57 protein-coding genes and 4 tRNA genes (1 of these 61 only partly in view) are annotated in these 57,230 nt (G+C 41.0%); 35 read left to right on the forward strand and 26 right to left on the reverse strand.

All coding sequences use genetic code 11. The annotated features are described in order from the left end of the window. From ACRCA4_RS03470 to ygfZ, 4 genes are all read right to left on the reverse strand, one after another. A protein-coding gene (locus tag ACRCA4_RS03470) for a peptidoglycan DD-metalloendopeptidase family protein (RefSeq protein WP_433184197.1) crosses the window boundary here: on the reverse strand, positions 1-253 show its 5' portion. 698 nt of this gene lie to the left of the window's left edge; only the first 253 of its 951 coding nucleotides appear in the window; it begins with the start codon at positions 251-253; its stop codon lies beyond the left edge, outside the window. Between the two features lie 100 nt (positions 254-353). Then, complete coding sequence (locus tag ACRCA4_RS03475; protein ID WP_433184200.1) at positions 354-1,367, reverse strand: DUF2804 domain-containing protein; 1,014 nt, start codon at positions 1,365-1,367, stop codon at positions 354-356. A 119-nt stretch (positions 1,368-1,486) separates the two neighbouring features. Continuing rightward, positions 1,487-1,972: an FKBP-type peptidyl-prolyl cis-trans isomerase gene (locus ACRCA4_RS03480; protein WP_433184203.1), complete on the reverse strand. Its 486-nt coding sequence runs from the start codon at positions 1,970-1,972 to the stop codon at positions 1,487-1,489. 13 nt (positions 1,973-1,985) lie between these two features. Beyond that, the gene (gene ygfZ / locus ACRCA4_RS03485) at positions 1,986-2,984 is read right to left on the reverse strand and encodes a tRNA-modifying protein YgfZ (RefSeq protein WP_433184206.1); all 999 of its coding nucleotides are present in this window, start codon (positions 2,982-2,984) and stop codon (positions 1,986-1,988) included. Positions 2,985-3,133: 149 nt separating this feature from the next. On the opposite strand from ygfZ, the gene ACRCA4_RS03490 reads away from it, so the two are divergent. Both ACRCA4_RS03490 and ACRCA4_RS03495 read left to right on the forward strand, forming a co-directional pair. Beyond that, on the forward strand, positions 3,134-3,385 hold the full coding sequence (locus tag ACRCA4_RS03490; RefSeq protein WP_433184209.1) for a succinate dehydrogenase assembly factor 2: 252 nt from the start codon (positions 3,134-3,136) through the stop codon (positions 3,383-3,385). Next, the gene (locus ACRCA4_RS03495; RefSeq protein WP_433184212.1) at positions 3,372-3,800 is read left to right on the forward strand and encodes a protein YgfX; all 429 of its coding nucleotides are present in this window, start codon (positions 3,372-3,374) and stop codon (positions 3,798-3,800) included. The genes ACRCA4_RS03490 and ACRCA4_RS03495 overlap by 14 nt, the downstream gene beginning before the upstream one ends. Positions 3,801-3,803: 3 nt before the next feature. On the opposite strand, the gene nadB is transcribed toward ACRCA4_RS03495, so the two are convergent. Next, positions 3,804-5,405 carry an L-aspartate oxidase gene (nadB, locus tag ACRCA4_RS03500; protein ID WP_433184214.1) on the reverse strand — a complete coding sequence of 534 codons (1,602 nt, stop codon included), beginning with the start codon at positions 5,403-5,405 and terminating at the stop codon, positions 3,804-3,806. A gap of 148 nt (positions 5,406-5,553) precedes the next feature. On the opposite strand from nadB, the gene rpoE reads away from it, so the two are divergent. From rpoE to acpS, 11 genes are all read left to right on the forward strand, one after another. Beyond that, positions 5,554-6,129 carry an RNA polymerase sigma factor RpoE gene (gene rpoE, locus ACRCA4_RS03505; protein WP_433184217.1) on the forward strand — a complete coding sequence of 192 codons (576 nt, stop codon included), beginning with the start codon at positions 5,554-5,556 and terminating at the stop codon, positions 6,127-6,129. 53 nt (positions 6,130-6,182) lie between these two features. Next, on the forward strand, positions 6,183-6,797 hold the full coding sequence (locus tag ACRCA4_RS03510) for a sigma-E factor negative regulatory protein (protein WP_433184220.1): 615 nt from the start codon (positions 6,183-6,185) through the stop codon (positions 6,795-6,797). A 2-nt stretch (positions 6,798-6,799) separates the two neighbouring features. Next, positions 6,800-7,726 carry a MucB/RseB C-terminal domain-containing protein gene (locus tag ACRCA4_RS03515; protein WP_433184222.1) on the forward strand — a complete coding sequence of 309 codons (927 nt, stop codon included), beginning with the start codon at positions 6,800-6,802 and terminating at the stop codon, positions 7,724-7,726. Next, positions 7,726-8,178: a SoxR reducing system RseC family protein gene (locus ACRCA4_RS03520; protein ID WP_433184224.1), complete on the forward strand. Its 453-nt coding sequence runs from the start codon at positions 7,726-7,728 to the stop codon at positions 8,176-8,178. The genes ACRCA4_RS03515 and ACRCA4_RS03520 overlap by 1 nt, the downstream gene beginning before the upstream one ends. A 182-nt stretch (positions 8,179-8,360) precedes the next feature. Then, entirely contained in the window at positions 8,361-10,160 is a 1,800-nt protein-coding gene (gene lepA, locus ACRCA4_RS03525; RefSeq protein ID WP_433184227.1) for a translation elongation factor 4, read from the forward strand. A gap of 13 nt (positions 10,161-10,173) precedes the next feature. Then, on the forward strand, positions 10,174-11,097 hold the full coding sequence (lepB, locus tag ACRCA4_RS03530) for a signal peptidase I (protein WP_433184230.1): 924 nt from the start codon (positions 10,174-10,176) through the stop codon (positions 11,095-11,097). Positions 11,098-11,118: 21 nt separating this feature from the next. After that, entirely contained in the window at positions 11,119-11,793 is a 675-nt protein-coding gene (gene rnc / locus ACRCA4_RS03535) for a ribonuclease III (protein ID WP_433184233.1), read from the forward strand. Continuing rightward, positions 11,783-12,709, forward strand: a complete 927-nt coding sequence (gene era / locus ACRCA4_RS03540; RefSeq protein ID WP_433184235.1) for a GTPase Era — start codon at positions 11,783-11,785, stop codon at positions 12,707-12,709. Before rnc ends, era begins: the two co-directional genes overlap by 11 nt. An 11-nt stretch (positions 12,710-12,720) precedes the next feature. Next, positions 12,721-13,398 carry a DNA repair protein RecO gene (gene recO, locus ACRCA4_RS03545; RefSeq protein ID WP_433184238.1) on the forward strand — a complete coding sequence of 226 codons (678 nt, stop codon included), beginning with the start codon at positions 12,721-12,723 and terminating at the stop codon, positions 13,396-13,398. Positions 13,399-13,504: 106 nt separating this feature from the next. Then, positions 13,505-14,239 (forward strand): pyridoxine 5'-phosphate synthase, encoded by a 735-nt coding sequence (pdxJ, locus tag ACRCA4_RS03550; protein WP_433184241.1) that lies wholly within the window; start codon positions 13,505-13,507, stop codon positions 14,237-14,239. Beyond that, on the forward strand, positions 14,240-14,632 hold the full coding sequence (gene acpS / locus ACRCA4_RS03555; RefSeq protein ID WP_433184243.1) for a holo-ACP synthase: 393 nt from the start codon (positions 14,240-14,242) through the stop codon (positions 14,630-14,632). A gap of 86 nt (positions 14,633-14,718) precedes the next feature. Here acpS and barA read toward each other — a convergent pair whose 3' ends face one another. Then, positions 14,719-17,481, reverse strand: a complete 2,763-nt coding sequence (barA, locus tag ACRCA4_RS03560) for a two-component sensor histidine kinase BarA (RefSeq protein ID WP_433184246.1) — start codon at positions 17,479-17,481, stop codon at positions 14,719-14,721. A gap of 81 nt (positions 17,482-17,562) precedes the next feature. Between barA and rlmD the strand changes: the two genes are divergently transcribed. The 5 genes from rlmD (at position 17,563) to eno (ending at position 25,166) form a co-directional block, all read left to right on the forward strand. Next, entirely contained in the window at positions 17,563-18,927 is a 1,365-nt protein-coding gene (gene rlmD, locus ACRCA4_RS03565; protein WP_433184249.1) for a 23S rRNA (uracil(1939)-C(5))-methyltransferase RlmD, read from the forward strand. Between the two features lie 61 nt (positions 18,928-18,988). Beyond that, entirely contained in the window at positions 18,989-21,187 is a 2,199-nt protein-coding gene (relA, locus tag ACRCA4_RS03570) for a GTP diphosphokinase (RefSeq protein ID WP_433184251.1), read from the forward strand. A 28-nt stretch (positions 21,188-21,215) separates the two neighbouring features. Then, a complete protein-coding gene (gene mazG / locus ACRCA4_RS03575) occupies positions 21,216-21,998 on the forward strand; it encodes a nucleoside triphosphate pyrophosphohydrolase (protein WP_433184254.1) in 783 nt (260 codons plus the stop codon). 181 nt (positions 21,999-22,179) lie between these two features. After that, the gene (locus ACRCA4_RS03580) at positions 22,180-23,817 is read left to right on the forward strand and encodes a CTP synthase (RefSeq protein WP_433184256.1); all 1,638 of its coding nucleotides are present in this window, start codon (positions 22,180-22,182) and stop codon (positions 23,815-23,817) included. Between the two features lie 56 nt (positions 23,818-23,873). Beyond that, positions 23,874-25,166 (forward strand): phosphopyruvate hydratase, encoded by a 1,293-nt coding sequence (gene eno / locus ACRCA4_RS03585; RefSeq protein WP_433184259.1) that lies wholly within the window; start codon positions 23,874-23,876, stop codon positions 25,164-25,166. Positions 25,167-25,472: 306 nt separating this feature from the next. Here the strand turns inward: eno and ppiC are convergent, their stop codons facing one another. From ppiC to aguB, 3 genes are all read right to left on the reverse strand, one after another. After that, positions 25,473-25,751 (reverse strand): peptidylprolyl isomerase PpiC, encoded by a 279-nt coding sequence (ppiC, locus tag ACRCA4_RS03590; RefSeq protein WP_433184262.1) that lies wholly within the window; start codon positions 25,749-25,751, stop codon positions 25,473-25,475. 139 nt (positions 25,752-25,890) lie between these two features. Next, entirely contained in the window at positions 25,891-27,006 is a 1,116-nt protein-coding gene (aguA, locus tag ACRCA4_RS03595; protein WP_433184264.1) for an agmatine deiminase, read from the reverse strand. Beyond that, positions 27,007-27,903: an N-carbamoylputrescine amidase gene (aguB, locus tag ACRCA4_RS03600; protein ID WP_433184267.1), complete on the reverse strand. Its 897-nt coding sequence runs from the start codon at positions 27,901-27,903 to the stop codon at positions 27,007-27,009. 170 nt (positions 27,904-28,073) lie between these two features. Here aguB and ACRCA4_RS03605 point away from each other — a divergent pair, with 170 nt between their 5' ends. After that, entirely contained in the window at positions 28,074-29,237 is a 1,164-nt protein-coding gene (locus ACRCA4_RS03605; RefSeq protein ID WP_433184270.1) for an FAD-dependent oxidoreductase, read from the forward strand. A gap of 52 nt (positions 29,238-29,289) precedes the next feature. On the opposite strand, the gene ACRCA4_RS03610 is transcribed toward ACRCA4_RS03605, so the two are convergent. The 7 genes from ACRCA4_RS03610 to ACRCA4_RS03640 form a co-directional block, all read right to left on the reverse strand. Next, positions 29,290-29,364: transfer RNA gene (locus ACRCA4_RS03610), tRNA-Gln, on the reverse strand. Positions 29,365-29,417: 53 nt separating this feature from the next. Next, positions 29,418-29,492 (reverse strand) — tRNA-Gln (locus ACRCA4_RS03615). 31 nt (positions 29,493-29,523) lie between these two features. Beyond that, positions 29,524-29,608 (reverse strand) — tRNA-Leu (locus ACRCA4_RS03620). Positions 29,609-29,626: 18 nt separating this feature from the next. Then, positions 29,627-29,703 (reverse strand) — tRNA-Met (locus ACRCA4_RS03625). A 256-nt stretch (positions 29,704-29,959) separates the two neighbouring features. Beyond that, positions 29,960-31,051, reverse strand: coding sequence for a redox-regulated ATPase YchF (gene ychF, locus ACRCA4_RS03630; RefSeq protein WP_433184273.1), 1,092 nt, complete (start codon positions 31,049-31,051; stop codon positions 29,960-29,962). 41 nt (positions 31,052-31,092) lie between these two features. Next, positions 31,093-31,695: an aminoacyl-tRNA hydrolase gene (pth, locus tag ACRCA4_RS03635; protein WP_433184276.1), complete on the reverse strand. Its 603-nt coding sequence runs from the start codon at positions 31,693-31,695 to the stop codon at positions 31,093-31,095. Then, positions 31,695-32,321 (reverse strand): 50S ribosomal protein L25/general stress protein Ctc, encoded by a 627-nt coding sequence (locus tag ACRCA4_RS03640; protein WP_433184279.1) that lies wholly within the window; start codon positions 32,319-32,321, stop codon positions 31,695-31,697. The genes pth and ACRCA4_RS03640 overlap by 1 nt, the downstream gene beginning before the upstream one ends. A 334-nt stretch (positions 32,322-32,655) precedes the next feature. On the opposite strand from ACRCA4_RS03640, the gene ACRCA4_RS03645 reads away from it, so the two are divergent. Continuing rightward, complete coding sequence (locus ACRCA4_RS03645; protein ID WP_433184282.1) at positions 32,656-32,844, forward strand: CsbD family protein; 189 nt, start codon at positions 32,656-32,658, stop codon at positions 32,842-32,844. Positions 32,845-32,990: 146 nt separating this feature from the next. On the opposite strand, the gene ACRCA4_RS03650 is transcribed toward ACRCA4_RS03645, so the two are convergent. The 3 genes from ACRCA4_RS03650 to lolB form a co-directional block, all read right to left on the reverse strand. Then, entirely contained in the window at positions 32,991-33,926 is a 936-nt protein-coding gene (locus tag ACRCA4_RS03650) for a ribose-phosphate pyrophosphokinase (protein ID WP_433184284.1), read from the reverse strand. A 79-nt stretch (positions 33,927-34,005) separates the two neighbouring features. Continuing rightward, entirely contained in the window at positions 34,006-34,860 is an 855-nt protein-coding gene (gene ispE, locus ACRCA4_RS03655; RefSeq protein WP_433184287.1) for a 4-(cytidine 5'-diphospho)-2-C-methyl-D-erythritol kinase, read from the reverse strand. Continuing rightward, the gene (gene lolB, locus ACRCA4_RS03660) at positions 34,857-35,513 is read right to left on the reverse strand and encodes a lipoprotein insertase outer membrane protein LolB (RefSeq protein ID WP_433184289.1); all 657 of its coding nucleotides are present in this window, start codon (positions 35,511-35,513) and stop codon (positions 34,857-34,859) included. The genes ispE and lolB overlap by 4 nt, the downstream gene beginning before the upstream one ends. A 20-nt stretch (positions 35,514-35,533) precedes the next feature. Between lolB and hemA the strand changes: the two genes are divergently transcribed. The 5 genes from hemA to kdsA are packed head-to-tail and all read left to right on the forward strand — an operon-like array spanning position 35,534 to position 40,106. Continuing rightward, positions 35,534-36,793, forward strand: coding sequence for a glutamyl-tRNA reductase (gene hemA, locus ACRCA4_RS03665; protein WP_433184292.1), 1,260 nt, complete (start codon positions 35,534-35,536; stop codon positions 36,791-36,793). A 16-nt stretch (positions 36,794-36,809) separates the two neighbouring features. Beyond that, a complete protein-coding gene (gene prfA, locus ACRCA4_RS03670; RefSeq protein ID WP_433184294.1) occupies positions 36,810-37,901 on the forward strand; it encodes a peptide chain release factor 1 in 1,092 nt (363 codons plus the stop codon). A gap of 31 nt (positions 37,902-37,932) precedes the next feature. After that, entirely contained in the window at positions 37,933-38,772 is an 840-nt protein-coding gene (gene prmC, locus ACRCA4_RS03675; protein WP_433184297.1) for a peptide chain release factor N(5)-glutamine methyltransferase, read from the forward strand. Positions 38,773-38,817: 45 nt separating this feature from the next. Beyond that, a complete protein-coding gene (locus ACRCA4_RS03680; RefSeq protein ID WP_433184300.1) occupies positions 38,818-39,201 on the forward strand; it encodes a SirB2 family protein in 384 nt (127 codons plus the stop codon). A 59-nt stretch (positions 39,202-39,260) separates the two neighbouring features. Continuing rightward, complete coding sequence (gene kdsA, locus ACRCA4_RS03685) at positions 39,261-40,106, forward strand: 3-deoxy-8-phosphooctulonate synthase (RefSeq protein WP_433184303.1); 846 nt, start codon at positions 39,261-39,263, stop codon at positions 40,104-40,106. 49 nt (positions 40,107-40,155) lie between these two features. Here the strand turns inward: kdsA and ACRCA4_RS03690 are convergent, their stop codons facing one another. After that, positions 40,156-40,368, reverse strand: coding sequence for an RNA-binding S4 domain-containing protein (locus ACRCA4_RS03690; RefSeq protein ID WP_433184306.1), 213 nt, complete (start codon positions 40,366-40,368; stop codon positions 40,156-40,158). A 19-nt stretch (positions 40,369-40,387) separates the two neighbouring features. After that, the gene (locus tag ACRCA4_RS03695) at positions 40,388-41,167 is read right to left on the reverse strand and encodes a tRNA-uridine aminocarboxypropyltransferase (protein ID WP_433184308.1); all 780 of its coding nucleotides are present in this window, start codon (positions 41,165-41,167) and stop codon (positions 40,388-40,390) included. A 118-nt stretch (positions 41,168-41,285) separates the two neighbouring features. On the opposite strand from ACRCA4_RS03695, the gene ACRCA4_RS03700 reads away from it, so the two are divergent. After that, positions 41,286-42,191, forward strand: coding sequence for a pseudouridine synthase (locus tag ACRCA4_RS03700; protein ID WP_433184311.1), 906 nt, complete (start codon positions 41,286-41,288; stop codon positions 42,189-42,191). A 55-nt stretch (positions 42,192-42,246) separates the two neighbouring features. Here the strand turns inward: ACRCA4_RS03700 and ACRCA4_RS03705 are convergent, their stop codons facing one another. Continuing rightward, positions 42,247-42,696 carry a YaiI/YqxD family protein gene (locus tag ACRCA4_RS03705; protein ID WP_433184314.1) on the reverse strand — a complete coding sequence of 150 codons (450 nt, stop codon included), beginning with the start codon at positions 42,694-42,696 and terminating at the stop codon, positions 42,247-42,249. A 116-nt stretch (positions 42,697-42,812) separates the two neighbouring features. Next, complete coding sequence (aceK, locus tag ACRCA4_RS03710; protein ID WP_433184317.1) at positions 42,813-44,537, reverse strand: bifunctional isocitrate dehydrogenase kinase/phosphatase; 1,725 nt, start codon at positions 44,535-44,537, stop codon at positions 42,813-42,815. 154 nt (positions 44,538-44,691) lie between these two features. On the opposite strand from aceK, the gene ACRCA4_RS03715 reads away from it, so the two are divergent. The 3 genes from ACRCA4_RS03715 to ACRCA4_RS03725 all read left to right on the forward strand — a co-directional run bounded on the left by ACRCA4_RS03715 (position 44,692) and on the right by ACRCA4_RS03725 (position 50,039). Then, positions 44,692-45,672, forward strand: coding sequence for a YeiH family protein (locus ACRCA4_RS03715; protein ID WP_433184320.1), 981 nt, complete (start codon positions 44,692-44,694; stop codon positions 45,670-45,672). A gap of 184 nt (positions 45,673-45,856) precedes the next feature. Continuing rightward, positions 45,857-47,704, forward strand: coding sequence for a cyanophycinase (locus tag ACRCA4_RS03720; protein WP_433184323.1), 1,848 nt, complete (start codon positions 45,857-45,859; stop codon positions 47,702-47,704). 31 nt (positions 47,705-47,735) lie between these two features. Continuing rightward, positions 47,736-50,039, forward strand: coding sequence for an ATP-binding protein (locus tag ACRCA4_RS03725; RefSeq protein WP_433184326.1), 2,304 nt, complete (start codon positions 47,736-47,738; stop codon positions 50,037-50,039). Between the two features lie 5 nt (positions 50,040-50,044). Here the strand turns inward: ACRCA4_RS03725 and arcA are convergent, their stop codons facing one another. From arcA to trmB, 3 genes are all read right to left on the reverse strand, one after another. After that, positions 50,045-50,752, reverse strand: a complete 708-nt coding sequence (gene arcA / locus ACRCA4_RS03730; RefSeq protein ID WP_433184329.1) for a two-component system response regulator ArcA — start codon at positions 50,750-50,752, stop codon at positions 50,045-50,047. A gap of 183 nt (positions 50,753-50,935) precedes the next feature. After that, positions 50,936-51,955, reverse strand: coding sequence for a methyltransferase (locus tag ACRCA4_RS03735; RefSeq protein ID WP_433184332.1), 1,020 nt, complete (start codon positions 51,953-51,955; stop codon positions 50,936-50,938). After that, on the reverse strand, positions 51,956-52,693 hold the full coding sequence (trmB, locus tag ACRCA4_RS03740; protein ID WP_433184335.1) for a tRNA (guanosine(46)-N7)-methyltransferase TrmB: 738 nt from the start codon (positions 52,691-52,693) through the stop codon (positions 51,956-51,958). Positions 52,694-52,820: 127 nt separating this feature from the next. Here trmB and mutY point away from each other — a divergent pair, with 127 nt between their 5' ends. The 6 genes from mutY to rlmM are packed head-to-tail and all read left to right on the forward strand — an operon-like array spanning position 52,821 to position 57,228. Then, positions 52,821-53,894 carry an A/G-specific adenine glycosylase gene (gene mutY, locus ACRCA4_RS03745; protein WP_433184338.1) on the forward strand — a complete coding sequence of 358 codons (1,074 nt, stop codon included), beginning with the start codon at positions 52,821-52,823 and terminating at the stop codon, positions 53,892-53,894. A 5-nt stretch (positions 53,895-53,899) separates the two neighbouring features. Then, positions 53,900-54,172 carry an oxidative damage protection protein gene (locus ACRCA4_RS03750; protein WP_433184341.1) on the forward strand — a complete coding sequence of 91 codons (273 nt, stop codon included), beginning with the start codon at positions 53,900-53,902 and terminating at the stop codon, positions 54,170-54,172. A 56-nt stretch (positions 54,173-54,228) separates the two neighbouring features. Continuing rightward, complete coding sequence (locus tag ACRCA4_RS03755) at positions 54,229-55,164, forward strand: transcriptional regulator GcvA (RefSeq protein WP_433184344.1); 936 nt, start codon at positions 54,229-54,231, stop codon at positions 55,162-55,164. Further along, on the forward strand, positions 55,145-55,795 hold the full coding sequence (locus tag ACRCA4_RS03760) for an alpha/beta family hydrolase (RefSeq protein ID WP_433184347.1): 651 nt from the start codon (positions 55,145-55,147) through the stop codon (positions 55,793-55,795). The genes ACRCA4_RS03755 and ACRCA4_RS03760 overlap by 20 nt, the downstream gene beginning before the upstream one ends. Beyond that, entirely contained in the window at positions 55,773-56,147 is a 375-nt protein-coding gene (locus tag ACRCA4_RS03765; protein ID WP_433184350.1) for a DUF423 domain-containing protein, read from the forward strand. Before ACRCA4_RS03760 ends, ACRCA4_RS03765 begins: the two co-directional genes overlap by 23 nt. A 1-nt stretch (position 56,148) precedes the next feature. Beyond that, a complete protein-coding gene (gene rlmM / locus ACRCA4_RS03770; RefSeq protein ID WP_433184352.1) occupies positions 56,149-57,228 on the forward strand; it encodes a 23S rRNA (cytidine(2498)-2'-O)-methyltransferase RlmM in 1,080 nt (359 codons plus the stop codon). Positions 57,229-57,230: the final 2 nt, after the last annotated feature.

A 57,230-nucleotide genomic window follows, 5' to 3' on the forward strand; every position in this document is an offset into this window, starting at 1 on the left:
CTAGCTGCTGTTTGCTTTGTTGTAAATTAGCAATTTCGGTTTTTAATTTATTCGCTTGGGCAGTAAGCTCTTTGCGCTGCACTTGGCTGTTATCTACAGTGCGTAACAAATAATCAATGACGCCTGCGGTGATAATAAGACTAAATAATAACAACCATAAACCAATGATGGCGTTACGCTTAAAAAGCGTACTAATATTAAAATGACGTGTACCACTGATGGTAGAAACAGAAATGAGTATGCGATCTTTCATTCAGATAAGTTCTGGCTCAATGGTTTAAAGTAAATAAGACAGCCAAAATAGGGGGCTTTGTAGCGAGTGTCAAGTTTTTTGACGCAAACAGACTGAGCACTTACCAACGTGCAAAGTGGTTCTCCGCTAGGCCTGGCACCTGATTTATCACTATTTTTTCACCCTGCTCACTGATGATACTGCCATTAAAAAAACCACAGTATTGACGAAAGTTACTGGCAACAATGCCTAGATTCAGTTTTTCTTGGCGTGCTTTTTTTGGCGTAAACACTAGCTGGATACGTTTATCTGCACTGTGAATAAGCCACTCTGCATCAGGTTTAGTTGGATTAAGCTCAATAGCAACACCGGTTAAATGCTCTTTTTGGCCATTTAACCAAAATACATTTTCCGTAAAGCCGGTTTCATTAACGCCCGCAGCAAGGTTTAAACCAAAACAACCTTCGGTTAATTCAGCACTAATGCTTGCCCAGCGCCAACTTGTCTCGCGTCGCATGTAGCCGGCTGAAAAATCATAACCAGCTAAAGCTGAACTTAAATCAAGCGTGTTGCCTTTATAAGCCAAGTGGCCACTTAAACCTAATGCATTATGTTTTTGGGTGTAAGTCCAGCCGTTATAGCCTGTAGGTGTGCACATTGCTAAGGGTTGGCCTGTATTGGCAACATTTAACTGAATTTCACCATTAAACATGGCACCACTTAATTTGAGCCGCCAATTGTTATTATCTATACAGATGTGGATATTTTGTTTGGCAAACAGGCTAGCGCAACCGGCCACGGGAGATTTGCTCATTGTGACGCCGAAGCTTAAAGGCTTTATAATGCTAATTTCATCTAAGCGGTTTTCTTTACGTTGATAAAAATAACAAAAGCCATTAGCAGCATAACGAATGTCAGCAATGGCGATGCCAATTTGCCAATCTGGATGGCTAATACTGATAAATTGAAACTGTTTAAAATGTAGGTATTTAGCGAAACGTGAGGCGGGCTTATCCATCACAGTTTGATAGGCAAATTCGCTTAAGGCGAAGTCGGTAATCGGGCTGTCAAAATAGCCAAACCGTGGTTGGCCTTGGTCATTAATTAACTTGTTAATGTGAGTGCTAGCTGCCATGACGCGCCATAGGTTAGTAAGCTTATGGCATCAAAGCATATTTTGTATTGGCTTAGCAAGAGACTAGGGGCAATGGTTTAACGTAAAGTTATTTGGTTGCCCCCTAATTTCATTGTTAATTAGTGTTCGGCTGTTCCATCAATGCCGTGCACATGGCCATGAGCCAGCTCTTCTTCAGTGGCGTCACGCACTAAAGTTACTTCAACGTCAAATGATAGATCGATTCCGGCTAATGGGTGGTTACCATCAACAATAACTTCATTTTCAGTAACTTCTAACACGATAACTGACTGCTCTTGACCTTCAGGGCCGGCTGCGCGAAAACGCATACCAGGGGCGACGTCCATACCTTCAAACATGTTTTTTGGTACAGCTTGAGTTAAAGCGTCATGGCGCTCACCATAAGCTTGCGCAGCGGGAATATCAGCTTTAAACGTATCGCCGCTAGATTTACCAATTAATGCTTGCTCTAAACCAGGAATTAATGAGCCGTGGCCAAATAGAAAGACTAAAGGCTCGCCACCTTTAGATGAATCTAATTCGTCACCGTTTGGATTAGTAACGGTGTAGTGAATGGCGACAACTTTGTCTTGAGAAATGGTCATGAAAACCTCTGTTTTATAGGGAGTAAGGTAACGGTACTATTTGTAACGACGGCGCACTGTCGCTACTCAACCGCAATGAGTCTGCCGCTGTTGTGTCATTAGGCAGCACAGCAATTATCCACAATTGGTTGTTGATATTGGCTGCATTAACAACCTGGCCAGTTCGGCGCCAGTTTTCGTTAAGTTGAATTTCGATGTCAGTACCTGCTGCAGGTAACTCATCACTTTGTGCTTGTAAAATATAGGCAGCGCGCTTATTACCACCACGGAATTTAAGTCGAGCCACAGTTTCTTGGCCCATATAACAGCCCTTGCTAAAGCTGATGGCATCTATGGCCTGCAGGTTTAACATCTGAGGCACCAGTTTGCCTATTAAGCTTTGCTCTAAATAGCTAAAGCCACAACGAATATGTTCGGCTAACCACAGGTTAGGTGCTGCTAAAGGAAAATCTTGTTGCATCAGCTGTTGTGCTGCAGCAATAGGTTGCACCATTATAAAGTGGCTAGGTGCTAAGCATAATAAAAACGCATCATTATGACGCTTTGTTTGGCCAACTTGCGGTAATTCAAAACCTAACTGGCTAATTAGGGCTGTGACTTGTTCATTATCACTGCCACCAATACCAAAAACTGCGTATTGATCTTGACCAGATGTAAAGTCAACTTTAGAAAAGACACCAAACTTTTTCCACTGCTCGATTGAGGCTGTTAGCTCATCACGAAAAGCGATAACCACTAACGAAGCCGCTTGCTCTTGGCTATTTGGCTTTACTGCCATGCAAAGGTGAAACTGAGACCACATTTTGCCTTTAGCGTCACAATGGGCACCGCGTAAAAAGTTTGTTTCCTCTAGCGTATGTAGATCGCAGGTAGTTTGGCTCTGCATATATTTAATCGCATCAACACCGCTTATTGTTAAGGTATCAAAAGCAGGTAAAGGTGCAATAAAAGCCTGTAGTGGCTCAGTAGAAAGTTCAGCGTAATGTTCGGGGGTTAACCAAGATGTATGCATAATATGCTCAGCTACTTTAACTCAATTATTGGTCGATAGTATAATCATTGGGGAATACAACTAAAAGCTCAACCCCAAGACAGAAAATTTGTTAGAATTACTGTTTTGAATCATGCTCATTGTTATTTGAGCCATGCACAAGGTGATGTATGACAGAATTAATGATAAAACCAAGATTACGCTGGGCGTGCCGCCGAGGGATGCTTGAGCTTGATGTGTTATTGGCTCCTTTTGTTGAAGAAGGCTACGACGCGCTAAGCTTGCAGCAAAAACATGACTTTGAACGCTTACTGGCAGCAGATGATCCTGATTTATTTAGTTGGTTTATGGGCCACGGTCAGTCTGATGATCCAGCATTACAAGCTTTAGTGACCGTGATATTGGATCGTGTCCGAGTTTAATTTATGTATTAAACCCTCTAAGCTAGTTCAGTATTTATTCTGGGGAGCATTGGTGATGCCTTTACTCGTGTTACTTGCCAACCCAGTAAAGGGCTATGACTGGCTTATTATTGCGCCTGTGCTTTTAGTTTATTATTTAGCTTGGTTGCAATTAAAACCGCTGCCAAAAATGCAGCTGGCAACGTTAAGTGCCGATGGCGACTTACATTGGTTTGCACCGTTAAATGATACTGGCAGAATAAAAGCCGGTGGTTTAGTTTGCTTATATGCACTTAGAGTAAACTGGTACAGTGATAATCAACAGCGGGTTTTGCGCAGGTGGATTTTTAGTGATCAGTGCCAAGTGCATGAATTTAGAGCTTTAGCGCGGCTGATTAACCAAACTAATTGGTCTTGCAGCCGCAGCAAGGGTTAAGTTTTATTTGGGCTCTAAAATTGTCGGTTTAGGCGCAGCTAATAAATTTGGATAGTCTAGATTATAATGTAAGCCTCGGCTTTCTTTACGTTGCATTGCACTATGGATAATCAATTCAGCCACTTGCACTAAGTTTCTTAATTCAAGTAAATTATGACTAATATGAAAATTACTGTAGTACTCATTAATTTCCCGTTGTAGTAATTCGACGCGATGCAAAGCACGAGCAAGTCGCTTATTTGTTCTAACTATGCCTACATAATCCCACATAAACAGCCTTAATTCATGCCAGTTATGACTGATAACAATTTCTTCATCTGAATCACTCACACGGCTATCATCCCAAGCAGGTATTGGTGCTAAAGGTGAATGAGCATCAAGTTGAGATAAGATATGCTTGGCAGCAGCTTGGGCAAATACGACACATTCTAATAATGAATTGCTTGCCATTCGATTAGCACCATGTAGGCCGGTATAAGCAACTTCGCCTATAGCGTACAAATTGCTAATATCAGTTTGGCCATCTAATGAAGTTAAAACACCGCCACAGGTATAATGCGCTGCAGGAACTACAGGAATGGGTTGCTTGCTAATATCAATACCAATACCTAAACATTTAGCATAAATTGTTGGAAAGTGTTCAATGATAAAGTCTTTGGGTTTGTGGCTAATATCTAAATAAACACAATCTGCGCCTAAGCGTTTCATTTCAAAGTCAATAGCGCGAGCAACAATATCCCGAGGCGCTAGTTCAGCGCGAGGGTCAAAGTCTGGCATAAAACGACTGCCATCAGGGCGCAATAAATAAGCACCTTCGCCACGCATGGCTTCGGTAATTAAAAAGTTTGGTGCATCTGGATGATATAAGCTGGTAGGATGAAACTGGTTAAATTCCATATTAGCCACCCGACATCCAGCTCGCCAAGCCATTGCAATACCATCCCCACTAGCAACGTCGGGATTGCTGGTATAAACATAGACCTTACTGGCGCCACCTGTAGCAAGTGCAACAAAACGAGAGCGTATAAGTTCTACTTCACCACTGGCTGTATTTAAAACATAGGCGCCATAACAACGCTTGGCATCTAGGCCTATTTTTTTACCGTTAATTAGATCAATAGCATTATAGTTTTCTAATAGTTGAATATTCTTATGAGCTTTTACTTGATCAACTAAAGTGATTTGGACAGCTTGGCCGGTTGCATCGGCTGCATGTAAAATACGCCTATGGCTATGACCGCCTTCACGAGTTAGATGATACTGCAATTTACCCGATTCATCTTGATACTGATCAAAAGGGACGCCTTGTGATATAAGCCACTGCATTGCCGTTTTGGCATTATTGGCAGTAAATTGCACTGCCGCCTCATCACATAAACCGGCACCGGCGATAAGCGTATCATTGACATGAGAGTCAATACTGTCATTTTCATCAAATACAGCCGCTATTCCACCTTGGGCATACAAGGTAGAACCTTCACGTAAAGGGCCTTTGCTTAACACTAAAACTTTTGCGTTATCAGCTAGTTGTAAAGCCAATGAGAGACCAGCAGCACCGCTGCCAATAATTAATACATCACAAAGATATTCTTTTTCTTGCTTCATGCGATACACTTGTTTGCAGTCAAAGTCAGGCTATTGTAGCTTTTTTGGTAAACTTATTAGAACTATTTCTTTTATCAATGGTCGTAATGGTACGCAAGAACAGCGCCAGTTAGCATTTTAGTCAGTATTACAGGGGATTAGCTCGAACATGAGCGAGCAAGAATTGGACTGGCAAATTGTCCAGCGTGTACAACAAGGTGATAAAGCCGCATTTAATGTGTTGGTAAAAAAATATCAGCACCGAATAGCGAACTTAATATCTCGATATGTCTCTAACCATGGAGACGTAGCCGATGTCGCACAAGAAGCTTTTATTAAAGCTTATCGTGCTATACCCGGTTTTCGCGGTGAAAGTGCTTTTTATACTTGGCTTTATCGAATAGCAGTTAATAGTGCAAAAAATTACTTAGTGGCTAAAGGTAGAAAGCCACCAGCAACAGATGTTGATGCCGAAGATGCTGAGTTTTTTGAGGGCAGTGATGCCTTAAAAGAACAAGATTCACCGGAAAAGTTATTATTATCTGAAGAGATACGTTCAGTTGTGTTTAACACAATTGACAAACTGCCTGATGAGTTACGTACTGCGATTACATTACGTGAGTTAGAAGGGTTAAGTTACGAGGAAATTGCGGAGGTGATGGCATGCCCTATTGGGACTGTACGCAGCCGTATTTTCAGGGCTAGAGAAGCAATTGATGCTCAACTTGCGCCGTTAATAAGTTAAGTATCTAGACACAATACTAGTTAATATAACTAGATAAAATGACAGGAATTAATATGTCGTCAGAAAACCAGGTATGGCTCTCAGCTGCTAGCGATAATCAACAGATCCAAGAGCAAGAGCTTGATCTGTTGTTAGAGCAGACCGAGTTACAGCAAAAATTGCAGCGCTATCACACTATAGGTGCTGTCTTGAGGCAAGATAAAAGTATTGAGCTTCCAGAAACTTTTGCTGATGATATTGCTTCAAGCTTAGTCGACGAGCCGGTATATAACTTACAGCAAACAAGTCGTTTGCAAACCAAAGTAAGTACTGAGTCTAATGCTAAAGCTGCAAATGGCAGTTGGTTTCAAGCCATTGCTCAAGGCGCTATAGCAGCGGGTGTTGCTCTAATGGCCGTTTTTGGGGTGCAACAATACCAGCAGTCACCTGAACAGGATGGCTTATCTCCTTTGCCAGTACTACAAACTCAACCTGTGGCGGGCTTCGCAACGCCTGTTAGCTTAAGTCAAACGACCGTTAGTTCGCGGTTCGAACAGCAAGAGCAGCAAGTTATGCTAGAACAGCAAAAACGATTGCAAGCTCTGTTAAATGCGCATAGACAGCAAGTACGTAGTATGGAGCAACAACAGGTGACTCAGCAAGAGTCAACAGCGGTTGATAACGAGTAAAAATGATGCGATTTCAAGGCTTTTGTTGCGCTATAGTATTGCTATTTTCCTCTGTAGTGCAAGCCGAAACTGCGGGCTGGACTTTATTTAATAAAGTGCAAAACGCTGTAAAAGAATATAATTTTGATGCTTCTTTTGTTGTGCTAAAAGGTAGCCAAGTAGACACTTATCGCTGGTTACATGGCAAATCTGACCAGCAAGAAATAGAGCATTTAATTCCGTTAGATACCAACGGCGTGGATATATTGCGCCGTAATGAGTCCATCTACTACTTATTAAGTGAAAGACCGGCCTTTGTGTTATCGGGTCATACGATCACTGAGCTTCCAGCCATACTTTTTGAATCTCAAGCTAAACTAGCAGTATTATATAACGCCGTGCCAGGTAGCAGTTCTGTGATGTCGGGGCGCAGTGCACAATTATTGCGTTTAACGGCAAAACAACCTAATCGCTATCATTATTGGTTATGGTTAGATAGTGAAACCGGCTTCCCATTACGTATTGACACTTTATCTGAGCAACAAGCTCCGCTAGAGCGTTGGTTAGTAACCCATATGCAAATTAGCAGCGAGCTTCCAGAGAATCTACAAGCATTATTAAATGCCGATTTACCTAAACCAAATGCGGGTTCAGTTAAATTAATGCCACAATCACAGCAGAAACTAACCTGGTTACCAGATTCGTTCCAGATTGTTAAGCAACCAGCGGCTATACCTCAGCTAGAGTCTAGCCTGCAGAGTTATTGGCTACTGAGCGACGGATTACATCAAGTATCCGTATTTGTTCAGCCTAGTAAGGGGGTGCCTACTCAGGCTTATCGTGATGGCGCGACCACCATATTTGTGCAAAACACCGCTAGCTTGGAAGTTACAGTCATAGGCCCCGTCAGTATTGATGTTGCCCGTCAACTAGCTGCAGGGGTTAAATAATGATTGAGCAACTGGCGAGTGTCGTTGCGGTGGATACGTCTGGCGTCTGGTTAACCACTACGCCGGTGAGTAGTTGTAATGCTTGTAATGTAAGCGATGATTGCGGCACGGGTATAGTCGCTAAAACTTTAACGCCGCGACAGCACCGTTTTTTTGTTAGTACTTCTCTTAGTTTATTGCCTGGTGAACAGGTTAAAATTGCGGTGTCGGAGCAAAACTTATTGCAAGCAGCGTTTGTGGTTTATCTATTGCCTTTAGTATTAATGCTGCTTAGCGCCTTATATGTCAGCAATGGATTACAATTAACAGAAGGCTGGGTAATGTTAGCAGCACTTTTGGGTGCTAGTATTGGTTTTTTCATCGCTCGCCGGTTTAGCTTATGGCAACAAACTAAAACAGAACAAATACATATAATCCAAGTCCTGCCTGAACTTAAAATACATCCAGCTTAAACCGACATTTGCCTCATCTATTTTTTAAATAGTTGCTTCGGCTTATTTAATAACACATAGCAAGGCGTCGCGGGATAGAGTACAATTCGGACTAATTTTTCAGAATAACCTGCGTTTTAGGTATTGGCTTTGCTATATATGGCTTAGCCAAACTAAGTCGCCTCAATGTTTTTACGGACAACATGCCAAAACTTAATCACATCAGAAACTTTTCTATTATTGCTCACATTGATCACGGTAAATCTACCTTATCAGATCGGCTTATCCAGTATTGTGGTGGCTTGTCTGATCGCGAAATGCAAAAACAGGTATTAGACTCGATGGATTTAGAGCGAGAGCGCGGTATTACCATCAAGGCACAAAGCGTTACGCTTAATTATAAAGCCGATGATGGAGAAACCTACCAGTTAAACTTTATCGACACGCCAGGTCACGTAGACTTTAGCTATGAAGTAAGCCGTTCATTAGCGGCATGTGAAGGTGCCTTGTTAGTTGTTGATGCAGGGCAAGGTGTTGAAGCGCAAACCGTCGCAAACTGTTACACCGCCTTAGATATGGATTTAGAGGTCATTCCGGTTTTAAATAAAATCGATTTACCGCAAGCCGACCCTGATAGAGTGGCTGAAGAAGTTGAAGATATTATTGGTATTGAAGCCCTAGGTGCTGTGCAGTGCTCGGCTAAAACCGGTATTGGTATTAAGGATGTTTTAGAAACAATAGTTAAAAAAATACCTGCTCCTGAAGGGGATATTGACTTACCAACACAAGCGTTAATTATTGACTCATGGTTTGACCCCTACCAAGGTGTTGTCTCTTTAGTTCGGATTAAACATGGCACTATTAAAACCAAAGACAAGATTAAAATCATGTCAACCGGCCAAGTATATGAAGTTGATAAAGTTGGTATTTTTAGCCCTAAAGCGCATGAAACTGGCGCCTTACATCCTGGCGAAGTAGGCTATATTATTGCCGGAATTAAAGAAATTAAAGGCGCGCCAGTTGGAGACACGTTAACCTTATCTCGTAACAGTGCTGAGAAGCCGTTACCTGGTTTTAAACGGATTAAACCTCAGGTTTATGCTGGTATTTTCCCAGTGTCTTCAGACGATTATGAAGACTTCCGTGATGCATTAGCTAAGTTAAGCTTAAACGACTCTTCTTTATTCTATGAACCTGAAAGTTCAGGCGCATTAGGCTTTGGTTTTAGAATTGGTTTCCTTGGCATGTTACATATGGAGATCATTCAAGAGCGCTTAGAGCGTGAGTATGATCTTGATTTAATCACTACAGCGCCAACAGTAGTTTATGAAGTGATCACCAAAGATGGCTCTAAAGTGATGGTAGATAACCCTAGCGCTTTGCCGCCAGTGGGTGAAATTGATGAAATCCGTGAGCCTATCGTCGAAGCACATATTTTAGTGCCACAAGAATACTTAGGCAACGTTATTACGCTGTGTGTTGAAAAACGCGGTGTACAAGTCAATATGAGTTATCACGGTCGTCAAGTTGCAGTTGTTTATGAGCTGCCTATGGCTGAAGTAGTAATGGATTTCTTTGACCGCCTTAAATCAACTAGTCGTGGCTATGCGTCATTAGATTATGCATTTAAACGCTTCCAAGCTTCTAATATGCAAAGAGTTGATATTTTAATTAATGGTGAACGCGTTGATGCTTTAGCTATTATTAGTCATATAGATTTTGCTCAAGGCCGAGGCCGACAGCTGGCTGAAAAGTTAAAAGAGCTAATACCACGTCAGATGTTTGATATTGCCATTCAAGCGGCTATTGGTAGCCATATTATTGCTAGGACGACTATCAAGCAAATGCGTAAAAACGTTTTAGCTAAATGTTATGGCGGTGATATCAGCCGGAAGAAGAAGCTTTTACAAAAACAAAAAGATGGTAAAAAGCGAATGAAGCAAGTGGGTAACGTAGAGGTGCCTCAAGAAGCCTTCCTAGCAATATTGAAAGTTGGTAATTAATTAAGGGATTTACATGGCAGGTTATTTTGCAATTTTTTTAGTATTACTTACACTAGCTTGTGGCTTAATTTGGTTAGTTGATGCATGGATATTAGCGCCTAAACGTCAACAGCGCTTGGCTGATGCTAAGGCCGCGGCTAGTGAATTACCTAATACTGTAACAGAAGAGTTATTAAAAGAGCCTTCTTATGTTGAAACGGCAAAGTCTATTTTCCCTGTGATTGCGCTAATAACAATATTTCGCTCTTTTATATATGAGCCGTTTCAAATTCCATCAGAATCAATGATGCCTACTTTATTAGAAGGTGATTTTATTTTGGTAGAGAAATTTGCATACGATGTTAAAGATCCGGTATGGCGCAAAACGTTATACAGCAATAAAAAGCCAGAGCGTGGTGATGTAGCGGTATTTAAATATCCGCTAGATACAAGAGTAGATTATATTAAACGAATTATAGGCTTACCTGGCGACAGAGTTATTTACCGTAATAAACAGTTGTTTATTCAAAAAGCCTGCACAGTAGAGCAAGCTGAAAATTGTACTAATAAATTGGAAGTGGTAGCGTTAGAGTTAAAAAATGAAGGTGAGTTCTTTCAAGAGCAATATCCACAGCGACGTTATACGGAAACGCTAGGTCAAGCTAGCTACAATATTTTACAAACACCGATGCGTCGTGAACCTACACATATGTTTTATAAACAAGCCAATACCGAAATTGACGAATTTGTGGTACCTGAGGGCCATTACTTTGTATTAGGCGATAACCGAGATAATAGTGGTGATGGTCGTTTTTGGGGCTTTGTACCAGAAGAAAACTTAGTAGGTAAAGCGGTTTTTATCTGGATGAGTTTTGAATTCAGTGATAATCCAAATAGCATGTTACCAAGCTGGGTACCTGTAGGTGTCCGTTTTGAGCGGTTAGGTGCCATTCAGTAACAGAACAGGTAAGAGACAACAATGCAAAAAAGCTTAAAACCTTTGCAGATCAAACTAGGCTATCAATTTAACGATGTAGCGCTGTTAGAGCAAGCCTTAACTCATCGTAGTTGTAAAGGGCAACATAATGAACGCTTAGAATATCTAGGTGACGCTGTATTAAGCTTAGTGATAGCTGAAACTTTATTTATTAATTTTCCTAAAGCAAGGGAAGGGGATTTAACTCGGATGCGCGCCATGTTAGTTAAAGGCGTAACTCTAGCTGAAATTGCCCAAGAGCTGCAGCTGTCTGAATACCTTAGATTAGGCCCAGGAGAATTAAAAAGCGGTGGTTTTCGTCGAGAGTCTATTTTAGCGGATGCCGTTGAAGCCATCTTAGGTGCTATTTTCTTAGATAGTGGCATGGAAGCCTGTAAAGAACGTATTTTATATTGGTTTGCTTCTAGGTTAACAGAGATAACACCTGGCCAACAAAAAGACTCTAAAACTTTATTACAAGAATATTTACAAGGGCTGCGTTTAGCGCTGCCAGAATATGATGTTATTGCCACTCAAGGTGAAGCTCATAAACAAACCTTTACTGTAAGGTGTACTATTGCAGGTATGCCTCCATTTACTGCTAGTGGTAGCTCGCGGCGTAAAGCCGAACAAGATGCTGCCAATATGGCATTGGAAAAAATTTCAAATGATAGATAAGCTTGATACTGTAAATGACAATCAAACCCCAACTTATGCGGCTCTAGTGGCTATTGTTGGTCGGCCTAATGTGGGTAAATCTACCTTATTAAATAAGTTGATAGGCCAAAAAGTCAGTATCACTTCAAAAAAGCCCCAGACCACGCGGCATCGTATTGTTGGTATTGATACAGAAGAAAACTACCAAACGGTTTATGTTGATACGCCAGGTTTGCATATCGAAGAGAAACGGGCGATTAACCGTTTAATGAATAAAGCCGCAGCAAGCTCTATTTTAGATGTTGAGTTTGTTTTATTTGTGGTTGAAGGCACGCGCTGGACCGATGATGACCAGATGGTGCTAAATCGCTTAATTGCAGCACAAAAGCCGGTTATTTTAGTGGTTAATAAAGTCGATTTATACCGCGATAAAGATAGCCTATTACCGCATATGCAATGGTTAGGCGAACAGCTTAATACCATAGGGGTTGTGCCGGTATCAGCCGAGAGTGGTGATAATGTTGAAGCATTGCGTAAGTTAGTAAAGAAGAACTTACCGCAGTGCGAATTCTTTTTTCCAGATGATTACGTAACAGATCGCTCTATGCGCTTTATGGCTGCTGAAATGGTGCGTGAAAAGCTGATGCGCTTTTTAGGTGATGAGCTTCCTTATTCTGTTACGGTTGAAATTGAACGCTTTAAGTGGGAAGAAAAGCATTATCATATTGCCGCCTTAGTTTTAGTTGAGCGTGAAAGCCAAAAACGAATGGTGATTGGTAATAAAGGCGAGCGAATTAAAACCATCGCCACCGAAGCTAGGCTTGATATGGCAGCGATGTTAGAGCAGCCGGTATTTTTACAAGTTTGGGTTAAAGTGAAATCGGGCTGGGCTGACGATGAGCGCGCTTTACGCAGCTTAGGTTACGGCGAAGATTAAACAAAATAGTCATGCTAAGTTCCCTGCTTGCTAGCTATATTTTGCATCGCCGTGCTTTAGGTGAAGATAAACTGATATTGCAGCTGTTGTTACCTGAAGTTGGCCGGATCTCAGCAGTAGTGCGCAAACGCACCGGCAAGCAGCGAGTCAGTTTGCAGCCTTTTCAAGCTTACAGTATCCAGCTTACTGGGCGCTCTGAATTAAAAACAATTTCACGTATTGAAGAACTTGCCCCTGCATTTAACCTGCAGGGTAAGGTTTTATTTAGTGCTATGTATATTAATGAGTTAATTTGCCGAATTTGGCCAAATGACTTAGCAAGTGATCAGTTATTTAATTTATATCAGCATAGCCTAGAGCAACTAACTGGAGTTACGGATTTAACTGAGCAGCTAGAGCCTTGCTTACGTCAATTTGAGTTTGAACTTTTGATTGAATTAGGGATCGCAATCGATTGGGCCTACGACTATAGTGGCCAAGCAATTAGTTGTCATCAGCACTATCAATGGTTAAGCGAACAAGGTTTTGTTCCGGCTAAAACAGGTTGGTTAGGTCAACACTTGCTTAATATTGCCGCTAAAGAGTGGGCTGATCCAGACACTCGACGCTGCGCTAAGCAGATAAGTCGTATATTGTTAGCGCCATTATTGGGCTCAAAACCTTTAGCGAGTAAAGCCCTGTTTAATTAGTGAAGCACTGCTAACACAGGTTAAGGGAAAAGGCGTACTGCCATCTAACCACTCGTTACAAAAATGAGTTTATAAATTTAATTGCCTTAATAATAAGGAGTTTTGCATGCAACAGCCTATTTTTCTTGGTGTGAATATAGATCATATCGCAACGTTACGTCAGGCGAGAGGTACCTATTACCCCGAGCCGGTGCATGCAGCATTGCTTGCTGAACAATCTGGCGCTGATGGCATCACAGTTCACCTTCGTGAAGATCGTCGTCATATAGTTGATCGCGATGTTTTTGTTCTTAGCCAAACTATTGCTACTCGGTTAAATTTTGAAATGGCTATTACCGATGAGATGTTGCAGATAGCAACGGATGTTAATCCTCACTTTGCTTGTTTTGTGCCAGAAAAACGTCAAGAATTAACCACTGAAGGTGGCTTAGATGTGCTAAGTCAAGCTTCTAAAGTTAAAGATGCTGTGGCTCAGTTGGCTGAGCGTAATATTTTAGTGTCACTGTTTATCGATGCGGATAAAAATCAAATTGATGCTGCAGCAAAAGCTGGAGCACCTTTTATTGAAATACATACTGGTAAGTATGCTGAAGCTACCGATCCTAAGTTGCAGCAAGCTGAATTAAAGCGTATTCAAGAAGCGGCTGCTTATGCTGCCTCTTTAGGCATAACCGTCAATGCAGGCCATGGTTTGCATTATCATAATGTACAACCCATTGCGGCTATACCTGAAATATATGAGTTAAATATTGGCCATGCGATTGTTGCAAGAGCCGTATTTTCTGGTTTAGCTAACGCGGTTTCGGAAATGAAGCGCCTAATGGTTGAGGCGCGCCGTTAAATGGCTATTGTAGGCTTAGGGACAGATATTGTTGAAATTGCGCGTATAGCAACAAGCTTAACGCGCAGCCCAGGCTTAATTAAACGAGTATTAACCGCTTTTGAGCAAGAAATTTATCAAGAACGTTTAGCGATTAGCCGCGAACAAGCCGCACGCTATTTTGCTAAACGCTTTGCCGCTAAAGAAGCTGCAGCCAAAGCCTTAGGCACAGGTATAGGCCGAGGTGTATCATTTCAACATATTCATATCAGTAATAACGAACAAGGCGCGCCTGTGCTTAAATTTACTGGTTACGCCGCAGAACTAGCACAAAGCATGGCGGTAACGCATTTATGGTTATCTATAACTGATGAACAAGCTTACGCAGCCGCAACAGTTATACTTGAACGCTAATTCAACACTAAGCACTCCAACGCTCAAAACTCACCATTCAAAACTCAACACTCAACACTCAACATTCAAAACTCACCATTCACCACTCAAAACTCACCACTAACTCCCTTTGGCCATTGTTTTGATTCTTGTTTCAATGCTTCAAGTAAATCGTCTAGTTCAAATAGCTCCGGCTCTAAAGTTTGTAATGAAACTTGTTTCTTTAAGCTGGTTTCAATAATTTCTGCTAATTGCTTTAATCTAGGCACCCCAGTATAACAACAGCCACCATGTAACTTATGAATTTGATGTAATAGTGCTGGGCCGTCTTGTGAGCTAATAGCTTGCTGTATGGCTTCTTGGGTGGGGTCAATGCTGTTTATTAGCATTAATAGCATATCTTTCATTAAGTTTACTTTGCCATTAGCTTGTTCAAGTGCCAGCTCCCAGTCGATAATTTGGCTAGTCGGCCATAACGGTGATTCTTGTAAAACGGGCTCATCACTCATTAACTTATATTGGCAGAACTCTTGTAATATGCATTGCAAGATTTTCTCATCCAGAGGTTTGCTTAAAAACTCATTAAACCCTAAGTCAATTAAACGTTCACGCTCGCCCTCAGCGGTATGTGCTGTTACGGCAATAATAGGCGTATGTTCATTTATAGAGTTTTTCTTTATACGCTGGCAAGAAGTAATACCATCCATAATAGGCATATTAATATCTAAAAATATTATATCGTACTGAGATTGGGTGGCCTTATGCCAAGCCTCGGCGCCGTCTGAAGCCGAGTCGATATATTCAACTTGCTCTGCTAATAATGTATTAATTAATTTTAAATTCGCTTCGTTATCATCAACTGTTAGTACTTTTAATGGCGCTTTTTGTTTTGGCTCTGCCTGGGTAATACGAAGCTGATGCTGCAAATAAGGCTGGGCTATTGTTATTGCTAATTTATTAATGTGTGCCGGTTTGGATAAACAGGCATCAGCACCTGACTTGAGTAAAGTCTCACGGATCCCTGGCGATAGGGTATTAATTAATAAGTAAATATATTGGCAATGCGGCTTAATCTTCTCCATTACATTAATAATATGATTAACTTTATCAATGGCAATGGTTTTACCTATGATGGCAAGATCATATTTATTTTGTTCGACTGCTTGGAATAATTGCTCAATGGACGTGCATTCAGTTACGTCCATTTGCCAACTTTTTAGTAACTGCAGCGTAGCTTGACGAGAGTATTTTTGCGGCTCAAAGTACAGTACTTTTTTCTGCTCTAATACTGCAGTTGGTAAGCTTTCAGCGACTGAAAGTCGATGCTGTTTGCACTTTAATGTAAACCTGAATGTCGAGCCTTGATTTGGCGTGCTTTCAAAGCCAATTTTTCCTCCCATGGCTTCCACTAAACGTTGTGAGATCATCAAGCCTAAACCGGATCCTGCTTGATGACTGCTTGGATCTGTTGAGCCAAAACCATGAAACAGTTGCTCTTGTTGTTCATCAGTAATCCCTCGGCCAGTATCCTTAACCGAGCAGTGCAGCATAATGTGCTCTTTATGTGTAATACAACAGCTAACTTGAATAACAATGCTGCCTTGATCGGTAAATTTAATTGCATTACCGGCAATATTCATTAGTACTTGAGTAAAGCGTTTCGGATCGCCTATTAAGTCATCTGGACAGCTAGGGTCGATCATTAATACTAATTCTAAATATTTATCAAAGGCGTTTGCGGCAAGTAATTCGGTTGCATCATTTACGACATCACGTAAAGAAAAAGGCTCAGAGTTTATAGATAGCCTACCTTCTTCTAATTTAGAAAAGTCTAATACGTCGTTAACTAAATGCAACAAGCTATTGGCTGACTTTTGAATAGTGGTTAGATAATCATGTTGGTTACTGGTTAATTTTGTTTTTAGCACTTGGCGTGTAAAGCCGATAACACCATTTAAAGGCGTTCTTAACTCATGACTCATTTTAGCTAAAAACTCAGATTTTTGTCTGTTTTGCTCTACTGCTTTTCTGCGAGCAAAATCAAGCTGAATATTATGAACCTCTAGTTGCTCTAACGTTTGTTGCATATCGCTATTAGCTTGTTCAATTTGTTGCTGCATATCATTAGATTGACTAAGAACTTGAGCACTTAATTTATTTATGTTTTGTTGAAGCTCCTCTAATTCATTACTTTTCAGTTTTAAAGGGCGCAGTGCGCGATGGCTAGCATGCTCTTGTTCAGTTTCTTGATTTATTAATTGTTGTACCTGATGGTTCATATAGCGAATAGGGCGATATAAACGTTGTAAAATATAAATAGCAGGCGTGCAGCAAAGTAATAAACCACAAAATAAAATAACCAATATTTGTAAAATATGACTTTGTTGCTGAAATAACAGCTGATCTTTATGTAAGTTAAGCACGATATATCCTAGCTCAATTATATGGCCATTTTGTGCTTCAGCTAGTGGGTGATAGAATAGTGCATTATTTGTGGTTTCGTTATAAAAACCATGCTCAGGTAAATTCGCCAACTCTGTATCTGTTAGTGCTAAAACTGATGATTGCGGGTTACTATTATACAGCAGCTGATTTTGTTGATTAAAAACAGCAATACTAGACACTAATGGAGAATTATAGCGATGCGTTGTGTCAATAAGCTGCTGTAATTTTAAGGGTTGCTCAGTGGCCAACAAGCTGGTGCTAGTCAGCGCTAATGGAATACCAATATGATGAGCCTGATCTGATAAAGATAAGGCCAACTCATGATGACGAACATAGCTAAAATAACCACCAGATAATACACTTATTAGCAGCGCGGGAACTAAGCTACATAGCAGTAACCAAACTCGTAATCTTATTTTTGTCATTAAGTTTATTTTATGTTTTCAAACATCCAAGCTGATAATGACATAAGACGCGGCACTTGCCTATAACCTGATAGAGAACCTATGGTCAGTATCTACAAAGCAAAGACAAAACCCAGCCGGATAGGCAACCTTATAAATGTGCAAATTGATAGCACAGACTATGAAGTTCAAGGGATAGCCAGAGTTAATAATAAAATTGCTTTTATTAGTGGTGCCTTGGCCGGCGAAACGGTTCAAGCGAAAATTTTAGAAGATAAATCTGGCTTTATAAAAGCTAGCGTTACTTCTGTAAAACAAGCCGCTAAAGAACGCATAACTGCACCTTGTCGCTATGCTGCACAATGCGGAGGCTGCCAATTACAGTATTTAGCTGTCTCACAGCAGCAAAAGTTGAAGCAGCAAGGGGTTGATGGATTATTACGCCATCAACTTGACTTAACCGATATACCTTGGCAGCCTATGTTAACAGGGCCGACAATGGATACTGAAAGCGGACCAGCAATACAACAGCAAGGTTATCGTAGACGAGCCAGAATTGGTGTTTGGTATAATAAAAAACAACGCCAATATGATATTGGTTTTCGCCAAGCTAATGCTAAAAATATTGTAAATATTAAACAGTGTTTAGTGTTATCGCCGGTATTAACACCTATTTTTTCTGTATTAGCAACACAGTTGCCTAAGTTATCTACTGCTAATGCAGTAACCCACGTTGAAGTAATTGATGCCCAAGAACAAGCTTATATCGTAGTACGTCATACTCAGCCTTTAACAATACAAGATAAACAGCAGCTAATTGCTGCCTGGCCAACAGCAATTTGGATAGGTGAGTTTGAATCAGGCTGCTATAAAGCTTGGCAGGATGAACATCAACAGTTTCAACCAGAATATAGTTTGGCTGAACAAAATATACGATTGCAGTTTGGACTGGATGATTTTATTCAAGTAAATGCGACTGTTAACCAGAAGATGGTAAGCCAAGCCATAACGTGGTTAGCACCGAATAAGCAGGACACTATATTAGATCTCTATGCTGGCATAGGTAATTTTAGTTTAGCCTTGGCACAAGTGGCAAAAGCCGTACATGCTGTCGAAGGCATAGACAAGATGGTGCAACAATTATTACATAATGCTAGAGTGAATCAATTAGATAACCTTAGTGCCTCACAAGCCGATTTACACCTAACCTGGCCTAAAGCTAGCTGGAATAGTGCGCAATATACTAAGGTGTTACTTGATCCTGCTCGGGCTGGTGCTAACGGGGCAATAGAGCAAGTGGTACAGTTGAAACCAAAAGTTATTTTATATGTCTCTTGTAATGCTGCAACCCTAGCGCGAGACAGTAAAGTACTATTATCTAGTGGTTATCGTTTAGAAAAAATAAGTGGCATTGATATGTTTCCACATACTCGCCATTTAGAGTTAATGGCCTTGTTTGTGCAATAGTGTGCAATTGCAATAGAGTAATAAAATAGTCAGGCCAAAATCTGATACAAGGAATTGAAGCATGGTTAAGGTTCGCCAGTCCCATAGCACGGCTTACAATAGTGATGAAACACTAGCTTGGTTAGAGTCGTTAGACTTAACAACGCAAAAAATAAGCGACTTAATGGCTGCTGAAACCTGGCTAAAACAGCGAGATCTTGATGCCTCAGTGCCTGAAGTCAGAACCGGTTGGGAAAAGGTTGAGATCCTCGCTGAATTAAGAATGGATATCGATTCATTATTAGCCGCTCTATTATTCCCTGTTTTAGACGCTAAATTAATTGATGAAGAGAGTTTAACCAGCCAATTTTCAGATAAAGTATTAAGTTTGTTGACTGCGGTGAAACAAATGGAAGCCATGCGCAGTATACCAACAGGCCCGAACCATAGTGTTAGCGCACAACAAGCGGATAACTTACGCCGTATGTTATTGGCTATGGTTGAAGATGTACGGGCGGTTGTTATTAAACTGGCGGGGCAAATTTGTTATTTGCGTCAAGTCAAACAGGCAGATGAAGAAACGCGGGTTTTAGCCGCTAAAGAAACCAATGCTATTTTTGCTCCCTTAGCCAATAGGCTTGGCATAGGGCAGCTAAAGTGGGAGCTAGAAGATTTAGCTTTTCGCTATTTACACCCTGTAGTCTATAAACAAATTGCAGGGCTATTAGAAGAGCGACGGTTAGATAGAGAGCAATACTTACAAGACTTTGTATTTGCCGTGCAGCAAAAAATGCAACAAGAGCAGTTAAAAGTTGAAGTACAAGGCCGGCCTAAACATATATATAGTATTTGGAAAAAGATGCAGAAAAAGCAACTGCCATTTGAGCAGTTGTACGATATTAGAGCTGTGCGTATTGTTACTGAAAGAGTGCAAGACTGTTATGCCGCTTTAGGTATTGTTCACACCAGCTGGCGCCATTTACCTAAAGAGTTTGATGACTATATTGCTACGCCAAAACAAAATGGTTATCAATCCATTCATACCGTAGTTTTAGGGCCTCAAGGAAGAGTAATCGAAATTCAAATTCGCACTCAGCAAATGCATGAAGACTCTGAGCTTGGTGTGGCAGCGCATTGGCGTTATAAAGAGGGTGGTGCTAAAACGAAATCTGCTGCGAATGACGAAAAAATTGAGTGGTTGCGTAAGTTACTACAATGGCAAGAAGAGGTTGTTGATTCCGCCGAGCTTGTTGAAGAATTACGTAATCAGGTGATTGAAGATCGAGTTTATGTGTTTACGCCCAAAGGTGACATTGTCGATTTACCCTTAGGTTCTACCCCATTAGATTTCGCTTATTATGTTCACTCTAATGTTGGCCATCGTTGTATTGGCGCGAAAATTTCAGGCCGCATTGTGCCTTTTACCTATCAGTTAAAAACCGGAGATCAGGTTGATATTCTAACCGGCCGTGAACCTAATCCTAGCCGAGACTGGTTAAACCCGCATTTAGGTTATATTAAATCAAGTCGGGCACGCTCTAAGGTGCAATACTGGTTTCGCCAACAAGATAAAGATAAGAATTTAGCTGCAGGTAAAGAGTTACTAGATACCGAACTAATGCGCTTAAATTTACAAATTGGCCCACCGCAAAAGTTATTAAAACGCTTTAATGTTAATTCATTAGATGAACTACTCGTTGGTATTGGTGGCAGTGATATTAAATTAAGCCAAGTAGTGCATTTTATTCAAAGTCAGCATGAAAAAGCTGAGCCGCCAGAAATTGACCCTAGATTAATTACGAAGCCATTACCTGCAGCGCATAAAGCTAAAAGTGACGTTATAGTGCAAGGCGTGGGTAATTTATTAACTCATACAGCGGGCTGCTGTCAGCCGCTACCCGGAGATGGCATTGTTGGTTATATCACTCAAGGTCGAGGTATAGCTATTCATCGTGATGACTGTGAGCAATTTAAGACCTTGCAAGACAGTCATCCTGAGCGGGCGGTTGAAGCTAATTGGGGGGGCAAATACGCTTCTGGTTATGAGGTGAATATTCGTATTATTGCCCACGATCGCAGTAATTTATTACGTGATATTACGAATATTTTAGCCAATGAAAAAGCCAACGTAACTAAGATGAATAGTAGCTCTGATACTAAAGCACAAACAGCGGTGCTAGATATGACCTTAGAGCTATATAATTTAGATTCGCTAAATAAACTGCTTAGTAAAATTAATCAGCTAGAAGATATCGTGGAAGCAAAACGCTTTACTCAGTGACCCCAAACAAAGACTAACAGGAAATGCAGTGGCAGATAATATTCAACGCTTACTTACAATAATGGCGCAGTTACGAGATAAGGAAACAGGCTGTCCTTGGGATTTAAAGCAAAACTACGCCAGCATAGTGCCTTATACATTAGAAGAAGCCTATGAAGTTGCTGATGCCATTGCCAGAGAAGACTTTACCGAATTAAAAGATGAGCTAGGCGATTTACTGTTTCAAGTCGTTTTTTATGCTCAAATTACCAAAGAAGAAGGACGATTTGAATTCGATGACTGTGTAGCGGCTATTTGCGATAAGCTTGAACGTCGGCACCCGCATGTTTTTGCAAATCAAACACTAGCTGACTCTGATGCGGTATTAAAAAATTGGGAAGCACTAAAAAGCACTGAGCGTAAGCAAGTTGGCCAGCATAGTGTGCTGGATAATATTCCCCAGGCCATGCCAGCCTTAAGCCGCGCAAATAAGTTACAAAAGCGCTGCGCAACTGTAGGTTTTGACTGGCCAACGGTAGAGGGCTGCTGGTTAAAAGTAAAAGAAGAGATAGCCGAAGTTGAAGCAACTAGCCCAGCAAGCCCTGAGTTAGCCGAAGAGTTAGGTGACTTAATGTTTGCCTTAGTTAATGTAGTGCGTAAGCATAAACTTGATCCAGAGGCGGTATTAAGGGCTGCTAATAATAAATATGAACAACGTTTTCGTGCCGTAGAGCAGGCAATAACAGCGCAAAAGGGTAGTTTAGCTCAAGCTACATTAGATGAAATGGAAGCCAGCTGGCAGCAAGTGAAACAGCAGCTTAAGCAGAAATAAAATAATTAATTGAGAAAGCCGCAGCTTTACGTTGAGTGCTAAGCTTGGCTTTGCTATAATTTTCTCCCGTCCTGATACCAATTATTTAATACCCTTTATCGTCCCTGTGTACTTACACTGGGAGTTTAGTGTTTTTTAGTATTGGTGTTTATTTATTGTTCAATATTGTCTCAGGGGTCTTATGACTACAAGATATATCTTTGTGACGGGTGGCGTGGTTTCATCGCTCGGTAAAGGCATTGCTGCTGCATCTTTAGCGGCCATTTTAGAAGCTCGCGGTCTAAAGGTCACTATCCTTAAGCTCGACCCCTACATCAACGTTGACCCTGGGACCATGAGCCCTATTCAACATGGCGAGGTCTTTGTTACCGAAGATGGTGCAGAAACAGATTTAGACTTAGGGCATTATGAGCGTTTTATTCGCACTAAAATGTCTAGGTTAAATAACTTTACTCAAGGCCGTATTTACGCTGATGTATTGCGCAAAGAGCGCCGCGGCGACTACCTTGGGGCTACTATTCAGGTTATTCCTCATATTACCAATGAAATAAAATCTCGCGTCGCTGCTGGCGCTGAAGGGTATGATATCGCCATTGTAGAGATTGGCGGTACTGTTGGTGATATTGAATCATTACCGTTTTTAGAGGCGATCCGTCAGCTTGGTACTGAAGTTGGCCGTGAGCGTACTTTATTTATGCATTTAACCTTAGTGCCATACTTAGGTACTGCAGGTGAAATTAAAACTAAGCCTACTCAGCATTCAGTTAAAGAATTACGTTCTATTGGTATTCAACCAGATATTTTAGTTTGTCGTTCTGATCGGGCTATACCTAAAAATGAGCGGGCTAAAATTGCCTTGTTTACGAATGTTGAAGAAAAAGCAGTCATCGGCTTAAAAGACGTCTCTAGTATTTATCAAATTCCCGCTATTTTAAAATCACAAGGTTTAGACGACTTAGTGTGTCGCCGCTTCCATATTGAGGCGCCGGAAGCAGATTTAGTCGAATGGGAACAAGTGTTATATCAAGAGTCAAATCCAAATGGTGAAGTGACTATTGGTTTAGTCGGTAAATATGTTGAATTACCCGATGCTTATAAATCAGTTAATGAAGCCTTAGGTCATGCCGGCTTAAAGAATCGAGTAACTGTTAATATTAAATATATTGACTCGCAAGATTTAGAAAGCAAAGGCGTTGCTATGCTAGCTGGCTTAGACGGTATTCTCGTGCCAGGTGGTTTTGGTGAGCGCGGTGTTGAAGGTAAAATTCTTGCAGCCCAATATGCCCGTGAGAATGATATTCCTTATTTTGGTATTTGCTTGGGGATGCAGGTTGCGCTTATTGAATTTGCTCGTAATGTTGCCGGTATGAAAGATGCGCATTCAACTGAGTTTAACCGAGAAACTGCTTATCCTGTGGTAGGTTTAATTACCGAATGGCGTGATGCAGATGGTTCAGTTGAAGTGCGTACTGATTCTTCAGACTTAGGCGGCACTATGCGCTTAGGTAGCCAAAACTGTAATATTGTAGCGGATACTAAAGCCTTCGAAGTATATGGCCAAGCGGTTATTCAAGAGCGGCATAGACACCGCTATGAAGTAAATAATAACCTACGACCGCAATTAGAAGCTGCCGGCTTAGTGGTGTCGGGGCTTTCTGCAGATAACCAATTAGTTGAAATGATTGAAATCCCAACTCACCCTTGGTTTGTTGCCGGTCAATTCCACCCTGAGTTTAATTCAACTCCACGAGATGGCCATCCATTATTCCAAGCTTTTGTTGCTGCTGTTTTTAAGTTCCAAAAGCTGCAACGAATTTAATATAGTTAAAGCCGTGTTGAGTAACACGGCTTTTTAGTTCTAAAAGGAATCTACCTATGTCTGATATCGTAAATATTATCGCGCGTGAAATTATGGATTCACGTGGCAATCCAACCGTAGAAGCTGATGTGTATTTAGCAAGTGGTGTAATGGGCCGTGGCTGTGCGCCGTCTGGTGCATCAACCGGCTCGCGGGAAGCGCTTGAACTACGCGATGGTGATAAAAGCCGTTATTTAGGTAAAGGCGTTACTAAAGCCGTAGCGAATATTACAGGCCCTATTTTACAAGCATTAAAGGGCAAGAATGCTTATAACCAAGCTGAAATTGATCAGGTTATGATTGATTTAGATGGTACTGAAACTAAGAGCAACCTAGGGGCTAACGCTATTTTAGCCGTTTCTTTAGCGGTAGCACGTGCTGCAGCGGCAGATAAAAAGATCCCTTTATATCAACATATCGCAGATTTAAATGGCACCTCAGGCCAGTTTAGTATGCCAGTGCCTATGATGAATATTATCAATGGTGGTGAGCATGCTGATAATAACGTTGATATTCAAGAGTTTATGATCCAGCCTGTGGGTGCTAAAACCTTTGCTGAAGCATTACGCATGGGGGCCGAAATCTTCCATAGCCTGAAAAAAGAATTACAAAATCGTGGCTTAAGCACAGCAGTAGGTGATGAAGGTGGTTTTGCGCCTGATTTAAAATCTAATGAAGATGCCTTAACCGCTATAGTCGCTGCAGTAAATGCAGCAGGTTACGTAATGGATAAAGATATTACGTTAGCCCTAGACTGTGCTGCTACTGAGTTTTACCACGATGGTAAATACGTATTAAGCGGCGAAGATAAGAGCTTTGACTCTTTTGGCTTTAATGACTATTTAGCAGGTTTAACTCAGAAGTATCCTATTGTGTCTATCGAAGACGGTTTAGATGAGAGCGACTGGGATGGTTGGAAAGATTTAACCACTAAGATTGGCGATAAAGTGCAGCTAGTTGGTGATGATTTATTTGTTACTAATACTAAAATTCTAACTCGCGGTATCGAGCAAGGTATTGGTAACTCAATCTTAATTAAATTTAACCAAATTGGCTCATTAACCGAAACTTTAGCCGCTATTAAAATGGCTAAAGATGCAGGTTTCACAGCTGTTATTTCTCATCGTAGCGGTGAAACTGAAGATGCCTTTATTGCTGATTTAGCCGTAGGTACTGCAGCTGGCCAAATTAAAACTGGTTCATTATGCCGCTCTGATCGGGTTGCTAAGTATAACCAATTACTGCGCATTGAGCAGGAATTAGGTAGCAAAGCACCCTATAAAGGCCGTAGCGAAATTAAAGGCCAGTAATACTAATACTACTACTTAAAGCCCTGCATTAGCTTACCGCTAATTCTGGGCTGCAATAGTTAGTTTAGGCTAAAAGCGTTCCTCAATAATTTATGTTAGTCAGCCCACACTTAAAACTTAACACTCAAGTGTATACGGTTCGGTTTACCCACACTAACACGCCGTAAACCCATCCCTGGGGGCTCATTTACGCCCGTCCAGGGCTGCAATGGTTAGTTTAGGGTAAAACCGAACCTCAATAATTTATCTTAAGTTAGTCCACAGTCCAAACTAAACACTCAGCACTCAAAATTCAGCACTAAACATTTAACTGCGATACAAGGTTTTAATTAAATGGTAACCAAATTGGGTTTTAATTGGGCCATGCACCTCTAAAATTGCTTGTTTAAATACAACATCATCAAACGCTTTAACCATTTGGCCTTTTTTAAACTCGCCTAAATCACCGCCTTTTTTGCCAGATGGGCATAGTGAGTGTTGTTTAGCTAACTTAGCAAAGTCAGCGCCCTTAGCTAGCTGCTGTTTCAGCTTTTCTGCTTCAGGCTTTGTTTTCACTAAAATATGTAACGCGCAGGCTTTTGACATAATAACTCCTTAAACATAATTATGGTTGCCGTAGGTGTAAGCTGAGTAGTCATTGGCAATATAGCGCTTAAACTAAGCGGCTTAACGTTATTGCTGAAAATAAAAAGCAGAAGGGGGAATATTAATTTCCCCCTGAAGTTTACTTGGCGGGTTGTTGCTGGGTAATACAGTGTATATTACCGCCACCTAATAATATTTCGCGTCCTGGCACAGTAACTACTTTATGCTCTGGAAACAGTTTTTGTAAAATATCTGCAGCTACTTTGTCGTTTGGATCGTCAAAAGTAGGCATAATTAAACCGCCATTACATAAATAGAAGTTGATATAAGAGCCTGCTAAGCGCGTGTTGGCTTCACGAGGCTTAGCTTGCATGGAATCATCAACGGTTGCATATTCATCGGCACTAGCAAGGATAGGTGCAGGCTGAGGTAGTTTATGCACTATAATCTTACGACCTTTGGCATCAGTGCTGGCTTCTAAATAGTCTAAGGCTGCTTTAGAGCGAGTATATTGCGGATCGCTTTCATCATCAGTCCAAGCTAATACCACTTCACCAGGTTTAACAAAACAGGCCATATTATCAATATGATCATCCGTTTCGTCATTAAAAATGCCTTGCTTTAACCAAAGCACTTTTTCAATACCCAGATAATCGCACATTTGTTGCTCGATTTGCTCACGGCTTAAATTAGGATTGCGGTTAGCATTTAATAAGCACTCTTCGGTGGTAAGTAAAGTACCTTCACCATCAACATGAATAGCGCCACCTTCTAAAATAAAGTCGTCAGTGCGATAGCGTGGTAATTGTTCTATACCCAATACTTTACTGGCAACTTGGTCATCTTTATCCCATGGGAAATATAAGCCGCCATTTAAGCCACCCCAAGCGTTAAAGGCCCAGTCAATACCTCGCACCTCACCTTTGCCATTAGTAACAAAGGTTGGGCCTGTATCGCGACACCAAGAGTCGTTATTTGCAATCTCAACAACACGAATAGCAAATTTACTGTCGGTGTCTGTAAGTTGTGCTACTGCATTAGCATATTGATTTGCTGATACACCAACACTAACAGGTTCAAATTCAGCTATGGCTTTAATGACTGTAACAAAGGCCTGTTGTGCAGGTTTAGCACCAAGTCTCCAGCTGTCTGTGCGCTCAGGCCAAATCATCCAAGTTTGTTTATGTTCAACCCATTCTGCAGGCATACTAAAGCCGTCAGCACGGGGTGTGGTAGATAAATTACGGTATCTCACTTAGTTGCCACCTTGAACTTTAGGCTGCTTAGTCGCACCATCTTTAGTTGATACAGTGCCGTATAAATCGATGCGGCGATCACGGAATACGCCCCAAGCACGACGTGTAGCAGCGATAGCATCTAAATCAAATGTATGCACTAGTACTGCTTCTTCAGTACGGCCGGCTTCTTGTACTTTGGCGCCAGACTCATCAGCAATAAATGAGCAACCATAGAATGTAATAGAGTAATCACCTTCGGTTTCTGTACCAATACGGTTAGAAGCTATTAGTGGCGTTACGTTTGCTGCAGCATGGCCTTGCTGGGTGCGTTGCCAATGACCACTTGAATCAATAGTAGCGTCATGTGGCTCTGAGCCAATAGCAGTTGGGTAGAATAATAGCTCTGCTCCCATTAGTGCCATACTACGGGCACATTCAGGAAACCATTGATCCCAACAAATACCCACGCCAATTTTTGCATACTGAGTTTCAAAGACTTTAAAGCCGGTATCACCTGGTGTGAAGTAATACTTTTCACTATAACCTGGGCCATCTGGAATATGACTTTTACGGTAAATACCTAAATTGCTACCGTCGGCGTCGATAATGACAACGGTATTATATAAACAGTGGCCTGAGCGCTCATAAATACTAATAGGCAATACAACCTGTAGTTCTTTAGCAATTTTACTAAAGTGTTGTACAGCAGGGTTCTCATCAACAGAAGTTGCAAAGTCTAAATATTCAGGCTTTTGTTTCTGACAAAAATAATTACGTTCAAATAACTCTTGTAATAGAATTATTTGTGCACCTTTTTCGGCTGCATCACGCACTAAGCGTTCAGCACGTTGAATATTTTGATCAACATCCCAGCCACCAATCATTTGTGTTGCAGCAACAGTTACATTACGCATTAGTTATCTCCAGCAGAAATAAAAGTAATAGGCTAGCACTAGAAGTAGGCTATGCCAAATAGGGCGCGAAAATGCCGTATTTTTCGTCACTCGTCAAGCTCTATTGTCAATTTTAATCTGGGCTGCGTACAATAAGCGATAAACTCATTGAAACCAGTGAAAATAAAGCAATGAAATACGATGTAATTGTTGTTGGTGGTGGCATGGTAGGTGCGGCTACTGCTTTAGCTTTAGCCGATGCCGGTATGCAAGTTGCGTTAGTCGAGCAACGGCAACCTATGCCTTATGATAATGCCAGTGAGCCTGATTTGCGGGTATCATCAATTAACTTAGCTAGCGAGACTTGGCTAAGGCAATTAGGCGCATGGCAACATTTACAGCAAATGCGGTTATGCCCTTATCAACGCTTACACGCCTTTGAGCTAGCAAGCCATGTAGTGGCATTTAATGCAAAAGAGATAAACCATAGTCACCTTGGCCATATTGTTGAAAATAGACTATTACAATTAGCTTTATGGCAGCAACTTGATGGCAAACTAAGCTTGTATTGCCCAGCCTATGTTACGGCTTTACAGCAAAGTGCAGAGCAGGCCAGCGTTACCTTAAACACCGGGGAAATACTTGAGGCAAAATTACTTGTAGCAGCTGATGGAGCTAAGTCACAGTTACGCCAATTTGCTGGTATTGGTACTCATGGTTGGCAATATCGGCAAGCGTGCTTAATTGCTCGGGTGCGAACACCTTACCCGCAGCAAGATATTACTTGGCAGCAATTTACCGAGCAGGGCCCTCGTGCTTTCTTACCGCTACCAGATCACCAAGCCTCTTTGGTTTGGTATGATAACGCAGCTAAAGTAAAACAATTAGCAGCCTTAACGCCAGCGCAATTGCAGCCCTTACTGCTGGAAGCTTTCCCTGCGCAATTAGGTCAAGTCGAGGTACTAGAAACCGGCTGGTTTCCTTTAGCTAAAATGCAGGTTAATCAATACTATCAAAATCGTGTGGTAGTAGTAGGGGATGCCGCCCACACTATTAATCCATTAGCCGGGCAAGGTGTTAACCTAGGCTTTGCTGATGCTAAATTATTAACTGACCTGCTTACAACAGCGTTTAATCAACAACAAGACTTAGCTGCTGAAAGCCTTTTAGCTAATTATCAGCGTAAGCGCCGTTTAGCGAATAATATTATGATGGCGGCTATGGATACATTTTATGTTGGTTTTAGTCAGCAAATGCCATTGCTGCGCAAATTAAGACATTTAGGTATGGCTGTTGCGAGTAAAAGTGGCAAGCTAAAGAGTTTTGTTGCTAAATATGCAGTTGGCTTAAGCTAATGCTAGTAAGCTAGAAATAGAAAACCCAGCATAAGCTGGGTTTAGTATCTAATGGCAGGGGCGGCTGGATTCGAACCAACGCATGACGGGATCAAAACCCGTTGCCTTACCGCTTGGCTACGCCCCTGTAGAACAGGGTGTGTTGTAATCGTTTATTTAAACCATTAACACAGAATTTAATGGCAGGGGCGGCTGGATTCGAACCAACGCATGACGGGATCAAAACCCGTTGCCTTACCGCTTGGCTACGCCCCTGCTGTACTTGACTATGTGTGCACCACTAAAGTGGTGCGGAAAGAGAGACTCGAACTCTCACGCCTCGCGGCGCTGGAACCTAAATCCAGTGCGTCTACCAATTCCGCCATTCCCGCATGCACAGGCAAAGTAAGTGGTGGCTACAGCGGGAATCGAACCTGCGACCCCAGCATTATGAGTGCTGTGCTCTAACCAGCTGAGCTATGTAGCCTTACAAACTTAACCTAAGCAAGTGGCGCGTATTATCCTGAACTGACCCCATAGCGTCAACCGTTTTTTTTAGTTTAAATTGTTTTATTGGTTTGTTTGCTGATTTAATATGCAAAATGATGCTTTGATAATCAATATTGCTATAGTTGTGCTATGTGCAAGTAGGTTATCGATAATAGTGATGCCAGCTTGTCAGTAAATTAAGGATAAAAAAAACCGATGCAAGCACCGGTTTTTTTATAAAATAACAAAAATAGTTAAACGTTAAAGCGAAAATGCATTACATCGCCATCTTTAACAATGTAATCTTTACCTTCTAAACGCCATTTACCTGCTTCTTTAGCACCGGCTTCACCTTTAAATTGAACAAAGTCTTCGTAACCGACAACTTCTGCCCGAATAAAGCCTTTCTCAAAGTCTGTGTGAATAACACCTGCCGCTTGTGGCGCAGTAGACCCTACTCTAACTGTCCAAGCGCGTACTTCTTTTACGCCAGCGGTAAAATATGTATGTAGGCTAAGTAAGGAGTAGCCACCACGAATAACACGATTAAGGCCAGGCTCTTCTAAGCCCATATCAGCCATAAACTCGGCTCTTTCGTCGTCATCTAGCTCGGCAATTTCGGATTCAATGGCCGCACAAACCGGAACCACAATGGCGCCTTCTTTATCGGCAATAGCTTGCACTATGTCTAAATACGGGTTGTTTTCAAAACCATCTTCAGTCACGTTGGCGATATACATCGTTGGTTTAATGGTTAAGAAATTCATATAGGCGATTAAGGCTAGCTCATCTTTATCCAGCTCTAGCTGGCGAAGTGTTTCACCTTGCTCTAAATGCGCTTTTACTTTTTCTAATACACTAAGTTCGGCTTTTGCGTCTTTATCGCCGCCTTTAGCCCTTTTACTTATGCGAACGATGGCGCGCTCAGCCGTGTCCATATCTGATAAGACTAATTCCATATTAATAGTATCAATATCATCAGCTGGATCAATTTTGCCGGCAACGTGGATAATGTTTTCGTCTTCAAAGCAGCGAACTACATGACCTATAGCATCTGTTTCACGGATATTAGCTAAGAACTTATTGCCTAACCCTTCACCTTTTGATGCACCTTTAACTAAACCGGCTATGTCAACAAACTCCATAGTGGTAGGTAATACACGTTGCGGGTTAACAATTTTTGCTAACGTATCTAAGCGTAAGTCGGGTACTGGTACTACACCTGTGTTAGGTTCAATAGTACAGAACGGGAAGTTTGCAGCTTCAATACCGGCCTTAGTTAACGCGTTAAAGAGAGTAGATTTACCAACATTAGGTAAGCCAACTATGCCACATTTAAAACCCATAAGATGTTCCTTTGCGTGCTGTAATTATGGAGCCGGCTAGTTTAGCTGGCTGAAAAACTATGTAAGCGGTTTTGTGCTTTCACCAGGCCATCGCGAGCGAGGATCTCAAAACAGTGAACAGCCTCATCAATAGCGCTTTCTATTAATTGTTGCTCAGATTGTGGCGCTTTACCAAGTACATAGCCGGTTACCCGATCTTTGTGTCCAGGATGACCAATGCCTAAGCGTAATCGATAAAAATTGGCGTTATTGCTTAGCCGCGCAATAATATCGCGCAAACCATTATGGCCAGCATGACCACCGCCTAGTTTAAATTTTGCAATACCAGGTTCAAGCGCCATTTCATCATGGGCAACCAGTATTTGTTCTGGGGAGAGCTTGTAAAACTGAGCCATTGCTAGCACCGATTTACCGCTTAAATTCATGTAAGTTGCTGGGATCAGCAATTTATATTCTTGGCCCGCGCAAATAAACTTGCCGGTATAACCAAAAAATTTAGGTTCACTTTTTAAGTTAACATTAAAAGCTCGTGCCAATTGTGAAACAAACCAGACCCCTGCATTATGCCGAGTCTGGCTGTATTCAGGGCCTGGATTTCCCAAGCCCACAATCAACTGCACTGCTGACTGAGTTTTAGCAGACATTACTCAGGAGTATCAGTTTCTTCTTCTTCTGTATCTTCAGTAACAGCTTTACCGCCTGGCTTGTTCACAGAAACGATAGCGATGTCGTGACCTTCGCCCTTCGTTAATTGAGTGAAACTAACACCTTTAGGCGCTTTGATATCAGATAAGTGAATAGTGGTACCAATAGCCATTTCGCTTACGTCAACTTCGATAGCGTCTGGTAAGTCTTTTGGTAAACAAGTAATTTCTACTTCGTTTGCACCACGAACAACAATACCACCTTTCTTCACTGCAGCTTCTTCATTGATTAAATGAATAGCAATGATAGATTTTAATTCATGACCAGCTTCTACGCGTTGGAAGTCAACGTGCATGATTTTTGGCTTAAATGGGTGACGTTGCATCGCTTTAACGATAGCTTTAACTTTCTCTTTACCAACTTGAATAGTGATAATGTGAGAGTAGAAAGCTTCATCAGTTTGCGCTTTTAACAATTTAGAGTGCTCTAAAGTGATAGATTGCGCATCTTTACCGCCACCATAGATGATAGCTGGAACTTTGTCTTCGTGACGCAGGCGGCGGCTCGCACCTTTCCCTGAATCAGTACGGACTTCTGCATTTAATACGATTGTTGCATCAGACATGATGTACTCCAATAATTAGTGTGTCCTAAGACTTGCGACCAGTCTTAGGTTGGATGCCCCCTATTTAGGGGCGCGACATTTTACCATTGGTTTAGGGTTGCTGCAAATTAAAATAATCATGCTATTTTTTTGCTTTCGCGAATTTATTGCAAATTAGTAAGTAAGATTTACATGTCATGTTAACTGGTTCGGCAGCTAAATAAATTCGTTGTTTTTAAGTTGTTGATTTATCTTATGTAAATAGTTGGTGTGGCTTTTGCTTTATTCTCAGTGACTGCAATGCTGTATTGAACTAAGTATTGCAATTTCTAACTACTTCAACAGGAGATATTCTATGAATAGCGATATTGCAGAAGGTAAGTGGAAACAAATGACAGGCTCTATTAAAGAGAAATGGGGTAAGTTAACTGACGATGATCTACAGCAAGTAGACGGCCGGATCGATAAATTTTGCGGTAAAATGCAAGAACGTTACGGCATGTCACGCGAACAAGCTGAGCAAGAGTTCAATAAAATGCGCTAGAAGTTGTTAGCATAAAAAAACCACACCTATAAAGGTGTGGTTTTTATGTTTGATAATATTTAGTTAGCTAAGTTTAACTTAATCATTTCGCTGATTCACTAATCTAATGCGCGTTATTTAATAGCCAAACATTGAGTAACCATGCATTAATCAAACATTGACGATATTGATTCTTCATTGCTAATGCGGCGAATACATTCAGCTAGCATTTCACTTAAGGTTAATTGACGTACCTTAGCTACAGCTTTCATTTCTGCAGTCAGCGGAATAGTGTCAGTAACAATTAGTTCATCAATAACTGATTCGGCGATATTTTTTGCAGCATTGCCAGAAAATACAGGGTGAGTTGCGTAAGCAAAAACGCGTTTAGCACCGTGTTCTTTTAAGGCTTCAGCGGCTTTACATAAAGTGCCACCGGTATCAATCATATCGTCAACAATAATACAGTCGCGATCTTTCACATCACCAATGATATGCATTACTTGGGCAATATTCGCTTTAGGGCGACGTTTATCAATAATAGCTAAGTCGGCATCGTTTAATAGCTTAGCAATAGCTCGAGCACGAACAACACCACCAATATCAGGTGATACCACAACAGGAGCGTTAAAGGCTTTTTTGCGCATATCTTCTAATAAGACTGGGCTGGCAAAAACGTTATCTACTGGTACATCAAAGAAACCTTGGATTTGCTCTGCGTGTAAATCAACAGTTAGAACACGATCTACGCCAACACTTGATAAAAAGTCAGCAACCACTTTAGCCGTAATAGGCACACGGGCAGAGCGCACGCGACGATCTTGACGCGCATAACCAAAGTAAGGCATAACCGCAGTAATACGACCGGCAGAAGCACGGCGTAAAGCATCAACCATTACAATGAGTTCCATTAGGTTATCATTAGTTGGTGCGCAAGTAGACTGGATGATAAATACATCGGCTCCACGTACGTTTTCATTTATTTGAACACTAACTTCGCCATCACTGAAACGGCCGACTTCGGCATCTCCAAGTTTAATATACAGGCGGCTGGCGATTTTACTTGCGAGTTCTGGTATTGCATTACCAGCGAAAACCTTCATGTCGGGCACGGTGGGATCCTCAGGGCTGTTGTGAGTCCGGTTTATCATAAAACAGCAACATAAGTTACTATCAGTTATCTTATTCGGTATCTGCCAACGCAGCCAACAACGGCGACTGGTTGACCCCTTGCGCAATAAAGCCCTGCCAATCGGCGGGTAATTTTGCTAGGGCATGCTGAGCACTGGTTCGGTCAGGGAATTCGGCGAATACACTGGCGCCAGTACCCGTCATTCGAGATGGTGCGTATTCTAGCAACCACTGTAAGGTTATTGCAACAATTGGCTGCAGCTTCTCTACTAATGGTTGGCAGTCATTTCGCCAAGAAGAGTACATTAAAGTGTCCAGTGTTAAGGCTTTACTGTCACGAATTAAGGCGGGGTGAGAGAAAATTTCAGCGGTGCTAATATGGCAGTCAGGGGTAACAATTAAAAAAACTTTGCTTGGTAAATCAACGGGGGTCAGCTTTTCACCTACGCCTTCGGCAAACGCGGTTCGGCCTTGAACAAAGACAGGAACGTCCGCACCTAACTGTAAACCTATCTTGGCCAACTGGGCACTAGACAAACCCAGTTGCCATAATTTATTTAACGCTAATAACGTGGTTGCAGCATCTGAAGAGCCACCACCTAAACCGCCTCCCATAGGTAAGCGTTTATTTAAAAAAATATCACAGCCGGTATTGATACCTTGTTGCAGGGCGAAATGTTGTAATTTTTTAGCCGCACGCATAACTAAGTTTTCATCGTTAATAAGCGCTTGGTTATTAGAGTCTAAGTTTAGCTGGTTATCAGCTCGGGGAGTAAAGGTAAGTTCATCACCGACATCTAATAACTGAAACAAAGTTTGCAAATTATGATAGCCATCATCGCGACGACCAGTAATATGTAAAAATAAATTAATTTTCGCGACCGCAGGTAGCGTTAAACTTGTCATTGCCAACTCCGAATAACCAGCTTTATTCTGGTATTATCACTGCTAAGCAGTAAACGTTTAGGTAATGCTAATGAATCCGTAAAAAAGCTTTGGTATTCAAGTTGCCAGATAATGCCTGTGCTATCAGTTAAACTAAAATGGGTCACTCGGCCTAGTTCATCATAGCGAATATGTTGGCTATTTTTGCCAGGTAAGCCACGTAGCCATAATGGCATATCAGCTAAAGGCATAGACCAGCCTGATAGCTGTAACAATAAACTGCTAGTATCTACACCTTGATAGGTTTCACCTCTAAGTTGAATTTGGCTACCAGCTTGGTTTTGTTCTAACTCAAATAAACTAATCCCAAGAAAATTACTTAAACGCGCGGTATAATGTTCAGCTTGCAGTTGTTGCCAGTGTAAATTACCACTGACTGAGTCTTGTGCTGTTTTAATACTTACGCTTGCTTGTATGGTAAACTGCTGCATAGCTTGCAATTGCGCTTGCCTAGCGTTAGCAGTAAGCGGCGGCTCGAACACTACTTTGTTAGTGAATAGGCCGCATCCTGTTAACCAAAGGCTTAATACAACTGTAAATAACGTGCGATAACAGCGATTAGTTATACTAAAGTCCTTCACTGTGCTTTTCTTAGTTAGGGCTTTTTCGTACAATTCGCCTCCTAATAATTTTGATGATACAGGTGATAGCCATTTTCGCTCTCGGCATTAATCATAAAACGGCACCCGTAGCGCTGCGTGAAAAAGTTGCGTTCGCTCCAGAGCAAGTGCCTGAAGCCTTACGCGAACTGACAACATTAACCAGTATCGCTAATGCGGTTGTGCTATCAACGTGCAACCGTACTGAATTGTATTTTAACGGTTCAACGGCGCAAGCGGAACAAGTAATTGACTGGTTAGCTAAATTTCATCACGTTGAAGCTAGCGAGCTTCAACCACATTTGTATTTACACCAAGACAATGACGCAGCCATTCACTTAATGCAAGTCGCTTCAGGTTTAGACTCTTTAGTGTTAGGTGAACCACAAATTTTTGGCCAAGTTAAACAAGCTTATAGTCAAGCTCGTAACGCTGGCACCATTAACCCTCAGTTCGAACGTTTATTTCAAAAAACCTTTGCGGTTGCTAAACAAGTAAGAACCGAAACAGATATCGGTGCTAATGCGGTGTCGGTTGCCTTTGCTGCCGTGAGTTTAGCTCGACAAATTTTCGGTAGCTTAAGTACCGTTAAAGTTCTACTAATTGGCGCGGGAGAAACCATAGAGTTAGTTGCCCGTCATTTACAAGAGCATGGGGCACAACAATTAACCGTGGCAAACCGTACTCATGAGCGTGCGGTTAGCTTAGCAAAACAGTTTAATGCTCAAGCTATCACCTTGGCCCAAGTGCCATCGCATTTAGCACAAGCCGATATTGTTATAAGCTCAACCGCCAGCACCTTGCCTATAGTCGGCAAAGGTATGGTAGAGCAAGCATTAAAAGTGCGGCGGCATAAACCGATGTTTTTAGTTGATTTAGCCGTACCTCGCGATATTGAGCCTCAAGTAGGTGATTTAGAAGATGCGTATTTATATACAGTCGATGATCTACAAACTATCGTTGCCGAAAATTTAAATAACCGCCAGCAAGCAGCCGAGCAAGCCAAGCAGATGATCAGCGCAGGTGCCAATGAGTTTGCGCAGTGGTTAGCCTTACAAGGTAATGTCGACTGGGTGCGAGATTATCGCCAAGGTTGTGAGCAAATTAGAGCAGAATTAGTAGCTAAAGCACTTAATCAGTTAGCCACAGGTCAAGACGCTGAAAAGGTGTTAACTGAATTATCCCATAAACTTAGTAATCGGCTGATGCACAGCCCGACTAAAGCTATTCGGCAGTTATTGCAGGATCAAGCGCTGAGTCAACAATCATTGATCAACACTTTGTTAGATCTGTAATCAGGTAAGTAACAGTATGAATGAATCGGTATATCGCAAGCTTGAAGGATTAGTAGAGCGCTATGAAGAAGTACAGGCACTATTAAGTGATGCTTCTGTGATTAATGATCAAAACCGTTATCGCGAACTCTCCAAAGAATATAGTCAGTTAGAGCATATTAGTAAGGCATTTACAGATTATCAGCAAGCCAAACAAGACTTGCTATCTGCAGAAGAAATGCAAAAAGATAGTGATCCAGATATGCGTGAAATGGCACAAGAAGAATATAAAGAAGCCAAACAGCGAATAGAGCAATTAGAAAATGACTTACAGATCTTATTACTGCCAAAAGATCCTAACGATAGCAGTAACTGTTTTATAGAAATTCGTGCCGGTGCCGGTGGTGATGAAGCCGCCATTTTTGCTGGTGATGTATTTAGAATGTACAGTCGTTTTGCTGAGAAGCAGCGTTGGAAACTAGAAGTAATTAGTGCTAATGAAGGCGAGCATGGTGGCTATAAAGAAATTATTGCTAGCTTACAAGGTGAAGGCGCCTATGGCTCATTAAAATTTGAGTCGGGTGGCCATAGGGTGCAGCGGGTGCCTGCAACCGAGTCACAAGGCCGAGTTCATACTTCTGCTTGTACCGTTGCTATTATGCCAGAAGTGCCAGAGAGCGAAGCAATAGAAATTAATCCGGCTGATTTAAAGGTCGATACCTTTAGAGCATCGGGTGCAGGTGGTCAGCACGTTAACCGAACCGATTCAGCTATTCGTATTACCCATTTACCAACAGGTATTGTGGTTGAGTGTCAGGATGAGCGGTCACAACATAAAAACCGTGCCCGCGCGATGAGTGTATTACAATCGCGGATTCAAGCGGCTGAAGATGAAAAACGACGCTTAGAAGAAGAGTCGACTCGTCGCTCATTAGTCGGTAGTGGCGATCGCTCTGAACGTATTCGTACTTATAACTTCCCACAAGGGCGGTTAACGGATCACCGAATTAACCTAACAATTTATCGTTTATTAGATGTGATGGAAGGTGATTTAGATCAAGTACTAGAGCCATTAAAGCAAGAGCATCAAGCCGATTTATTAGCGACATTAGCGGATGAAAACCGTTAATGGCAACAGATGCTAGCATGATTCCAGCAGTATGAGCTTAACGTTACGCCAGTGGCAGCAGCAAGCTAGAACACAACTTGAGGTAGTGACTGCTACTGCCGATATTGAGGCTAGACTGTGCTTATGCCATGTGCTGCAAGTGCCGGCGACTTACTTATATCGTGAATCTGAGCAACTCTTAACCGCCGCTCAATTGCAGCAGCTTACGCTATTAGTTGAGCAGCGGGTTGAGGGCCAGCCTTTAGCCTATTTATTGGGCTATTGGTATTTTTATGATCTAAAACTTGAAGTTGCCCCTTGTACGTTAATCCCAAGGCCAGATACCGAAACCTTAGTTGAGCAAGCGCTAAGTTTAGCCTTACCCAGAGCGGCTAAGGTTGTAGATTTAGGCACAGGGACAGGTGCTATCGCCTTAGCCGTAGCTAAAAATAAACCGCAATGGCAGGTTATTGCAGTCGATTATATCGCCGATGCGGTAGCGTTAGCGCAACGTAATCAGCAGGAATTACAGATTAAAAACTGTAGCGTGTTACAAAGTGATTGGTTTAGCGCATTAACAGGCATGCAGTTTGATTTAATAGTCAGTAACCCACCTTATATTGACACTAGCGATGCGCATTTAGCGGATTTAACCTTTGAACCTATTACTGCACTAACTGCAGCAGAGCAGGGCTTAGCTGATATTCGCTATATAATTCAGCAAGCGCCACAATTTTTAAATGCTAATGGTTGGTTATGGTTAGAACATGGTTATAATCAAGCCGAAGCAGTACAAAAGCTATTAATTGAACGTGGTTTTGGCTGTGTTGAATCAAAAAAAGATTATGGTGATAACTGGCGCATCACAGGTGGCTGTTGGCTAAGTAGCTAGCCGAGTAAAGTCGTATTAGTAAATTGATATAAGGATAATCACTCCATGTATATGGCAATAAAGCATACTCACTTATTACTTGTGTTTATTAGTGTTAGTTTTTTATTAGTTCGGTTTGCCATGAGGCTGCAATCAGCATCTTTATTGCAGCGTAAGTTTTTTAAAATAGCCCCCCATATAATTGATACCTTGTTGTTATTAAGTGCAGTTGGCTTAATGTTAGTACTTAACCAGTATCCGTTTGTTAATCCTTGGCTAACTGAAAAAGTGTTTGCTGTAATAGCCTATATTATTCTTGGCGTTATGGCCTTTAAGGGACGCACCTTAGCGATTCGTTGGTTTTGCTTACTCGGTGCTTTAGGCTGGTTAGCCTTAGCTATTCGTGTTGCTATTACTAAACAACCGGTGTTTATTCAGATGTTTTTTTAACAGGTCTGCAGTAACGTTTAACTATTGAGTCTGATTACACCTAATATAGGAAAATACTAATGCAGAAAATGATTAAAGTAGGCGCAATTGAGATAGCTAACGATAAGCCTTTTGTTTTATTTGGCGGTATCAATGTCTTGGAATCTCGAGACTTAGCCATGCGCGTAGCAGAGCATTATGTTGAAGTAACACAAAAATTGGCAATCCCTTATGTGTTTAAAGCTTCTTTTGATAAAGCAAATCGTTCTTCAGTGCATTCATATCGTGGACCTGGTTTAGAAGAAGGCTTAAAAATCTTTGAGGAAATTAAAACGACTTTTAATATTCCGCTAATTACTGATGTTCACGAGCCTTATCAAGCCGCGCCGGTTGCTGAAGTTGTTGATGTGATCCAGCTGCCAGCTTTTTTAGCGCGTCAAACCGATTTAGTGGTAGCTATGGCGAAAACGGGCGCTGTGATAAACGTAAAAAAACCACAGTTTTTAGCGCCACATGAAATGCGTCATATTATGACTAAGTTTAAAGAAGCCGGTAACGAGCAAGTTATGCTATGCGAGCGCGGTTCAAGCTTTGGCTATAACAACTTAGTTGTTGATATGCTGGGCATGGATGAAATGAAGCACTATGCGCCGGTTATTTTTGATGCAACTCATGCCTTACAAAAACCCGGTGGACGTGAGAGCTCTGCTGATGGTCGTCGTGCTCAAGCAGCGCAATTAGCGCGTTCAGGTATGGCGTTAGGCATAGCCGGCTTATTTATTGAAGCGCATCCTGATCCGGATCAGGCTAAATGTGATGGTCCTTGCGCGTTGCCTTTAGCTAAATTAGAAGCTTATCTGCAACAGATGAAAGCGGTTGATGACTTAGTAAAAAGCTTTGCTCCTTTAGATACGGCAGCAAATTAAATTATATGGCTGGCGCTTATAACGCTATTAGCGACCAGCCATAATTATGTTAGATCACCGTTATTTGTAACTGTTGCTGTGCAAACTCAACAACATCTCCGGCATTAATCTGGCGGCCTTTACGCGTTTCTACCTCACCATTAACTTTAACTAAACCGGCGTTAATTGCGGCTTTAGCTTCGCCTCCACTACTTAACAGCCCTTCAAATTTTAATATCTTATATAACTCAACATTGGCTTTATTTAGTATCACTTCACGCATGGTTATCAGTTTCCCGAGATTATTTAGTAGGTGCATTAAAGCTTAGATGCGGTTTACCCACAATATAAGCTTGGCGAAATAGGTCAAAGTAACGACTCAAAGCCTCAGCTGCAGTATGATCCTTGGCTAATTTAAGTACTTCTATGGCAACTTCAGCGGTACAAAGTTGATGTAAATGTGCGGCTTCACGTAATTGATAACCCGATCCTTGCGCTGGCTGAATACCCAACACAGCAAGTTTGGTTAAATAAGGGCTTTTAAACATTTTCTTGGCTTCACGCCAGGTGCCGTCAAGCATAACGAATAGTGGAATTTTGCCTTCTTGTACACTTTCAAGCTGCAGCGGGGAACTTATACAGCGCTCAGCTTCTGCATATTGCTGTGGAAAAACCACTATAGGTGCATAACGCGGGTTTTGTAACAGGGCTAACATATTAGGATCCGGCTGAGTACGATCCCAAACATAGGCATAATTATCAGAAATAACATCTGCAATAATACGACCAGTATTGCTAGGTTTATAGCATTCGCCAGTATACATAATAAAGCAAAAAGCACTGTGACTGTTCACTATAGGCTTGCTTGCACAAATGCAATTCGTGGCAGGGAGTAAGCACTGCTCGCAGCGAATAACCTTGCTGCCTCTAGCATTAAACACACGAGTAGAAAGCAATAATTGCTGCTTACGTAACTTAAGTACGGAGTTATTATGCGCCATAGTTACAATGGCAACGAAGCGTAATAGGTAGTTAGCATGGTAATACGCATTAATGGTGTGATTAAGAGTGAGAGGCGTCATTTTAGCGTTAGCAAGACATAAAATGCAATCAAGTTGCTGCTAAATCCAGTCTAGCGGCCACTCATTTATGTTAGGCTAGCTGTTATAAGTTTCTATTTGAAAAGGCTAAGGTGTCTAGGTGTCTATTGCTAGCCAAGCTTCTGAAATAACACTCCCTGCGGTAACGAATTATACGACTGTGTATGATTTTTTATGTGCAAAGTTTCCATTTATTACCCCACAAGTGTGGCAACAGCGAATTGCGGATGGCAAAGTGCATTGGCATGATGGTGAGCCTATTACAGAACAAACTGGCTATATGCCAAGTAAGCGACTTTGCTATTATCGCGAAGTAGAAGCTGAACCTGTAGTGCCTTTTGCTCACCGCATTTTATATCAAGATAAGCATTTTTTAGTTGCTGATAAGCCGCACTTTTTACCGGTTACGCCAGGAGGGCAATATGTGAATGAATGCCTGTTGGCACGGCTTAAAAAACAAACGGGTATTACCGACTTAGTGCCTTTACATCGCCTAGATCGAGACACAGCAGGCTTAGTCTTATTTTCAATTAATCCAGCAAGTCGAGCAGATTATTGCCAGCTATTTAGTTTACAAAAAATAACCAAGCAGTATCAGGCGGTTGCTAAGTTAACAGCAAGCATCGAACAGCAGCTGTTAAGGCAAAGCTTACCTTTACAATGGCAAATTAAAAATAGGATTGAAAAAGCTACGCCTAAGTTTATTAATCATATCGTTAAAGGTGAGGCCAATAGCGAGTCTGACATTCAGTTGGCTGCAAAGTGCGACAATAAAGGCCTATTTTGCTTAACACCGGTTACAGGCAAAACACATCAACTGAGGCTGCATATGCTAAGCCTTGGCATGCCGATATTAAATGATATTTATTATCCAGAGTTACAGCCTAAAGGGCCACCACAATTTGATGCGCCCTTACAGCTATTAGCTAAAAAACTAGCATTTATAGATCCTATCACAGGCCAAAAGCAAAGCTTTAGCTCAAGCTTTCAGCTATCCGAATGGTAGCCGAGCATGTTAACTAAACACTAAACACTAAACACTAAACACTAAACACTAAACACTAAACACAGTATCGTTGCAGTAAGCTATCAAGCTGGTTGGCAAAAGCTTGGCGATCACTTTGATTTAAAGGCGGTGGGCCACCAGTATGAACGCCACTGCCACGCAACGTATCCATAAAATCACGCATAGTAAGCTTTTGTTTAATGGTATCTTGGCTGTATAGCTCGCCACGGGGGTTAAGGGCATAGCCGTTTTTGGCTAATACGTCTGCGGCAAGCGGAATGTCTGCTGTAATGACTAAGTCGCCAGCTTCACAGCGGCGAACAATTTCGTTATCGGCTTCATCAAAACCATGTGATACTTGCAAAGCAGAAATAAAACGCGAAGGTGGCACTTTAATTAATTGGTTTGCCACTAAGATAGTCTGAATTTGCTTGCGCTCTGCGGCTCTAAAAATAATATCTTTAATTACAACCGGGCAGGCATCAGCATCAACATAAATTTTCATATAATTGTGAATTCTTTTAATTGAAGTTATACAAGGCTTTTTTGCTTTAGCAAATGATAACACAGGGCTAAAAATACCGCCTTTAGTTTACTTTTGCGCAATAAATCCGTTTATTACTAGTATTGATGATAAAAGCGCATATTGTCAGGGTAAGGATAAATATCTTCTATTTTACCTTGGCGAATATTGGCCTGTTTACTTTTCCAATAACTAGCCTCTAGTAACTCTGGATGTTTAGAAAATAACAACTGACTTATTTTTGCCTGTGGCGTTACAAAAGTAGCCATTTGCTCAGGAAAAACATCACCAGGCGCGGCACATACAGTGCCTTCAGCAAACATTGCATCTTCATAGTTATCGGTTTTAGGAAAAGCTCTAAAGTTAACATCGAGCATATATTGCACTTCATCATAATCATAAAAAACAACTCGATTATGTCGAGTGACACCAAAGTTTTTTAGTAGCATATCGCCCGGAAAGATATTAGCTGCAATCATTTCTTTAATAGCTTTGCCATAATCATCCATAATGACAGTTTGTTCAGCATCTGAAGCTTGCTCTAAATACAAGTTAAGCGGCTGCATCCGGCGTTCAATATATAAATGCTTTATAATAACCAGGTCGTTTTCAATCTTGATAGACCCCGCAATAGACTGTGTCAGCTCTTGTAATAAGTCGGTAGAAAACCGGTTTTTAGGTAAAGCAACGTCTGAATACTCTAGCGTATCGGCCATGCGACCCACTCGATCATGCTTTTTAACCAATAAGTAGCGCGCTTTAACGGTATCACGGCCAAACTCTTTACTAGGTGCAAACTTATCGCGAATCACTTTGAAGACATAAGGAAATGACGGCAGGGTAAACACCATCATTACCATCCCCCTAGTGCCAGGGGCTACAACAAATTTATCATTACTCTGTTGTAAATAATAAAGCAATTCGCGATAAAACTCGGTTTTGCCTTGTTTATGCAAGCCAATGCAGGCATATAATTCTGCTAAGGTTTTGTTTGGTAATAGTTCGCGTAAAAAATGAACTAAGGCCGACGGAACCTGGCAGGCAACCATAAAATAAGCTCGTGAAAAACCAAAAACAATAGTCATTTGCATAGGATCTGTAAGCAAGGTATCAATAAATAATCCTTGTTGTTCATTATGTAATACTGGAATTATAAAAGGTTGTTGGCCATCAGGTGTCACTGCTCTGCCTACGATATATGCTGCTTTATTTCGAAAAAATATGCTGGTTAAAATATCAAATCTAATATGATGGATAGTCCATTTACCATGGCTAGATTGGGCAATAAACTGTTGCACTACTAGCCGAATATCGCGATCTAAGTTAATAAATGGCGTAGCAAAGTTAAAGCTAGCAATAATTTGTAACAAGGTGGCTTTAAGGCCGTCTTGCGCAGGAAAATAGCTTTGATAAACCGATGCTATCGGCGCGGGTAAAGCCTGCTTATTTAAGGTGGACTCAACAAAGATATTATCATTATGAAAATATTGTCGGGAGAATAATTTACAAAATACTGAGTTATAAAATGTTTCGGCTAGTTCTGCTTGGGGATGAAAGCGTAAATAGTCAATGTAATGTTGTTTTACTTGGTGCCACAATGCTTGATCTAAACAGTCCGTAGGAAAGTGCTGCTTTAGTAAGACTAGAGTTTCATTAACGCGCTGGTCATAAAAAGAAATACGTTGTGAGCTATCTTGCTGATAAGCATTCCAATCAGCGAGTTCGAAACGTTGTTTAGCTTTTGCTGTAATCGCTTGAAATAAGCTAAAGTGGCGGCGAAATCCCTTTATAATAATACTGGCGACTCGTTGCGCTTGATCCATGCTGCTCTCGAAAATGCTAGAGTGGCTTCTACTTTAATCAGTAATAGATTTAATTACTAGTAAGCAAGTGGCGAATCAGCTGCTTTGATAAAAATCACGTCATCTGATACCGATTTGTTCGCTACACCGCAAGAGTTTCTTGCTAAGTTAGGGTATGATTAACCTTATCTATTTTATGTTGATTGAACATATTATGTTGTCACGCTCAGCCTTAAAAGAACCACAGTTTTGGCTATTTAGCACTTTAGCTTTATTATGTTTAATGCCTATTATTAGCTCGCCAGTGGCATTGATATTAGGCTTTTTTTTAGCTTCATTAGGCTTGATCCCCAAAAATATTAACCTTGGCCTAATAACGAAAACATTATTATCTGTTTCTATTGTTGGCTTGGGGTTTGGTATTCAATTGGAGCAAGCCATAGAGGTGAGTAAACAAAGTTTACCCTTAGTAGTTGGCTCGATTATTTTTACCTTAATCCTTGGCTTTATCTTAACTAAGTTATTGCGCTTAGATGATAAAACGGGCTATTTAATTGGCTCAGGCACAGCTATCTGTGGCGGTAGTGCTATAGCTGCTGTAGCGCCGGCCATAAAGGCAACGGCCGAACAGATGGCGGTTGCTTTAGCTTGCGTATTTGTGCTTAATTCAGCCGCTTTATTTATTTTCCCACTGATTGGCCATTATTTAGCTTTATCACAGCATGACTTTGGTTTGTGGAGCGCGATTGCTATTCATGACACCTCTTCGGTAGTAGGCGCTGCAGCGACTTATGGCGACCAAGCCTTAGCTGTAGCCACGACGACCAAACTAGCTAGGGCATTATGGATAGTTCCTGTAGCCTTAGTTTCCGCGCTTTTATTTGGTAGTAAAAAGAACTCAGTGCGGATCCCAGGCTTTATTCTGGCTTACATCGCAGCGATATTAATAAGTTACTTTTTTCCTCAGTTAAGTGCGTTTTATGAAATAGTATTCATTTTTTCTAAGCGAACCTTAGTGGTTTGCTTATTTTTAATTGGTGCTGGAATTACGATAGAAAAAATGCGAGCCGCCGGCGCAAAACCTATGATATTAGCCGTGTTGTTATGGCTTGCTATAGCGATATGCTCATTAATGTATATTCGTATCTATGGTTAATTAATATTAAATTAGCCTATTTTATTAAGTGGAGTGGCTTTAATTTATTGTCTGAAGTGAAATTGTTTTTTATTGCTAATTGGCAAAGAAGCTAATAAAGGATAATCTATACATTATAAAGAGTATTGTCGATGTCTGTAATTAGACACTTTACTCATTGCGCATAAGAATAAGAAAGAGAAATATGAAATTATTAAGTCTGTATTTATCGAGTATTTTAATGGCTGGCTCGGTTGTCGCAAATACAAGCGCTGCTACTGCATCTAACAAGGGCCCTGATTATAATATGGTGCTTATTGGAGGGGGCTTGCAAACCTGTAGCTCGGTCAATACACGCTATTGTACTAGTAATGATGTATTTTCTTCTGCAGTTAAAGGCGGCGCAAAGTATCAGTTATCGGCAGATAATATAAAAAGTATTGTTGAGCCTTCGTTTTGGGGCGATCAGCGTATTATAGAGCAGCAACAGGTAATAGCGGTATTACAGCATATTACTAATAAACTGGATGATGCACTTGTATCTGAACGTGATCTAACCCGACTCTTTCGCAGTGCTGATGTTGAAATTGATGGTGTCTGGATATCTGGACGGGAAGTTTATAGTGCATTAACAACCAATGAAATTAATTTTATGCTAGACCAGTTACAGGTTATGGCAAAGAGTGATGGCACTAAACGCAGTACACGCAAAAAAGATTATGCCGATTTAAGTCAAACAAAAAACAGTGCCACAGTAGAAATTTACCGTGAAATTGTCCGTTTAGCACAACAAGTTGCTGGTGATTCTCGTAAACCACGGATCCTCGTGGTTACCGCAGCGGCCAGGGATCCTCTAGCTGACGTTGATATTTACACAAATTTATTTGAAGAAACCGGTGCAGAAGCTACTTGGTTCCCAATCAATGCAGCATATCAGCTAGCTCAGCAGCAGCGCGATACCAATAAAAATGTTTGTGAAAACTTATCAAGCTTGTTAGCTGAACAGCATGGAGTTTATCAACGTAAACGTGTTTTCCCTGATCTAATGTCTGAACTCGAATCTTTCTGTCAGGCAGGAAGTGACTCTGCTGTAGCACAGTTAAAACGTGCAGATGCAATCTTCTTTGTTGACGGTGATGCGAGCCGTTTAGTTCATGCATTTCGTTTTCAAGATGGCTCAGCCTCACCCGAGCTGCAGCAATTAGATCGCATGATTAAAGCGGGTCATATTGTGTTAGCCGCGGATAATGCCTCAGCTATCGCATTATCAGGCCGCAGTTATCGTGGTATTAGAATACCAATGTTAACTAATGGCGATAGTTACAGTGCTATGAAACATGGTGCTTTTGATCTGGCTGCACCTAAAAGTGGTTGCGATAAAGATCAAAGCTGCTTAAACGGTTTATCTGAACATCATTTAACCTTTAGCGCGCAAGGTGGCTTAGGTTTATTTCCTTGGGGAGTTATAGATAGTCAATTTTCAGAGCAAGCCAGGCAAGGGCGTTTAATTCGTTTATTGCATGATACTAAAACTCAATATGGTTTCGGCATTGATGAAACCACAGCTTTATTAGTAAAGCTACATACAACGCCAGAGAATGAGCAAAGCATACAATTTAAAGTGTTAGGCGAAAATGGTCTATTTTTAGTCGATAATAATGATACTCAAGCTGCAGGTGAGGGTGCTAATCTAACATTAGAGCAAGTATCTACTCACTATTTAACCCGTGATGATACAGCAGAGTTGAAGCAAGGTTTATTAAGAACACAGTTTGCTGACTGGAAATTTGCTTCTAATACTTTACAAACTCCTATGCTAGTGTCGGGAGATATTTTTGAAAGAGATAACTACCGTCAGCTAGCTCAGTTGCTATGCTTAACCCAAAGCCGTCAAGCCGATGGTAAAGCAATGCAGACGGGACAGGGACATGCTATTACTTTATACAAAGATCGTAACTCTTATACCCGTCAAGGTACTTATCGCCAACAGGGAGCAGAAATACAGTATTGCTCATACCGCAATATTTTGGTTGACATTAAACCAGCATCGTAATTGCTGCTTAACTAACTGTGGTTAGTCGCTGATGCAAAGTCCTGTCCACCCTCAAATTAGAGCTTTGTCCCATTGGATCCGAAAATGGGGCAAGCTTAGATCTGCCATTTCCTGCTTATTTATTATTTGCTGTTTTGCCGTCGTTGTTAGCATTGCCGCAGGTATTGTCTCAAACAATCAAATTGATTGGCCTTTAGTTAAAGGTTCGCTGCTGTTTGCCGTTGTGCTTGGGCCAATTTTTATTGCCTTTATATTTTACTTAGTGCTTCACTTAGATGCGGCACTATCTTATTTAGAAGACTCTGCTCATCAAGAGCGTCTCCTCAATGAAAGCATGCAAGATAATATTAGGCAATTAAACTTTGAGATTGAAGAGCGTAAAAAAGCCTTCCAAGCCAAGCGTAGAGCGATTGATGAATTAAGGCGAGAAATAGCTGAGCGTAAAAGAGCACAAACAGAATTAGATGAACAAGCCTTATTGATCCGCTCTATGGTCGATAGTTCCCCAGACTTATTTTATTATCGCGATGAAACGGGTCGCTTTGCTAGCTGTAACAAGATGTTTGAGATGATTATGGGCAAAACGGCTTCAGAGTTAATAGGTCGTTTTCCTGCTGAAATTTTCGCATCAGACAGCGCACAGTCGGCTATTTTAACAGAGCAAAAAGATGTTTCTAAGTTGCGCACTGAACTGATTTTAGATGTTGAATTTAGAAAAGATAATGGCCAGTTACTTTGGTTAGAAGTTCGCAAAGTGCCTTTTTATGATAAGCAGGGGCGCTATATTGGGTTACTGGGTTTTGGCCGTGATATTACATCGCGTAAATTAGCCGAGCAAGCATTAGAAAAAGCCTACCAAGATAAAGGTAAGTTTATTGCTACTTTGAGTCATGAACTGCGTACTCCACTTAACGGTATAGTCGGCTTAACGCGTAGATTATTACAAAGTGAACTTGATCAGCAACAGCATGCATGGGCCAATACTATCTTTAGTAGTGCTGAAACACTAGGTAATATTTTTAATGATATTATTGATTTAGATAAGATTGATCGCCAAGACCTAGATATAGTTCATCAGACTATTTCATTCAGCCAGTTTGTTAGTGATATTGCCAATTTTGCTGAATTATTATGTCAACAAAAAGGCTTGGCCTTTAATTTAGAGATTAAATCAAATATCGATTATTACCTTATTTTAGACCCAACGCGTTTGCGCCAAGTTCTATGGAACCTGATTAATAATGCCGTTAAATTTACCGCTAAAGGCAGCATAAGCCTAAGCTGTGATTTAGACACTAATACGCCAGCTGATCTTAAGTTTACTATTACCGATACCGGTATTGGTATTGAGCCAGAAGAGCAGTCACGGATCTTTGATATGTACTATAAAGCGCAAGATGGCCGACGAATGAGTATTGTCGGCTCTGGAATTGGTTTATCCGTCTCTAAAGCTTTAGTAGAAGCGATGAGCGGCAGTATTGAATTAACCAGTACTGTAGGGGAAGGTAGTTGCTTCAATCTGCAGATACCTACAACTATCACCACTAAACCGCAAGAAACAGTTGTGAGCTGTCCAGAGTTAACCATCCTTTTAATAGAAGATGTGCCATTAAATGCAGATATTGCTATAGCTTTGCTTGAGCAGCGAGGGCATGAAGTTTTACATGCAGAAACAGGGGAAGATGCGCTTGCATTATTAGAAACTGAAGATGATTTAGATTTAGTATTATTAGATATGCAGCTGCCTGATATGTGTGGGGCTGATATAGCAAAGTTTATACGAAGTGAAGCACATTTAAAAAACTTACCTATCATAGTGTTAAGCGCTAATGTGCGAAAAGCAGAGCAGCAGCTTGCAGGAATTAAAATTGATGGAGCTCTAGCTAAGCCATTAAATACAAGCAAGCTAGATAATAAGTTAGCCCAGCTTTTCTCACCAAGTGCGGTTAAGTTTAGCCAGAAAAAAACAGAGCAAATTCAGAATAAGAGTAACGAGCCGCAGATTTTAAATAAACATATTATAGCTGACTATATAAATTCTCTAGGTAAAGATTCAGTTAAAAGAAGTGCGCTCTTATTTAATCAACTCTATCCTGGCTATATGAATAAAATGCTGGAGGCGGCTGTGCAACACCAAGCTGATGAATTAAAAGAAGTAGCACATAAATTAAAAGGAGCTGCTGCGACTATAGGGTTAAACTGGGTACAACAACAAGCGGCAAGGCTAGAAAAAGAAGCGGTTAACTGGCAAGGGATTGAGCGACAAATTGCTGATTTTCAGCAAAAAATAGAGCAGCACGTGGCTGCTCTAGAGGCGTATATTGAACAATATTAACTAGCTTACTTTTCTAGCTTGCCAACAAAACGATAACCTTCACCATGAATAGTGCTGATTAATTCTGGGCTTTCTAAGTCTGACTCAAAATGCTTACGAATGCGGCGAATTGTTACATCAACAGTACGATCGTTAGGGCGTAAATCGCGACCTGTCATATGACGGATCAGTTGTTCACGGTTAAATATCTTACCTGGTGTATCTAGCATTAAGCGTAAAGCACGGTATTCACCTTTTGGTAAACGACGAGCGACACCTTTTGGTGATGTTAAGTTACGGCTATTCTCATCAAGAGTCCAACCATTAAATTTAACGACGCTTTTGTGTTCTTCAACGACAGGTTGAGCCACAGTGCGTTGTAGTAAATTACGAGCACGGATAGTTAATTCACGAGGGTTAAAAGGCTTAGTTAAATAATCATCTGCACCAATTTCTAATCCTAAAATGCGGTCAACTTCACTGTCACGGCCGGTTAAGAATATTAAACCTATATTTTCCTTTTGACGCAGTTCACGCGCCAAAATTAAACCATTTTTACCTGGTAAATTAATGTCCATTACTACTAAGTTAACCTTAGTATCGGCTAACCTTTGATTCATCTCCTCGCCATTTACCGCTTCAATGACTTCATAACCTTCACCTTGGAATAGATTAACCAGATTAAGGCGCGTTACTTCTTCGTCTTCGACGATAAGGATCACAGGTGTTTGCATGAAATAAGGACCTTTTTTGTAAAAGTAGTGAATTTAATGATAATGTAATACTTTATAGATGACAGTAAAATGTCAAGTAATACGTGATTATAACCAGCAAGTCATTTGTTAACAAGTTATTTTGTTAACAAATGACTTGCTGGTTATAAAATAATGAATTTATGTATTATTTAATTTGGTATTTTACAGCTTTATGGCTTGGTATATTGTAAAGCCATTAGCTTTAGCTTTAACCTCAACTTGCTTAAAGCATTGCTGTAATATTGGCATATATTGTAAATGGCTATTAGCAACAATAGTCAGACTACCCTTATTCACTAACCGTTTTGCACTTTGTTGAATAAATAACTCAACGATATCGTAATTGGTTTTAATACCAGTGTGGAAAGGGGGATTACTAACAATAGCGGCAAATTGCTCAGGTTGATCTGGTATACCATCAGCAGTGATTATAGTTGCTGCCAAACCATTTTTAGCTAAGGTTAGTTTGCTTGCTTCAGTGGCTATGCTACTTATATCAGAGCAGTATAAGTCTATATTCGGGTTTGTAAACTTAAGTGCTGCACCTACAACACCATTACCACAGGCAAAATCTAGCACTTTACCTTGAGAGATTATTGGTAAATGCTCCAGTAGTAAAGCGGTGCCTATATCTAATTTGCCATGATTAAATACACCCGGAAGCGAATAAAGTGTGAGTGATTTATTGGCAATGGTAACCGTAAACTGGCTAGCCGCTGTGGTTTTAATGGCAGCTAAATCACCATGTAACATAAACCATAAGCAATGCTTAGCATTATCGAGTTTATTGGCATCGAGCCCAAGCTTTTTCGCATGGTTTGCTAAGCTTTTAATACCGCCTTTATTTTCACCTACTACAAATACTTGGCTATCGGTTTTAAATGCTGTTTTTAGCTGACCTAAGGTATAAGCCAATTGTTCTTTACTTTTTGGATAAAAAATAACAATAGTATCAAATGGCTGGTTAAAATTAGCTGTAACATCAAATACTAAGTCAACAGTGGGGTGTTGCCATTGATTTGCGACGGCTTTATCCGTGGTAAAACAGCTAAGGGAACTAATACCAGTTGCATTTGCTAATAGCTGTGAGCCAAGTTCATCAGCAATGGGCTCTACAATTAATACATTGCCAGTTAAATCTGCACTATTTCGTAATACTAGCTGACTGCTATTGGCTAACATCTAGCTTTCCTTTTTATACATAAGATCCCAAACACCATGGCCTAAACGATGACCGCGTTGTTCAAATTTGGTTAAAGGGCGATGAGCAGGACGTTCTACGTAATCGTTGGTTGCTGATAAATTACTATAGCCTGGCATCTGTTGCATAACTTCTAGCATATGCTCGGCATAGTTTTGCCAGTCTGTAGCCATATGAAATACACCACCTGGCTTAAGCTTTTTGCGAACTAAGTTTGCAAACTCAGGTTGGACAATGCGTCTTTTATGGTGACGTTTTTTGTGCCATGGATCAGGAAAAAATAGCTGAACGGTATCTAAGCTATTATCTGCAATGCTGTGCTCTAGAATTTCTACAGCATCATGCTGAAAAATTTTAATATTCGTTAAGCCTTTAGATTGTGCCAGAGCAATACAAGCACCAACACCAGGACGATGGACTTCAATACCGATAAAATCTTTGTCGGGCGTTTCACTTGCCATTTGCACTAAAGACTGACCCATGCCAAAGCCTATTTCTAATACGCGCGGATTATCTCTGTTAAAGACTTTTGTTAAATCAAAAGCATCAGCTTGATAAGCTAAACCATAATCGGCCCAATAATTATCTAGCGCATGTTGTTGGCCTTTGGTTAGACGGCCTTCACGCAGAACAAAAGAACGAATTCTACGCATATAGGTTGGGTTATCTGCTTGCTCTGCTGCTGGCGTAGTTATGCTGTCAGTCTTGCTATCACTCATTTAAGGCTCCGAGTATAAGTTAATCCGGCTATTATCCTTGTATTAATTCATTAGCTCAACCTTGTTTGTGTTGGCAAGACGGTTTTAGCTACTTATACTGCCCCGAATAAAAGATAATGAGGGGCATATGTTGCAAGAACAACAAGCAGAATGGTTTTCTAATCAAGTTGTTAGCTGGTATCAGCAGCATGGCCGTAAAGCGCTACCTTGGCAATTAAATAAAAGCCCCTACAAAACCTGGCTAAGTGAAGTTATGTTGCAACAAACTCAAGTTGCAACTGTGATCCCTTATTTTAATCGCTTTATTGAGCAGTATCCTACTGTTAGCGCATTGGCCGCTGCACCTTTAGACCATATTCTGCATTTATGGACAGGGCTTGGCTACTACGCGCGAGCACGCAACCTGCATAAAGCAGCAACTATGATAGTGCAGCAATACAATGGCGAGTTTCCAACAGAGTTTGAAGCGGTTTTAGCCTTGCCTGGTGTTGGCCGTTCCACTGCTGGCGCTATTTTATCGTTATCTTTACAACAGCATTGGCCTATTTTAGATGGTAATTGCAAACGCGTTTTAAGCCGTTTTGCTGCCATAGATGGCTGGCCTGGTATTAAAGCGGTAGAGCAGAAACTGTGGCAGTTAGCAGAGCAAGTTACACCAAAACAGCAAGCGGCTGCCTTTAACCAAGCAATGATGGACTTAGGTGCAACACTGTGTACTCGCTCTAAGCCGCGTTGTGTCGATTGCCCCGTAAAACTACATTGCCAAGCCGCCTTACGTGGTGAGCAAGCTTTATTTCCCGGTAAAAAGCCTAAGAAAACGCTACCTGAAAGGCAAAGTTTTTGGCTGCTACTAGAGCATAAGCAGCAAGTATTATTAACTCAGCGGCCAGCAGCTGGCTTATGGGGTGGGTTATATGGCTTTTTAGAGTTTGATTCTGCTGAGCAACGCCAGCAATATTGTCAGCTAAATGCACTTAGTATCATAAAATCTGAAGATTTACCGGCATTTCGCCATACCTTTAGCCACTTTCATTTATGGATCCAGCCGCAGCGGGTATTATTAGCGCAAAATCCCCTTAGTGTGCAGCAATCTGCAGCAACTTGGTTTACAATAGAGGCATTACCTACAGTGGGTTTATCGGCTCCGGCCAAACAGCTGTTTTTACAAATTTTACCTCAATCATCAACAACATCAGGATAATTCACATGAGTCGTACTGTTTTTTGTCACCACCTTAAAAAAGACGCCCCAGGTTTAGACTTTCAGCCCTATCCAGGTGAGTTAGGAAAGAAAATTTTTAATGAAATAAGTAAAGAAGCTTGGGCTAACTGGATGTCTAAGCAGGTTATGCTAATTAATGAAAATAAGCTAAACATGATGAATCAAGAACATAGAGCTTATTTAGAAAAACAAATGGAAGCATTCTTATTTCAAGGCGCTGATATTAAAATTGAAGGCTACAAACCAGTTGCTAAGTAGTGCAAGGCGCTAAGCTGGAATGTGTGTGATTAATAAATGTTTTTACTAAGGTTGTTATGGCGCGTCGCTTACCTCCGCTAAATGCTCTTAAAGCTTTTGAAACTGCTGCTCGTCACTTAAGTTTTACTAAAGCTGCAGACGAGATGTATGTCACTCAGGCAGCGATTAGCCATCAGATAAAAGCACTTGAAGAACATCTTGGCATAAAATTATTTATGCGTAAAAATCGTTCTTTGCTGTTAACTGAAGAAGGTCAGAGCTATTTTTTAGATGTAAAAGATATTTTTAGCCAACTTTATGAGTCGACTGAAAAACTGTTGGCGCGTGGGGCCAAAGGTTCATTAACAGTAAGTTTGCAGCCTAGCTTTGCTATTCAATGGTTAGTGCCCCGATTAAACCAGTTTGCCGAATTACACCCAGATATTGATGTTCGAATTAAAGCCGTAGACTTAGATGAAGGCTCATTAACCGATGATGTCGATATTGCTATATATTATGGCCGAGGCAATTGGCGTAACTTGCACTCAGATAAGTTACATCCTGAATATCTGTTACCTGTGTGTTCACCTTTATTATTAACTAGTGGTAAAAAGTTAACCGAGCCGGCAGATTTACGTCATCATAATTTATTGCATGATGGTTCACGCCAAGCTTGGAAAGCTTGGTTTACTAGCCAAGGTTTAAAACAGTTTAATGTAAATCAGGGGCCTATTTTTAGCCATTCATCTATGGTGTTACAAGCCGCCATTCATGGTCAGGGTGTTGCTTTGGCCCATAATGTACTGACTAGGCCTGACATTAACTCTGGGCGATTAATTGTTCCTTTTAACCATGTGTTAATTAGTAAAGATGCTTATTATCTTGTTTGTCGAGAAAGCCAATCTGAACTAGGTAAAATTGCCGCTTTTCGCCAGTGGATGATGGATATGGTTGAAGTAGAAAAAAACGCTTTTGCTGAGCAGCAGTTTACTAATGCCATCGCCGTTGATTAATAGCCCAAACCAAGCCAAAGCGAGGTTAATATTAGCTCATGGTGCTGGCGCCGGAGCTAACCACCTTGTGATGCAAAAGCTAGCAGACGCATTAGCAGCTCAAAAAATTGAAGTTGTTCGCTTTAACTTTGCTTATATGCAGCGGCAATTAACATTGGGCCGTAAATGTTTTCCTGATAAAATGCCGCTGTTACTCGAGTGCATGCAACAGCAAATTCAGCAGACTACTACCGATTTACCACTCTTTATTGGTGGAAAATCACTAGGTGGCCGAGTTGCCAGTTTATTAACGGAATTACCGAAGCAACAAGGTGTAGATAATCAACCTAAGGTTTTAGCGAGCTTTGCCTTTGGTTACCCGTTTCACCCACCAAAAAAACAGGTTTGGCGCACTGAGCATTTTGCTTGTTTGCAAAGGCCCTTGTATATATTCCAAGGTGAAAGGGATCCTTTTGGCACTAAGCAAGAATTGGCCGATAAGGCATGGCAAAACGTGAGTATTGACTGGTTGCCAGATGGCGATCACGATTTTAAACCCAGAAAATCCAGTGGCTATACTCAAGAACAATTGATTGTGTTAAGTGCTGCTTTATGTCGAGAGAAAATAGATGAAATACTTTTGGCAAATTAGTTATAGTTTAAGCGCTCTCTATGGCGCCGCTGTTGTTGGTTTTGCTGCGGCTTTAATGCACCTGTGGCAAAATGAGTTAACAGCCCAAGGGCTAGCAAGGGTGTTAAGCGCTTTAGCAATATTGGCTTTTCATAGCTTAGCGTTATTGGTTTTGAATATACAAGCCAGCCAAAATAAATTACGTCAATTAGTCGCATTATTGTGGCATCTAGGCCTATTTTGTTTTGTTTGGACATTGTTGGCAGGGGTATTTTCCTTGCCATTTTATTTTCCACAATTGGCGCCTATAGGTGGCCAGTTGCTTATAGTTGCTTGGCTATTATTAGCTGTTACGGCCTGGCAACGGAGTTAATATGAAACAATTATTATTATATTGTCGCGCTGGTTTTGAAAAAGAATGCGCTGCAGAAATTCAAGCGCAAGCAGCGAAATACGATGTATTTGGTTTTTGTAAGCTGACCGCAAATAGCGCCTATGTTATTTTTGAAGCCTATGATGCCGATGGCTTAGCAACATTTTACACTGAGTACGACTTTAATCAGTTTATATTTATCCGGCAGTGGTGCTTGTTGCAAGCCGATTTATTAAGCTTTGAGCCAACAGATCGAATAGCCGCCGTGCTTGATGCCGCATTAACGGCTGAATTAAGTGGTTTTGGTGAAGTTAGAGTAGAGTACCCGGATACAAATGATGGCAAAACCTTGTCTACTCTGGCTCGTAAACTTACCGTGCCATTACGCCAAGCGTTAAGAAAAGCGGGTGTATTATTAGCTAAAGAAAATAAACGGGCACCGGTATTACACTTATTGTTAATAAGCGGTCAGCAAGGCTACCTTGGTGTTTCTTATGCCGAAAATAACAGTCCATTAGAAAATGGCATTTTACGGCTTAAGTTCCCTAATGAAGCGCCAAGTCGCAGTACATTAAAATTAGAAGAAGCCTTTATTCAGTTTATTCCCAAGGCACAATGGGAAACCAGACTAGCAAGTGGCATGCGAGCTGTAGATTTAGGCGCTTGCCCAGGTGGTTGGACGTATCAACTTGTCCGCCGCTCTATGATGGTAACTGCAATAGATAACGGCCCTATGGCGCAATCATTAATGGATACCGGCCAAGTTAAACATTTAATGATTGATGGTTTTAAATTTGAGCCACAAAAGCAAAATGTTTATTGGCTAGTATGCGATATGATTGAACAGCCTAAGCGAGTGGCCGATAGAATTGCAGATTGGATTATTAATAAATGGTGCCAAGAAAGTATTTTTAATTTGAAGTTACCGATGAAAAAGCGCTATGAAACAGTGCAAGAAATCTTGGAAAGCTTTGAGCAACGCTTGCAAACAGCTGGCATTAAATACCAGTTACAAGTTAAGCACCTGTACCATGACCGAGAAGAAGTCACAGTACATGTGCGTAATTTAGTGATGCGCTAACA

It is taken from the genome of Rheinheimera sp. WS51 (genome assembly GCF_050936095.1).
In the GTDB taxonomy this organism is placed as follows: Bacteria; Pseudomonadota; Gammaproteobacteria; order Enterobacterales; family Alteromonadaceae; genus Alishewanella.

Bases quoted from the DNA above. Each gene is read 5' to 3' on its own strand.
- ACRCA4_RS03705 (WP_433184314.1), bottom strand. From the start codon at position 42,696: ATGAAAATTTATGTTGATGCTGATGCCTGCCCGGTTGTAATTAAAGAT.
- ACRCA4_RS03720 (WP_433184323.1), top strand. From the start codon at position 45,857: ATGAAATTATTAAGTCTGTATTTATCGAGTATTTTAATGGCTGGCTCG.
- ACRCA4_RS03735 (WP_433184332.1), bottom strand. From the start codon at position 51,955: ATGTTAGCCAATAGCAGTCAGCTAGTATTACGAAATAGTGCAGATTTA.
- relA (WP_433184251.1), top strand. From the start codon at position 18,989: ATGGTTAAGGTTCGCCAGTCCCATAGCACGGCTTACAATAGTGATGAA.
- ACRCA4_RS03640 (WP_433184279.1), bottom strand. From the start codon at position 32,321: ATGTCTGATGCAACAATCGTATTAAATGCAGAAGTCCGTACTGATTCA.
- ACRCA4_RS03510 (WP_433184220.1), top strand. From the start codon at position 6,183: ATGTCGTCAGAAAACCAGGTATGGCTCTCAGCTGCTAGCGATAATCAA.
- aceK (WP_433184317.1), bottom strand. From the start codon at position 44,537: ATGGATCAAGCGCAACGAGTCGCCAGTATTATTATAAAGGGATTTCGC.
- ACRCA4_RS03695 (WP_433184308.1), bottom strand. From the start codon at position 41,167: ATGACGCCTCTCACTCTTAATCACACCATTAATGCGTATTACCATGCT.
- aguB (WP_433184267.1), bottom strand. From the start codon at position 27,903: ATGCGTAATGTAACTGTTGCTGCAACACAAATGATTGGTGGCTGGGAT.
- ACRCA4_RS03515 (WP_433184222.1), top strand. From the start codon at position 6,800: ATGATGCGATTTCAAGGCTTTTGTTGCGCTATAGTATTGCTATTTTCC.
- acpS (WP_433184243.1), top strand. From the start codon at position 14,240: ATGGCTATTGTAGGCTTAGGGACAGATATTGTTGAAATTGCGCGTATA.
- eno (WP_433184259.1), top strand. From the start codon at position 23,874: ATGTCTGATATCGTAAATATTATCGCGCGTGAAATTATGGATTCACGT.
- ACRCA4_RS03520 (WP_433184224.1), top strand. From the start codon at position 7,726: ATGATTGAGCAACTGGCGAGTGTCGTTGCGGTGGATACGTCTGGCGTC.
- ACRCA4_RS03765 (WP_433184350.1), top strand. From the start codon at position 55,773: ATGAAATACTTTTGGCAAATTAGTTATAGTTTAAGCGCTCTCTATGGC.
- nadB (WP_433184214.1), bottom strand. From the start codon at position 5,405: ATGAAGCAAGAAAAAGAATATCTTTGTGATGTATTAATTATTGGCAGC.
- mutY (WP_433184338.1), top strand. From the start codon at position 52,821: ATGTTGCAAGAACAACAAGCAGAATGGTTTTCTAATCAAGTTGTTAGC.
- rlmD (WP_433184249.1), top strand. From the start codon at position 17,563: ATGGTCAGTATCTACAAAGCAAAGACAAAACCCAGCCGGATAGGCAAC.
- era (WP_433184235.1), top strand. From the start codon at position 11,783: ATGATAGATAAGCTTGATACTGTAAATGACAATCAAACCCCAACTTAT.
- lepB (WP_433184230.1), top strand. From the start codon at position 10,174: ATGGCAGGTTATTTTGCAATTTTTTTAGTATTACTTACACTAGCTTGT.
- ACRCA4_RS03475 (WP_433184200.1), bottom strand. From the start codon at position 1,367: ATGGCAGCTAGCACTCACATTAACAAGTTAATTAATGACCAAGGCCAA.
- trmB (WP_433184335.1), bottom strand. From the start codon at position 52,693: ATGAGTGATAGCAAGACTGACAGCATAACTACGCCAGCAGCAGAGCAA.
- ygfZ (WP_433184206.1), bottom strand. From the start codon at position 2,984: ATGCATACATCTTGGTTAACCCCCGAACATTACGCTGAACTTTCTACT.
- hemA (WP_433184292.1), top strand. From the start codon at position 35,534: ATGATACAGGTGATAGCCATTTTCGCTCTCGGCATTAATCATAAAACG.
- ACRCA4_RS03645 (WP_433184282.1), top strand. From the start codon at position 32,656: ATGAATAGCGATATTGCAGAAGGTAAGTGGAAACAAATGACAGGCTCT.
- ACRCA4_RS03760 (WP_433184347.1), top strand. From the start codon at position 55,145: ATGCCATCGCCGTTGATTAATAGCCCAAACCAAGCCAAAGCGAGGTTA.
- ACRCA4_RS03490 (WP_433184209.1), top strand. From the start codon at position 3,134: ATGACAGAATTAATGATAAAACCAAGATTACGCTGGGCGTGCCGCCGA.
- ACRCA4_RS03750 (WP_433184341.1), top strand. From the start codon at position 53,900: ATGAGTCGTACTGTTTTTTGTCACCACCTTAAAAAAGACGCCCCAGGT.
- ACRCA4_RS03605 (WP_433184270.1), top strand. From the start codon at position 28,074: ATGAAATACGATGTAATTGTTGTTGGTGGTGGCATGGTAGGTGCGGCT.
- arcA (WP_433184329.1), bottom strand. From the start codon at position 50,752: ATGCAAACACCTGTGATCCTTATCGTCGAAGACGAAGAAGTAACGCGC.
- ACRCA4_RS03755 (WP_433184344.1), top strand. From the start codon at position 54,229: ATGGCGCGTCGCTTACCTCCGCTAAATGCTCTTAAAGCTTTTGAAACT.
- recO (WP_433184238.1), top strand. From the start codon at position 12,721: ATGCTAAGTTCCCTGCTTGCTAGCTATATTTTGCATCGCCGTGCTTTA.
- lepA (WP_433184227.1), top strand. From the start codon at position 8,361: ATGCCAAAACTTAATCACATCAGAAACTTTTCTATTATTGCTCACATT.
- barA (WP_433184246.1), bottom strand. From the start codon at position 17,481: ATGACAAAAATAAGATTACGAGTTTGGTTACTGCTATGTAGCTTAGTT.
- ACRCA4_RS03690 (WP_433184306.1), bottom strand. From the start codon at position 40,368: ATGCGTGAAGTGATACTAAATAAAGCCAATGTTGAGTTATATAAGATA.
- pdxJ (WP_433184241.1), top strand. From the start codon at position 13,505: ATGCAACAGCCTATTTTTCTTGGTGTGAATATAGATCATATCGCAACG.
- ispE (WP_433184287.1), bottom strand. From the start codon at position 34,860: ATGACAAGTTTAACGCTACCTGCGGTCGCGAAAATTAATTTATTTTTA.
- ppiC (WP_433184262.1), bottom strand. From the start codon at position 25,751: ATGTCAAAAGCCTGCGCGTTACATATTTTAGTGAAAACAAAGCCTGAA.
- ACRCA4_RS03715 (WP_433184320.1), top strand. From the start codon at position 44,692: ATGATTAACCTTATCTATTTTATGTTGATTGAACATATTATGTTGTCA.
- ACRCA4_RS03580 (WP_433184256.1), top strand. From the start codon at position 22,180: ATGACTACAAGATATATCTTTGTGACGGGTGGCGTGGTTTCATCGCTC.
- ACRCA4_RS03650 (WP_433184284.1), bottom strand. From the start codon at position 33,926: ATGAAGGTTTTCGCTGGTAATGCAATACCAGAACTCGCAAGTAAAATC.
- rnc (WP_433184233.1), top strand. From the start codon at position 11,119: ATGCAAAAAAGCTTAAAACCTTTGCAGATCAAACTAGGCTATCAATTT.
- kdsA (WP_433184303.1), top strand. From the start codon at position 39,261: ATGCAGAAAATGATTAAAGTAGGCGCAATTGAGATAGCTAACGATAAG.
- prfA (WP_433184294.1), top strand. From the start codon at position 36,810: ATGAATGAATCGGTATATCGCAAGCTTGAAGGATTAGTAGAGCGCTAT.
- ACRCA4_RS03680 (WP_433184300.1), top strand. From the start codon at position 38,818: ATGTATATGGCAATAAAGCATACTCACTTATTACTTGTGTTTATTAGT.
- prmC (WP_433184297.1), top strand. From the start codon at position 37,933: ATGAGCTTAACGTTACGCCAGTGGCAGCAGCAAGCTAGAACACAACTT.
- ychF (WP_433184273.1), bottom strand. From the start codon at position 31,051: ATGGGTTTTAAATGTGGCATAGTTGGCTTACCTAATGTTGGTAAATCT.
- ACRCA4_RS03725 (WP_433184326.1), top strand. From the start codon at position 47,736: ATGCAAAGTCCTGTCCACCCTCAAATTAGAGCTTTGTCCCATTGGATC.
- rlmM (WP_433184352.1), top strand. From the start codon at position 56,149: ATGAAACAATTATTATTATATTGTCGCGCTGGTTTTGAAAAAGAATGC.
- ACRCA4_RS03480 (WP_433184203.1), bottom strand. From the start codon at position 1,972: ATGACCATTTCTCAAGACAAAGTTGTCGCCATTCACTACACCGTTACT.
- rpoE (WP_433184217.1), top strand. From the start codon at position 5,554: ATGAGCGAGCAAGAATTGGACTGGCAAATTGTCCAGCGTGTACAACAA.
- pth (WP_433184276.1), bottom strand. From the start codon at position 31,695: ATGTCTGCTAAAACTCAGTCAGCAGTGCAGTTGATTGTGGGCTTGGGA.